Raw genomic sequence first — 57,671 nt, 5'->3', positions numbered from 1 at the left:
GAAGAAATCAATACGCTCGATGACCCGGATTTCGGGTTGCTGTACGATGGTACGTTTGCCGGAAAGATTGTTCTCGTCGGCTCGACTTTGCCGGAAGACAAAGATTTGTTTCCTGTGCCGATGACGCTCGGCAGGCAGGCGGGCGATAATCTTATGTACGGAGTGGAGATTCATGCGAACGCGATTCAAAATGTGCTGGATGAGACAGCGTTGCACAAAGAACCTTGGTGGCTTGATATTCTCCTTATCGCTTTCCTTTCCTTCTTGGTTTTTCATTCTACAACATGGTTGAAAGTTTTTCGTTTTCGATGGCATGCACTGAATGAAATTCTCAGTGCACTGTTGACCATCATTCTTCTTGCCGGAATTGTTTTGCTTGCTCAGTTCTTATTCGATACACAACACTATGTTCTCACGATGGTGAATCCGATGCTTGCCGTTGTCGTCAGTTATATCGGCGCGACAGTGTATAACTATCTCGGTGAGCGAAAACAGAAGACGTACATCAAAGGATTGTTCAGTCGCTACGTAAGTCCTGCTGTTGTGAATTCGTTGATTGAACATCCTGACCGTGTGCGACTTGGAGGCGAGAAGAAAGAACTGACTGTGTTCTTCAGTGACATTGCGGGATTCACATCCATCTCCGAACAACTTTCGCCGGAAGAACTTGTCCATCTTTTAAATGAATATCTGAGCGAAATGACTGCGCTCGTGTTCAAGCATGACGGGACGTTGGATAAATACATTGGTGATGCGGTGATGGCAATTTGGGGCGCGCCGATTCCACAGAACGACCACGCACTGCGCGCGTGCAAAGCCGCGCTCGAAATGCAGGAAGTGATTTTCGAAATGAACCGGCGTTGGAAAAAAGAAGGAAAGCCGGAACTTGGCGCGCGAGCGGGAATTAATACCGGTGATATGATTGTCGGAAATATGGGGGGGGTGCGGCGATTCGATTACACCGTCATCGGCGATAACGTGAACCTTGCCTCACGACTTGAGAGCGCGAACAAACAGTACGGCTCGCGCATTATGATTGCTGAACGAACCTATCAACTTGTTGCCTCAGATGTTCTTGTACGGGAACTTGATTCGCTCGTTGTGAAAGGAAAAACTCAGCCGGTGAAAGTGTACGAACTTCTCAGTTTCTCGAAAGACCCGTTGCCTCCGCGAGGAATGCAATTCCTTGAAGTGTATAACCGGAGTCTCGAACTCTACAAACACCGCGAATGGGAGAAGGCAATTGAATCGTTCGAGCAGGCGCGCAAATTGCTCGGTGAAGATTACGCATCGAAGATGTACATCGGTCGTTGTCGGCATTACATCAACGAGCCGCCTGCTGATGATTGGGACGGCGCATTTGTGCTGAAGACGAAATAAGTATCCAGAGCTCGTTACTACAAAGTCAACCATTTTGCAATTCCCGTTGTCATATTGATGGCTTTGATTTTTACCCCAATTTTGCTAAATTTGTCCCGCTTGTAGCAAGTCCCCTTGCAAATTTTTGTAAACTGTCATCTGCATCTATTCTTTTTACACGGAATTCATTGGATGACAGTTCGTATTTCTGTAGGGAACTCTCAGAAGAACGGGACTTGTTAAAATGACTCTACGAGTCGTAAACCACAAACATGGAAGTATCATAACTAATCAAACAACATGGCAGACATTAAAGAACTCAACGAACGCATCCAGCGCGAAAGCGCATTCATTGATTTATTGCTTATGGAAGTCGGCAAAGTCATCATAGGGCAAAAATACATGGTTGAGCGGTTGCTCATCGGCTTGCTCTCGAACGGACATGTGTTGCTCGAAGGCGTGCCTGGACTTGCAAAAACGCTCGCCATCAAAACGCTCTCGTCGGCAATTCAGGCAAAGTTCCATCGCATTCAGTTCACGCCCGATTTGCTTCCGGCAGACGTTGTCGGAACAATGGTGTTCAATCAGAAGTCGGGAGATTTCTCTGTTCGCAAAGGTCCCATCTTTGCCAATTTTATTTTGGCAGATGAAATCAACCGTGCGCCCGCGAAAGTGCAAAGTGCATTGCTTGAAGCGATGCAGGAACGACAAGTCACCATTGGTGACACTACGTTCAAGTTGGACGACCCGTTCCTCGTGCTTGCAACGCAAAACCCCATCGAACAGGAAGGAACGTATCCGCTTCCCGAAGCACAGGTTGACCGTTTCATGTTGAAAATAAAAATAGATTATCCGAACCGCGAAGAAGAACGGCTTATCATGCGGCAGAATATTGCCTCAACTCAGGTGCAGGTAAAATCGGTCATCGCACCGGCGGAAATTATCAAAGCGCGCTCGACCGTTCAGGAAGTATATATGGATGAAAAAATCGAGCGATACATTCTCGACATCGTCTTTGCAACGCGCAAGCCGAAAGATTTCAAGCTCGATAAACTGACGAATATGATTAGTTACGGCGCGTCACCGCGTGCGAGCATCAGTCTCGCGCTTGCGGCAAAAGCATTTGCATTCATCAAACGTCGCGGGTACGTTATCCCCGAAGACATTCGCGCAACCTGTCATGATGTTCTCCGTCATCGTATCGCAGTCACGTATGAAGCAGAGGCGGAAAATATTACTTCGGAGAATATAGTTGATGACATCTTGAATACTATAGAGGTACCTTAATTGTTAGTCATCCGTCAATGACATTATTTAAGGTACAAAGAACCACATACTCAGTACGGTAATGGACAGCCAAGAATTACTAAAGAAGGTTAGGAAGATAGAGATACGCACGAAAGGATTGGTGAACCACATCTTTTCGGGTGAGTATCATAGCGTGTTCAAAGGGCGCGGGATGGCGTTCAGTGAAGTGCGCGAGTATCAATACGGCGATGACATCCGCATGATTGACTGGAATGTTTCCGCGCGGTTCAACCATCCGTTCATCAAAGTGTTTGAAGAAGAACGTGAGTTGACGGTGATGCTTGTCGTTGATGTCAGCGCGTCGGGCGAGTTCGGGACGGTCTCTCAGATGAAGAAAGACATTGCAGCGGAGTTGTGCGCCGTACTTTCGTTCTCTGCAATTCAGAACAATGACAAAGTCGGCGTGATTTTCTTCAGCGATAAAATTGAGAAGTTTATCCCGCCGAAAAAAGGACGCACACATATTCTCCGTATCGTACGCGAGTTGTTGGATTTCAAGCCGGAGCGGAAAGGAACGAACATTGCCGAAGGTCTTCGCTATCTCACAAGCGCCATCAAAAAGAGAAGCATTGCATTTTTGATTTCCGATTTTCTCGGCGATGGGTTTGATGATGCGTTGAAAATTGCCGGACGAAAACATGATTTAATTGCTGTTCGTTTATTCGACCCGCGTGAGGCAGAGCTTCCTCAAAGTGGTTTCATCCGCGTCGTTGATGCGGAAACAGGTGAAGCGCTCTGGGTTGATTCAGGTGATGCCGGCGTTCGCAACGCGTATGTTCGCTGGTGGAAAGAACAGGAAGAGACGCGAAAGAAATTGTTCCGTCGGAGTGGTGTGGATGATATTGATATTCGAATTGACCAATCATATATTCAACCGCTGGTTGGTTTTTTCAGGCTACGTGAGAAGAGATGGTAACAGAATTTCGAATTTCGAATTGCCAATTGCGAATTAATCAATTGGTACTTCGTACTTTGTACTTGCTCCTATGGGTGTTGCTCACCGCTCAAAGTTCATTTCTCACAGCGCAGGAGGTGAAAGCGACTGCACGCGTTGATTCCAACAACATCATGATTGGCGATTGGCTTGGATTGCATATCGAAGTTCAGCACCGGGATAACACGACAATCCATTGGCCACAGATTGCCGACTCGCTTCAGGGAATTGAAATTATCAAACGGGGAGAAGTGCAAACGCAAAAGAATGGAAGCGATGTTCTCGAAAAAGCGGAGTACATTATTACCTCGTTTGATTCGGGAACGGTCGTTGTGCCGCCGTTACAATTTTTGTATTCGATGCTGGGCGATACTGCAAAGCGCATCGCCGAAACTTCACCCATTCCGATTTTCGTCCACACGGTTGATGTTGATACAACGCAGGACATCAAAGACATCAAACCGCCGCTTAGTTTGTCCATTACCTTTGCCGAACTTCTTCCGTACATCATCGGATTGGTTGTTCTTGGCGGGCTCGGTTATCTCTTCTATTATATATGGAACAAGCGGAGACGGGGCGAAAGCATCATTCCCGAGGCGCCGCCTCGACCCGCGCACGAAGTGGCTCTTGAAGCGCTTCGTTCGCTTGAATCCGAACATCTCTGGCAACGGGGAAAAATCAAAGAGCATTATTCGCAACTTACGGATATAGTTCGGATGTACATTGAACGCCGCTACCGCGTGATGGCGATGGAAATGGTAACGGATGAAATCATGGATTCCCCGGTGATTGCATCGCTCGAAAAACAGACACGTGAACCGTTGAAGGAATTGCTCGTCAAATCTGACTTCGTGAAGTTTGCCAAATATCAGCCGACACAACAAGACAACGAAACGAGCATCACTACCGCAACGAAGTTTGTCGAGCAGACATGGCGTGATGTTCACGTGCAACAAACCGTTCAACCCGAAGAGGTGAACGCATGATGGGAATGAGTTACGCTAACCCGGAATATTTTCTTCTCCTCCTGTTCGTTCCTCTGATGATTTTCTGGTACTGGAAGCGGCATCGTCAGCAATATGTAGAGTTGCAGGTTTCGAGCGTTCAGGTATTTCACCGCGTTCCGAAAACATGGAAGCATCGCCTGCGGCATTTGTTGTTCACGCTGCGCGTTGTCGCATTGATTTTTTTGACGGTCGCGCTTGCTCGTCCGTATTCGACATCAAAAGGCGAGCAGGTTTCGACGGAAGGAATTGACATCATTCTTGCAAACGATATTTCCGGAAGTATGCTTGCGGAAGATTTCCGTCCGAACAGAATTGAAGCCGCAAAAAAAATCGCACAGGATTTTATCGAAGGACGCCCTACCGACCGCATCGGCATGGTAGTGTTTGCCGGAGAAAGTTTCACGCAATGCCCGCTGACGATTGACCATGGCGTCCTCATCAATCTCGCGAAAGAAATCAAAAGCGGAATAATCGAAGATGGAACGGCAATCGGGATGGGACTTGCGACAGCCGTAAGCCGTTTGAAGGACAGCAAAGCGAAAAGCCGCGTTATTATTTTATTGACCGACGGTGTCAACAACCGCGGTTCTATTGACCCGCTCACCGCCGCAGGCATCGCGCAATCATTCGGGATTCGTGTTTATACGATTGGCGTCGGCACCATCGGTATGGCGCCGTATCCCGTGCAAACGCCGTTCGGCATTCAATATCAAAATGTTCCGGTGGAAATTGATGAACAGATGCTTCAGAAAATTGCAGACATGACCGGCGGGAAGTTTTTCCGCGCTACCGACAACCGGAAATTGAAAGCCATCTACGAAGAGATTGACAAACTCGAAAAAACGAAAATCGAAGTGACACAATTCAGAAAACATAAAGAAGAGTTCTACACAGCCGCGATGTTTGCGGGACTGTTTCTTTTGCTTGAATTGATTTTTGCTCAAACACTTTTCAGGAAAATTCCCTGATGATTCGGTTCGCACATCCTGAGTATTTGTATGCGCTGGCGCTCGTACCGCTCTTGCTCGTGCTGTTTTGGCTTGCTCGTCGCTGGCGGTTGAACGCGATGAAACGCTACGGCAATCTTTCGTTGCTCGAACAGTTGATGCCGCAGGCAAGCAAGAAGAAACCCATCCTGAAGTTCTTTCTTCATGCGGGAGCGTTCACGTTTCTTGTTCTCGGTCTTGCCAATCCGCAAATCGGGACTAAGATGGAAGAAGTAAAGCGTGAAGGTGTGGATATTTTTATCTGCCTCGATGTTTCCAACAGCATGAAATCGGAAGATATCAAACCGAACAGGTTGGAAAGTGCGAAGCGGGAAATTTCCCAGATGCTCGATAAGTTTGAAAACGACCGCATCGGCATTGTGGTGTTTGCCGGTGATAGTTACCTGCAACTTCCGCTCACGTCCGATTACAGCGCGGCGCGGCTTCTCATCAGCACGATTGATGTTGATATTGTTCCGATTCAGGGAACGGCAATCGGTTCGGCAATCAAGATGGCGATGAAATCGTTTGTCGAAGAAGAGAAAAAGCACAAGGCAGTCATTGTTATTACCGATGGTGAAAATCATGAAGACGATGCGTTGACTGCGGCGAAAGATGCGGCAGAAGAAGGCGCGGTTGTTCATACCATCGGCATGGGTTCGCTCGAAGGCTCGCCGATTCCGATTTATCAGGATAATGTTCAGGTCGGATTTAAAAAAGACCAGGAAGGAAGCGTCGTCATGACGAAACTTGATGAAAGCGGATTGCAACAAATCGCCGATGCAGGAAAGGGACGATATATTCGAGCAAGCAATCAGCAAAGCGAACTCGATGAAGTGCTGAAAGATATTCAAGCGATGGAGAAAAAAGAGTTCGGCGCAAAAGTCTTTACGGAATACGAAGACCGCTTTCAATATTTTCTTGCCGTCGCGGCGTTTCTATTGATACTCGAATATTTTTTATCTGAACGAAAGAATGTGTTGGTTGCAAAATGGAAGTCGCTGCTTGCAAAACCGTTCAGCCTCAGACGACAAAACTCGGAGTGGAAATGATGAAACGAAATGAAACAAGACTGATGGTGGGACGGACATTCCTGTCCGTCTGCCGTAATCTTTACAATAGAACGAGACAGGCAGGAATCCCTGTCCTACTGTTATTTTGTTTGATGATTTCAAGCGCGTTTGCTCAATCGGAACGCTCGCACATCCGCGACGGTAACAGCGCGTACAAAGAAAAAAAATATTCCGACGCAGAAGTCAGTTACAAGAAATCGCTTGAGAAAAACAAAGACCTTGTTGAAGGGTCATTCAATCTGGGCGATGCGTTGTATAAACAAGACCGGTTCGGTGAAGCGGCGGAACAATACCGCATGTCGGCAATGAAAGCGAAGGATAACGAAATCAAAGCGCAGGCGTTACACAACTTGGGCAATTCGTTGATGAAGGAACAGAAGTTTCAGGAAAGTCTTGCGGCGTACAAAGAAGCATTGAAAGCAAATCCGAAAGACACGGAAACGAAATACAACTACGAGTACGCAAAACGAATGCTTCAGCAACAACAGCAGCAGCAGCAACAACAACGTCAGGAAAAGAAAGACGACAAGAAACAGGACGAAAAACAGAATCAGGACCAACAAAAACAAGACCAACAGAAGCAGCAGCAACAGCAGCAACAGCAAGAGCAGCAAAAACAGGAACAGCAAAAACAAGAGCAAGCCAAACAACAACAGGCACAACAGAAAAAACAGCAAATCTCGAAAGAAGATGCTGAGAGAATTTTAGAAGCGCTGAAGAACGACGAGAAAAAAGTGCAAAAGAAATTACAAAAGAAAGTTCCTGCTCGCGGTCAGGTGGAGAAGGATTGGTGACTTGTAGGTCGAACTTCAGTTCTACCATGGGCGAATTAAATTCGCCCTACATTTTTATTAACTAACAGATTATTCGTACTTTATTCACAGTGATTCGGAATTTCATAACATCAGTAACAAAACTTCGACTGACACTCGGAGTTTTTCTTTTCCTATTCATCTCCGCGTCGTTGTTTGCGCAGGAGTTTACAGCAACGGTGGATAGAAACCGCGTTGCCATGGGCGAACAGTTCGAACTGACATTCGTGTTGAATGGTTCAGGAAGCGGCAAGAATTTCCGTCCTCCTGCGTTTAATGACTTCCTCACACTCTCCGGTCCGAATCAATCTACGAATTGGCAATTCATTAACGGACAACAATCCGTTTCCATTTCGTACGGTTATGTGTTACAACCGAGAGCAGAAGGAAAATTCACAATTCCTTCTGCCACCATTGAAGTGAGCGGTAAAACTCTTCAAACACAACCCATCACAATTGAAGTAACGAAAGGCGCGCCGCAACAACAACGTCAATCGAACCGCGGCGGACAACAGCAGAACGATGCCGATGTCTCACAACAAATCGGTGACAATCTTTTCCTCCGCGTCAGTGTGGATAAATCGAAATGCTATCAGGGGGAACAAATCATGGCGACTTACAAAATCTACACGCGCGTGAACATTGCGAACTATCAACTGAATAAAGTTCCGGCGCTCACAGGATTCTGGAGTGAAGATTTGGAAGTGCCGAAACAGATTCAATTGACGAATGAAACAGTGAATGGCAAACAATACCGCGTTGGCGTGTTGAAGAAAGTCGCATTGTTTGCACAGAGAAGCGGAACGCTCACGCTCGACCCGATGGAAATCGAATGTGTCGTTCAGGTACAATCACGTCGCCGCTCGAATGATATTTTCGACCAATTTTTTAATGACCCGTTTTTCGGAAATGTCCGCAATGTCAATTACAAAGTTCTCAGCGACCCGGTGAAGATTTCCGTTCAGGAATTACCGCAGGAAAATTTACCAATCGGATTTCCCGGAGCGGTCGGCAAGTTTTCTATGGAAGCATGGCTCGATAAGAAACAGACGAAAACGAATGAAGCGGTAACATTGAAAGTGAAGATAAGCGGACGCGGCAACATCAAACTGCTTGATGAACCGGCGATTGTTATTCCGCCCGACCTTGAAAAGTATGACCCGAAAATTTCGGACAACATCACGAAGCAGGGAAATCTTATTGCCGGCAGTCGCACGTTCGAGTATCTTCTGATTCCCCGCCACGCTGGCGAACAGAAAATTGCTTCGTTCCCGTTCTCGTATTTTGATGTTGACAAAAAATCATACGTTACCATCAACAGCCCTGAGTTTATTCTCTCAGTCGGGAAAGGAACCGAACTTGCAAGCGCACCGGCTTCCGGCATCTCGAAAGAAGATGTGAAACTGCTCGGTGAAGATATTCGTTTCATCAAAAGCGGTGGAGTAAATTTGCAACGGCGCGGCGAGCGATTGTTCGGCTCACCGTTATTTTATGCTTTGGCTTTCAGCCCTATTATACTGTTTGTCGGATTTGTCATGTTCATGCGCAAACGGGACAGATTGTTGAGCGATGTTCTTGCCGTCCGCAACCGCAAAGCAAGGAAGATGGCGCAGCAACGATTGTCGGTTGCCAGGAAACATCTCACAGCGCAGAAGAAGGAAGAGTTTTACAACGAAGTCGCCCGCGCATTATGGGGATATGTTTCCGATAAACTTGGAATTCCTCCATCCGACCTGACGATTGACTCCGTGAAGAGTTCGCTTGAGCAAAAAGGCGTTCCTGTCGAATCCATCAGGAAACTCGCTTCGACATTTGAGCAGTGTGAATACGCACGATTCGCTCCTTCGTCCGATTCAACGCAGTTGGATTCGATGTACAACGAAGCAGTTTCTCTCATCTCCACCATCGAGGACCATGTGCGATGAGAAAAATTCTCTTTCTTTTCATTCTTCTCGTTCAGTTTTCCTTCGGACAGGAAGCCGATGTACAGTTCGAGCAAGCAAATCAGTTGTATCGCTCAGGTGAATATGAAAAAGCGAGTCAGGCATACGAACAGGTTCTTGCAAACGGATACGAACATGCGGCGTTGTACTACAACCTCGGCAACTCGTACTTCAAACAGAAAAATTATCCTGCCGCAATTCTCAACTACGAACGGGCAAAGCGCCTCGCTCCGAACGATGAAGAACTCGACCACAACATTCGTCTTGCTAATCTTCATGTTGTGGATAAAATTGAACCGGTGCCGCAGTTGTTTCTCATCGAGTGGTGGCGAGCATCAGTCAACTATCTTTCGACGGATGGTTGGGCGTTGGTTGGCATTCTCCTGTTGTGGGCAGCGGTTCTGTTCGGTTCGCTTCTCTTATTGATTCGCTCTGATATTCTCAGAAGAATGTGTTTGCTTCTTGCCGTAGTACTTTTCATTGCGAGCGTTCTTTCGTTCGTCGGAATGATTCAGCGGAACGCGCTGGAAGCAGAAGAATTTGCCATCGTTTTCTCCCCTTCTGTTTCTATCAAAAGCGCGCCCGATGCGCAAAGCACGGACTTGTTCGTCATTCACGAAGGTGTGAAGGCGCAAGTGCTTGATTCGGTCGGTGAATGGAAAAAAATTAAACTCGCCGATGGTAAGGTTGGGTGGATGCCGTCGGGTGATTTGAAAAGTATTTGAACAACCATTGAGTAATTTTAAGCGGACTCCACTTGTAGCTAAAACATGTGGAGTTTTTTTATGTTTTCTTGAAATTAGAAAACATTTTCGTTATACTCGCGGCAAAGATTAATAAAGGACAACCTGAAAATGATGAAGTTCATCTTTACCGCCATTATTGCGTTCACTATGTGTTCCGCTTCAGATACATATTCTCAAACCCTCATCTGAAGTTATGGCTTCAAAGTGGCTCTAACATCAGCAAATCAAACATTTAACTACACTCATTTATCAAGTAGTTCAACAAAGTGGAGGGCTGGGTTTAATATCGGAGCTTATGTCGAGTTTTTTGATACACATTCCTTTACATTGGTTAGCCAACTTGAGTATGAACAAAAAGGGATGGTAGAAGAAATTGTTAATACAGAAGACGACCCTGTAATTCTTCGTGAGAAGGATATTAATTCACGCCTCGATTATCTCTCGGTACCATTGTTAGGAAAGATTTACTTTTCTGGAAAATCACTCACCCCATTTTTTCTTGCCGGACCAAGAGTAGATTTCTTTCTTGGGTACAATTCCGATGATAATTTTTTTAATCCTGTATATGATGAATTCAAAAAAATGGTTTTCGGAGGAACGCTCGGTTGTGGTGTTGAGATCCCCAAAATATTAATTTCTGAACTCTTGGTTGAAATTCGATATAATGCTGATTTTACAGATTCGTATAATAGTCCGCTTTTAACTGTACGTAACAATGCCTTTGATTTTTGGGTTGGGGTGAAGTTTTAATTCAAGCACATGCTTGCTGAAATGAGCCGCCTCTGGAGTAACAAAAAAGAAAGTCGTTACTTCCCCTCAAACAGCCTGTCCGCAAGTATCGTCGGCAAACCGGCGATGCGGATTTTCCGAGCAGTTTCTTTCATATCGTATTCGAGGCGGCAATTTTCATATTGCCATGTTTCCGTATCAAAAATGCCGAAACTCAGCCGCGGGTCGTGGTCCCGCGGCTGTCCGATGCTTCCGACATTGATGATGTATTTCCCGCCGCGCTGAACGTCCGGCGTCCACAAATCATCCGAAAAAATCATCGGTACATGCGAATGACCAACAAAACAAATCGGCTGAGTGAAGTACCGGAAATTTTTCTGCGCATCTGAAAAACTGACGATGTAATACCACATCTCCGGTTGGAACGGCGATGCATGAACGAATAACAACCCGTGACGTTCGAACGTGTACGGCAGATTGCGCAACACTTCCTTGTTTTTTTGTGAGAGTTCTTTGTTCGTCCACTCGGCGGCGATGCGTGCATACGGGTTGAAATATTCCGCCGTTACAAGGTTCACAGCTGCTTCGTCATGATTGCCGAGAAGTATGTGTGAGGTGTGTTGCTGAATGAGTTCAAGACACTCGTTCGGATTCGGTCCGTAGCCAACAACATCTCCGAGACAAATAATTTCGTCCACGTTTTTTGCGGCTATGACGCTGAGAGCAACATTCAATGCTTCGAGGTTGGAATGAATATCGGAGATGATGGCGATGCGCATGATGTGTTACGTTTTCTGCTGTTTCTTTTTTGCTGCGGGGAACAACACGTTGTTGAGAATCAAACGGTAGCCGGGAGAATTTTTGTGCAACTTCAAATCTGTTGGTGGGTCACCAACTGCGTGCTGATAATCTTCCGGGTCATGGCCACCATACCAAGTGTACGTCCCGCGACCAAAATTGCCATGAATGTATCGAACTTCTTCCGTTCCTTCTTTCTCTGCAAGAGTCGTCACGTTTTTTTTTATCAGACTTTTTTTGAAGTTTGTTGTTTGTCCGAGAAACCCGCGAATAATGTTTGCATGATTCTGTGTGAGCATCGTCGGGACAGGGTCGTACTTTGCAGAGAAATCAAACAATGTAAAGTAATCCGTTTCCTGATTGAGCATCGCCACCATGTCGCTCGGCGGAATGTCAATGTCTGAATATTCGTAGCGGAGCGGATTCATTTCGATGGTGAAATTCTCGAACGCGAGAGTCTTGGAAAAATCAAGCCGCTTTTGTGCGTTCAAATCGGGCGGGTCGCCGTCGTACATGACGTCGCACATATCTGTTTTCTCTGCCGCAAGCGCAATGTCGAACGCATCGGTAGCCGAACACATGGCAAATAAAAATCCTCCTGCCGCAACGAATTCCTTGATTTTCCTTGCTACGGCTTTCTTCATCTCGGCAACTTTTCTGAACCCAAGTTCCTTCGCTTTCTTTTCGTGCATCATCTGCTGTTCGATATACCACGGTTGAGTGGAAAACGATGCATAGAATTTTCCATACTGCCCGGTGAAATCTTCGTGATGAAGATGGAGCCAATCATACTGCGCGAGTTTGTCGGACATAACTTCATCCTCCCAGATTTTATCGTAATGAATTTCCGCGTATTCAAGCGCGAGTGTTACAGCATCATCCCACGGCACAAAGCCGGGTGGAACATAGACTGCAACACGGGGCGCTTTTTCCAATCGCACGACATCCATGTTGTTATCTTCCTGCTGAATCTCCGCATAGATTTGTGCCGCCTGCGAACCGCTGATTTCTTCAAACGAAACATTCCGAACGCGACACTCCGTCGAAACCATTTCCAGCGCATCAATCATAAATGAGCCGCCACGGTAATTCAACAGCCAATCCACTTCGATATTTTTTGTCAATGCCCAATATGCAATGCCGTATGCCTTCAGGTGTTCGCTCTGCTTCAGGTCCATCGGTATCAATACTTTCTGCGCTTGAACAGGGAGAGCGGTGAGCAGTGAGCAGAGAGCAATGAAAATATACTTTGCTCGTAGCGCTTTGCTCCTTGTACTCTTACCAATGCCCAATGCCCAATGACCAATCACAGTGTTAGCAAAATCCGCAATCCGCAATCCGCAATGCGAAATCATATATTGTCTCCTCTCAATTCCCGAATCCGTTTCCGAGCCTCACTCACTAAAATGGAGTTGGGAAATTTCTCTAATAATTTTTGATACGCCTCGATGGCTTTGTTTTTATCCTTCAAACCGAGTTCGTAAATCTGCCCGGTTTTCATTGTCGCTTTGTCGAGGTTGATGCTTTCCTCGTAGTCAGTTGCAAGTTGTTCGTACGAAGCGACTGCTTCCGGGAAGCGACGCATTTGCGCGTACATATCGCCGATGCTCATCAATGCTTCATCCGCCATTTCCGATTCCGTATCACTCTTAAAAATATTCTCGTAGATGGCAAGCGCTTCGGAAAGTTTCCGCTGACGTTTCAGAAAATCGGCTTTGGCAAATTCACGGAGAGCGGCTGAGTTCTTTTCCTGATTTTCCTGCATGAAAATCTGTAGCGTCAGCGCATCGTTCGTCGTGTTCGACAGCGCATCGTTCATAACAGTTCCGAGTTGTTCTATCGCGCTCTTGAACTGCCCGCGGAAATAAGCGATTTCTGCAAGCCGCAAGTTGGTTTTGTCTTTATTCTCAGGTGAAACGGGGCGTATATCGCTGATGGATTTCAACGTCTCTTCCGCTTTATCAAGATTTCCCTGAGCAAGCGTTACATCGCCGAGCAACAATTTTGCTTCCACAGCAAGCGGAATGAACTGACCGTAATTCTTCAAAAAATCATTCAGCGTTGATTGTGCTTCATCAAGATTGAAGAAGCGTTCAAACATAAGTGATGCAACGCGGAGAAGTGAGCGAGCGGCAATTTCCGTTTTCGGATATTCGCTCACGATACGCTTATACGCCAAAACGACGCCGGTAAATTGCGGCTCCGATTCTGTTGCCGGTTTTTCTTCGCTTTGAAACGGACTGACGTTGCCAAAGAGTTTAAGCGTGTCGTTCGTCGCACTGAGTTCCTCAAGCGTTCGGGCATGTCCGAACTTCGCTTGCGGCACCATAAGAAATTTTGGAAACGTGCTCACTACTTCCTGATATGCCTGCGAAGCAATCATATATGATTTGTCCCGAAACGCCCGCTCGGCAAAAGTGAAAATCTCTCGTCCTCCTGCGTTCGTTTTTTTGTCAATAAGTTTATACACATCGAACGCTTTGTCGTACTGCTTTCCTTCCATGTAGAGCCATGCAAGCAGTTGAGACATGGCAAGATTTTCCGTTTCGGTTTTTGTAATTTGTTCAACAGATTCGGTTGCGGCTTTCCGTCCGTCGGCGCGGTTGGTGTAACTTGCCATGCGCGATTGAACGAATCCCAACTGCGCGGGATTTTCCTGAATGAGTTTCAGATACTCGGAAGTCGCATCGGCATAATTTAATGTGCTGCCGTACAAGTAGGCAAGGTCGGTGATGTATAATTTATCTTTATTGCAGGCACGGCGTCCACGTTTGTACGTTTCGATTGCCTTCTCGAACAACCGAACTTCCATCATCGAGTTTGCGACAATTGAATAGGTTACTTCGTTTGTTGAGTCGAGAAGAATTGCACGCTCCCATACTGTAAAGCCCTTTGCATCTTCTGCGTTACGAACATGAATCGTTCCAAGTTGACACAGGAGCGAAAGGTCGTTCGGCGTTTGATATAACCGCCGGTTGATGATGGTAATTGCTTCGGGATATTTTTTTGTTTGAAGATAACAACGCTTGAGCGATTCAAATAGAGTGGGGTTCGTCGAATCCTTCGCGTATGCTTCTTCATACAGTCTGACGGCGGCTTCGAAATCACCGCTTCGTTCATAACTCTGAGCAAGTTTCAGTTTCACCTCGATATTCTTTTGCTGAGCATGAGCTGTAAAGAACAGAAATGTAAAACCGAATATGTAAATCCACACAGTTTTCATGATGGTTGTAGGGTTCAAATATAAGAAAAATCGGGAGTTTTCCATGCTGTACAACACGCAAGCGAGAAGTTCTGTTCCAAAAAGAAAACCCCGCACCGGTTTCCCGAAGCGGGGTTTGGCAAAAATTCTCTGTTGATGTTATCGCATCAGTGTCATCTTCTTTACGTCGGTAAATACACTTCCGTCGGATACATCTGTTGCGGTCAGGCGATAGTAGTATGTTCCGCTTGAAAGATTCCCTGCATCAAATTCAACGGATTGTTCCCCTTCGTCAAGTTCAGCATGGTCAAGAAGTGTTGCAACTTCTCTTCCCAGTAAATCAAAAACTTTCAATGTTACCATACTTTTAACTGATAATTGATAACTTATGACAGTCACCGGGTTAAAGGGATTCGGATAATTCCACAACATCCTGTTTTCGAGCGGGAGATTATCTGCGCTCACATCCGATTCATTCTGACGGACAGTAGCAAACGGATTAGCATGGAGGAACGAGACTTCTTCCAACGTTTTTGTTCCTGTCACCTTCATCGGACGCATAGAATTGACTTGTATGATTCCGGAAAACAATTCAACAATGCTTGTGATTGTTTGGTCAAGCGCTGAATAATAATCAGGCGAGAACCTGCTGCAATATGTCAAAGCAGTGTCGGCAAGTTTGCAAATTTCTCTTAACGTAAGATTGTTAAACGGATTGCTTCCGTTTGAAGAATCATAAAAGAGGAGAGAGCCGAGCGGAGTTGCATCGGGTTCGAACGGTTCAGTAACTCCTGCGTCGTTGGCAAGAATAGAAAGTTTCAGAGCGTGCAACGAACCGAGCAGATGATTGTTGTGCATCCGCACCGATACGTTTCGAACTTCACCAACAAACGGTTTCAGTTTGGTTGACATTAACACAGAATCAAAACAGCGAGCCGTTCCGGTATGTGGGAATGCTTTCGTGTTAGTGCTGAACGAACGAACCCAGCCGGCAGGCTTCGCCGCTTTTTCTACACCGAGGATAATTCCCTTCGGTCGCTTCACCACTTTTTGATAAAGATATTCGCGAACATTGCCGCCGGTCGGTTGTGCGATGATTTGCTCATCCACACTCGCGGGGATTGCAGGGCTGACGATGCCATGCGTAATAGTAATGGTGGTCACGCCTGCCCCGGGACTGTTAGGAGTTCGGACTGCCGAAAGATCTTTCGTGCGCATCTGCCATCCGGTAATTTTCGAGCCGGGGACTTTTCGCTTGACGATTGCATGAAACACGACGGAGTCGCCGGGTTGAAGTTCTTTTCCTTCGGCAACAATTGTTTTATTGAAATTTGCTATCCGGAGATTCGGAAAACCGCCGGAGTCTAAGAGTGAAATAATCGGTGAGGAGACAGATGCCGAAAGAACATTTTTGACGGTGTCAAATCTGTTTTTTACAACGAAACTGACACGGCTTGCAATTGCCCTGCCCGCGTTCCGTTCTTCTTTCTGAGCCAACTGTTCTTGAGTGAACGTGCGATATTTTGGTTGGGCTGTAAGCGCCAACGAAAAAAGAACACATGAAATCGTCACTCTCCACACACGGTGTAACGAGGTATTCATAGGTATTCCTGATAAATAATTTGAACTGCGAATTAAACGGTATCAATGTAAAAAAATCGGGGTAAGTTCCAAAGAATCAAAAGCACAGCGAACACACAGATTTCGTCGGCTTTCGCATCTTTGAAAAATCTTGGTCATTTCTCTATATTGAAACCGTCGTGGTAACAATTGTGTTACTATAAAAAGTTTATTGAAGAAATCAGCAAAACGAGTTTATTATGGAAGGAAATTTTTCCAACAGAGTTCAGGATGTCATTCGGTTAAGCCGGGAAGAAGCGCTTCGGCTCGGACACGATTACATCGGAACAGAACACCTGCTTCTCGGCATCATCCGTGAAGGTGAGGGAATTGCCGTCAAGATTCTCCGCAATTTGGGTGTTGATTTATATAAATTGAAGAAAGCTGTCGAGGATACCGTTCGAACATCCGGCGGGACACTCACTATCGGCAACATTCCGCTGACGAAGCAAGCCGAGAAGGTACTCAAGATTACCTATCTCGAAGCGAAATTGTATAAGTCCGATGTCATCGGCACAGAGCATCTACTGCTTTCGCTGTTGCGGGATGATGACAACATTGCCGCTCAAATTCTTCACCAGTACAATGTTCATTATGACGTTGTCCGGAATGAACTTGATAACATCATCAGCGGGAAACCATCCACTCCTCCGCCGCAACCGCAGGCAGAACGTCGCACCGAAAAATCCAAAACACCGGTGCTTGATAATTTCGGACGCGACCTGACAAAACTCGCACTCGAAGATAAACTTGACCCGGTTATCGGACGCGAAAAGGAAATCGAACGCGTTGCGCAGGTTCTGAGCCGGAGAAAGAAAAACAATCCGGTACTGATTGGCGAGCCGGGAGTTGGCAAAACAGCAATCGCAGAAGGACTCGCGCTCAGAATTATTCAGAAAAAAGTTTCCAGGGTTCTTCATGATAAGCGCGTTGTTACACTCGACCTTGCCGCGCTTGTTGCCGGAACAAAATACCGCGGCCAGTTTGAAGAGCGAATGAAAGCGGTGATGAACGAACTCGAAAAAGCGAAGGATGTTATTCTTTTTATTGATGAGTTACACACCATCGTTGGCGCAGGCGGGGCGTCAGGTTCGCTTGATGCTTCAAATATGTTCAAGCCGGCGTTGGCGCGGGGCGATTTACAATGCATCGGCGCAACCACGCTCGATGAGTATCGCCAGTACATCGAAAAAGATGGAGCGCTCGACAGACGATTCCAGAAAATCATGGTTGAACCGACAAGCGTTGATGAAACCATCCAGATTCTCAGCAGCATCAAACATAAATATGAAGAGCATCATAACGTTCGATATTCGGATGCGGCTATTGAATCTGCAGTTCGCCTCAGCGACCGCTACATCACCGACCGCTATTTGCCGGACAAAGCAATTGACGTCATGGATGAGGCAGGTTCGCGGATTCACCTTTCCAACATTCACGTCCCCAAAGAAATTCTTGAGTTGGAAGGGGAAGTGGAGAAAATCCGTCAGTCAAAAAATCAGGTGGTCAAAAGCCAGAACTTTGAAGAAGCAGCCCGGCTTCGCGACATGGAAAAGAAACTCCTCAGCGACCTCGAAATCGCAAAGCGCGAATGGGAATTGCGCGCGCAGGAAACCATCTACGAAGTAACAGAGGAATCGATTGCCGACGTCGTTTCAATGATTACCGGAATTCCAATGAACCGCATCGCACAATCCGAATCGGAAAAATTACTGAAGATGGATGTTGCGCTCAAAGGCTCGGTTGTCGGGCAGGATGAAGCCCTCATCAAACTTAGCAAAGCAATCCGCAGAACACGTGCAGGATTGAAAGACCCGAAACGACCAATTGGCTCATTCATTTTTTTGGGACCTACAGGCGTGGGAAAAACGGAACTTGCAAAAGCGCTCGCACGGTATTTGTTTGATTCGGAAGAAGCATTGGTACGAATTGATATGAGCGAGTACATGGAAAAGTTCAGCGTGTCTCGGCTTGTTGGCGCTCCTCCGGGATACGTCGGTTACGAAGAAGGAGGTCAACTCACCGAGAAAGTTCGTCGCAAACCGTACTCCGTTGTTCTCCTCGATGAAATTGAAAAAGCGCATCCTGATGTCTTCAATATTTTACTGCAGGTATTTGATGACGGAATTCTGACTGACAGTCTCGGTCGCCGTGTTGATTTCAAAAATACGATTATCATCATGACTTCAAACATTGGCGCGCGGGAAATCAAACCGAAAGGGGGTGGGTTCGGCTTTAACGTCGAAACACCAACCGATAATTACACTTCGATGAAATCCACCATCGAAGACGCACTTCGTCGCGTGTTTAACCCGGAATTTCTTAATCGTATTGATGAGACAATTGTATTTCACAGTCTCACGCGGGAACACATATCGGATATCATTGATATCCAGATGAAAGAAATTTCCAAGCGGCTAACGCAAATGAAAATAACGATTCAGATGACGAAGCAAGCGCGTGAATTTTTGGTGGGCAAGGGATTTGACCCCGCGTTTGGCGCGAGACCGTTGAAGCGCGCTTTGCAAAAATTTGTTGAAGACCCGATTGCTGAAGAAATTCTCCGCAATAAATTCGGAGAACACAGCATCGTCAAAATCAAATTCAACAAGAAGACGGAAGACCTACGGTTCGTGGAAGGAAATCCTGAAAAGAAACTTGGAGTTCAAACAGAAGAACCGGAAAGCGAAGAAGTTTCATAACATCTCCCATGAAATGTAAACCCTCGTTTGAATTTTCAAACGAGGGTTTTTTTTCTACAACCCGTTCCTCTGCAACTCCGCCGCTATCTCATCCAATTCGTTTTTCATCGTCGTCATTATTTCAACAAACTTCGGATGTTCGCGTATCGAGAAGAACCAGATATCGTTCATGTACCACGAGTACCACCTGTTACCAAGTTGCACCGCGTTCTCCAGCGATTGCAACGCTGAGAGTGTATCGTTCTGCATCGCATAGATTGCGGTGGGAAAATATGCAAGGGCATAATCGTGCGATGTGAAGTCGGAGACTGCATCTAATTCTCTACGCGCTGCGATATAATCCTTCCGCATCGTGTACAGCATCGCACGGGAAATTCTTGTTTCAGGTTTATCCGCATCAATGGAGTCGGCGATGCGGATTTGTTCTTCCGCTTTCTCTAATTCCAACAGATAAATGTAACTCATTGCCAGCAACCCGCCGCGATACCATGAATCGGAGGGACGTGAAGCGATTGCTTTTTCGATTTCAGGAATGCTCGCCTGATAGTTTCCCTGAAACTGGTAGATGCGCGCACGAACTCGGTAAATATTAAACGAAGGGTCTGACTCCGCTCCTTTGTTTGCGTAATCAAATGCCTTTTGAAAATCCCCGCGATGACGGTAGAACTCACACACATCTTCCAGCGATGAACTGTAGTGCGGGTCAATTTTCAGTGCGTGGATTGCCTCCAACATCGCTTCCCGGTAATTTCCTTTCACACGCAATGCGAACGATAACGCACCGTGACTTGCCGCAGAGTGGTCATCAAGTGAAAGAGCTTTGCGTGCCATTGCCTCACCGTTATTCACCCAACTTGTATCAGGCGAATAACCGCTCCAGAACCGTTCGACGTAGGCGAAGGCAAGCGCCGCGTATGCTTCTGCAAAATTATTGTCGTGCGAAATTGACTGCTCAAACATCTCCGCCGCTTTGCGATTGTTCTCCCGCGAATCCTGAACGGTAAACGCAATGCCGCGCAAATAATCTTCATACGCCTCCGCGCTCGTCGTCCGGATTTTATGCACACTGCTGAGTTCGGCTTCGGTCAACTGCAACTGCAAATCATTCACCACCTGATTCGAGACTGCGTCCTGAACGGTTCGCATTTCTTTCCATGGAACGGTGATTTGCTTCGCCCAGCGAAGACTGCCGGAGTGAACATCTACCAACTGAATAGTTGCATAAAATTGTTCCCCTTCTTTGTGAAATCTTCCTTCAAGCACGTAGTCGGCATCAAGTTCATTGCCTGCATCAACAGCATTCGGAGTTTTTCCGTCGAACTGTGCAATGGCGCTCGTCGGTTTTACCAACAACGAGCGAATGAACGAGAGGCGCGTGATAATATCGTCAGCCAATCCGACGCGGAGAAAGTTGATAGACTCATCGGCAGAATTATTGGCGAACGGAAGAACGGCAATGGATTTCGGTTCATTCGATGCGGGGGCTTGTTCATTCGTAAGCCACAGCCATCCAACTATTGCCAGAAGAATCAACGCGCTACCGGCGAACGCAAGACTGAGAGTTTGTCGTTTCTTTTTCTTCGATGCAAACACCGCCGAAGGGTCAACACGCAATCGTTCAAGGTCGGCACGGAACTCATCCATTGTTTGGTACCGCTCGGTCGGTCGTTTCTCTAACGCTTTGAAGATAACCTGTTCCAATCCCTGCGGCGCATCGGAACGATACTTGGAAATCGGTTCCGGATTTCTCTGTACGATTGAACTGAGCATTTCTGTCACCGTTCTTCCGCCGAACGGCAACTGCCCCGTAATCATTTGGTACAATAAAATTCCGAACGCGAAAATATCGCTTCGTGCATCAACTTCTTTTTCTTCGATTTGTTCGGGCGACATGTACGCAAACGTCCCGACGATACTTCCCGGCGTTGTCACGTGCGATGAACCAATCAACCGCGCTAAACCGAAATCCATCACTTTCACTTGCCCGCGTTCCGTAATCATGATGTTGTCCGGCTTCAAGTCGCGATGAACGATTCCAAGCCGGTGTGCTTCTGTTATTCCCGATGCCGCATCGGTCGCGACATCAAGTATTTTGGGAATAGGAAGTTTCTCTCCCTGCAAAATTGATTCGAGACTTTTTCCTTCGACAAATTCCGTCACCAGAAATGTCACACCTTGGTCTTCTTCAAACTCATGCACAGTGAGGACATTGGGATGATTCATGGAGGAAGTAACACGCGCTTCCTGAAAGAATCGTTGTCTGTCTTCTTCAGAAATGTTGCGCAACGAAGGGAGGACTTTCAGCGCGACAAAGCGTTGCAGTTTCAGGTCTTCCGCTTTGTAGATAACGCCCATGCCACCTTGTCCGATTTTTTCGACAATTTTATAGTGGGAAAGAACTGTGCCTATCATTGGAAGAGAGGGGAATTCAGTTCTGAATGGATACTATTTGACTGCAAAAGGAGTTTCAAAATTGGAGCGATAATATAGCAAACCGAGTTTGGATTGACAATAACAGTTCGCCGTTCGGTAAAGTCGATGAATTCAATTCGTGCTATTTTTTCGAGGATTCATCCCATGAAGTTGCAAGCCACTTCTCAAAAATCTCCTTCTGCAACTCCGTCGCCTCTTTCACTTTCTGTAACCGGTAACTCAACAACGGTCCCGCTTCTACCTTCACTTCAATTGTTCTCAATTTATCGCCACGCATGATGGTAAGCGTGACACTCTCACCCATTGCAAAATCTTTCACTCGCTCCGAAAGGTCGGCGGGACGGATGCGGAATCCATTCATGGCAACAAGTTCGTCTCCGACATCAACGCCCGCGTTGTACGCGGGTGAACCGGCGGAGATTTGAGAAACGGTTGTTCTTCCGTTTGATTCGGAAAGAGAAAAACCAATCCACGGTTTGGCAACGGTGTCTTTCAGTTTCAGTTCAAGTCCGGCGTACGCAAGAGTTTGTTCCCACGGAAGCGGTTTTGTCCCGAAAACATAGTCAGTGAAAAATTCTTTCAAGTTGCTGTTTGATAATTCTTCTGCTGTTGTTTGAAAATCTTTCACGGTGTAACCATTGCCGGAGAGAGGAAATCGTTTGTACATTGTCCTCAGCACATCGTCAAGCGAAGTGTTGTTTGATGTACGCTGACGAAGTTCCAAATCAAGAAGCAAACTGACGAGCGAACCTTTGCCGTAGTAATCTGTTTCCGTGTTGAATGACTGTTGAGTGCCGCGCCAGAATTTTATCCACGAATCAAAACTCGACTCGACAATAGATTGCACGTTGTTTCCCGGTCGCTGTCGGTCGGATTGAATTCCGTTCGCAAGGTCGTCTAAATATTTTTGGGTGGTTTGATAGCCCGCCCGCACAAGCATCAAATTATCATAGTATGAAGTTGTTCCTTCCGAAATCCAGAGTTCGTCTGTGTAGTTTTCTTTCAGGTAATCATACGGGTGCATTCCGTTCGGGCGGAGTTGCTTCACGTTCCACGTGTGGAAATATTCGTGCGCCACCAAGCCGAGAAACCCGCGATACGTTTCGGGATTGTTGAAGATGAACGGGCGCGTCCCCATAATGACCGAATTGAGATGCTCTGTTCCACCGCCCGAAGTCGGCGAGCAGTGAACGAGAAACACATACCGTTTGTACGGAAATTCTCCCCACAGCGCTTTCGTGGTTTGCACAATCTTCGTGATGTCCTTGATGAGCGTGTCGGCGTTCCAGTTCCCTTCGCCTGCAATGCTCAGCACGTGCGGAACTCCTTCTACTTCGAACGGAAAATCTTTTTGCGTTCCTATTTCAAGAGGACAATCAACAAACACATCGTAGTTTGGCGCAGTGAATTCATTTGTTGTTCCTTCAGCGGACTCAAGTCCAGTAATAACATGCCAGTTTGCAAACGGAATGACGTTCAACCGAACGGGGAGCGCACGAAATTTTTCCACATACATGAAGACGGCGGTTCCGTCAACAAAACCATGTTCGTCATTGAGCCCGCGTGTCCGTTGGTTGAATTCGTTTGCGAAAACTTTGTAACGAATGGTTACGCGATTGTTTCCTTTTGTTTCTACGCGCCACGTTGTTTTATCGGTCTTCTTCCATGTAAGCGCCGTGTTATTCTCGCCGATGGCAGAAAATTCCTGAACGCCGCCTGCGAAATCAAGAACCATGTACCGTCCCGGTCTCCAGACGGGAAGAACGAAATCGAGATGTGAATCGCTCAGGGAAAGATTATTGAGCGTAACTTCGACTTCAAAGAAATGCGTGTGCGGCTTGGACATGCCAAGCGTGTAGTGAACTTCGGTTGGTTTGGCTTCGGTCATGAGTGAACAGAATAATAAAAGAGTAATGACACTTCGGAGAAGGTGGACTCCACCCGCAGGTGGAGTCCACCTGAGACTAACGAAAGATTTCATTTCGGTTTCACTCCGGCAATATCAACAACAAGTGGAGAGAAAAACATTGTGTCCGGATTTTCCCGGTGAGCGAGCCAATCTGCCAGCATTGCATCACCTTCAGTTTGGGTAATCACACCTTTATCAACCATCGCCTGAAAATGAGTTGAGAAAAATCTGTGCGCCCATTCCATCACATTGCTTTCCGGTCCGCCGGCAAGACAATTGGGTTTGTATTCAATAAGGTTGATGTTCTGTTGACGAAAAATTATAGGAATGCGGGATGCAACATACGGGTCACCGCCGCCGGCACGCCAATATCCGCGTACAGCATCCGCCGCATGTTGAAACGCACCGGAATTCGGATAGAGAGACAATCCCTCGTACTGATAATCCTGTAAGGCGATGATTCCGCCGGGTTTGAGTGAGCGAAGTAAATTCAGTAAAAATTTTTCCGCATCAGGGACAAAGCCAATCACCCATCGCGCAAAGATAAAATCGAAATAAGAAGAAGGAAGTTGAGAATGTTCCGCGGTTCCTTCAATAAACTTGATGTTTGACCATCCGCTCTTCGCTGAATCGTTCCGGAACCAATCCAAATAATATTTTGATGGTTCCAGAACCGACACTTCTCCTGTTTCACCGACACGCTCGCGCAAATCCATCGCCACAAATCCCGGTCCCGCACCGACATCCAGACACTTCCAGCCATTCCCAACTTTGAGCCGTGTGAAGAAATCATCCGTTACTTTTTTCCAGACGCTATGTTGAAATCGAAGTCTCTCAAGTTCGGTTTCGCTTACGCCGAGAAGATAATCGTTCTTGTCATTTGTCATTGGTCAATTGTCATTTGTGATTTGTGAGTGGTGAGTAGTTAGTAGTGAGTGAGTTCTAATCTTATTAGTTATCTGTTCTTGGTACTTGGTTCTTGGTACTTGGTTCTTTGTACTCAACTACTTTTTTACTTTTTAATTTTTCATTTTGAATTGAAGTTTACCAGTCCACAGGATGGTCTGCCCCGTGTCCCGGTCCAAGGAGAATCGCGTTCAGAAACATCCGCTCGGTTCCATGGAAACAGCCGCGGAAGTTTGGTTCTGTGGCAAAGAGAATGATTTGTCCTTTCCCTTTTCCTTCACGGGTTGCATACGCGGTTTTCGCCCAGCGCGTTCGCGCTTCGGGCCATGCGAGTCCGGAGAGCCGGATATTTTCGTACGAAGAATATCGCGCAGGAGTTTCTACGGGGTCTTTCGAGAGTAACGCGAGCGAGTTAAATACCAACGAGGGAACTCTATCGCCGACACCATACGAAAGCCAATGTTCCTTGTCCAAATCAACACGCAGGATTGCGCCGCGCGGCATGAACAAACGTCCCTGTTCTTCGAGCATTGCCAATTCTTTTTCGCCCGGCAATGGCGGAGCTTTCGATGTATCTTTCACTTGCGTTCTTCCTTCCCAGATGTTGAGACTATCAATCACCGGCGAGAGGGCTTTTTGTTCCATGTCCAATGCTTTTGCGTAGAGGTCGAGTTCTTTCAACGCTTGCTGACGCGTTCGCACACTGCTCATTCCGTTTGCCGAATCGGCAAGGAATGATGCGGAACCGCTCATACCAATCAATGTTCCGCCCGCTTCCACCCATTGACGAAGCGTTCCGAGCGCGCCTTTGCCGAGAACTCTGCTCAACCCACCACCATCGCCCGAAGGAAGAATTGCAACGTTGTACTTTTTCAAATCAGCCCAGTTGAGTTGTGCTGTGTTGATGACTGAAATTCTCAACCTCAATTGTTCATCGAGCAGATGCCAGAGCGCGCCGAAGTTGTTGGAACTGACTTCCGGTCCGGCAATGAGTGCGACGCGCGGCTGTTGAAGCGGAATAAAATCGTTGCCGCCCAAATCGGGACCGCTAGTGCTGAGCGCCGTGTTCACTCCGATGATATTCACACCAAATTCTTTTGCAATCGTTTGAAGCTCTTCGCTGAGCGATGTCGGATTTTCGTTCACGCGAAGAAGAACGGTTGAAGGCGGATAGGTTTTTCCTTCAACGGAAAATTCGTAGCGGGCAGAGCGCGCTTTGAAACTTTTCTCCAACAACTTCGCCAATGCAATAACTGCGCGGTCATCTGCATATTCAAACAAAAAACCGTACGCGGGTTTGGCATTGTGAACACTTCCTTCCGGTTTGGAAATTGCTGTCACCATCGAAGATGCAACGCTCGCTTTCTCTGTTGATGAGTAGGCTTCAACTCCGTACGCGATGGGAAGCGACCACGCCGAGACATCATACATCTTCGAATCTTTTTCCTTCTCCAAAGCTCTACGTTCGTCTCTCAACACTTCGTTCGAGAAGCGCGGGTCAAATTCAAGAATGGCTTTTGCCAACCGTCCGTTCGGCTGGTCGAGCGAAACGATGTATGTTCCTTCGGGAAAAGTTTTCGCGGCTGGTTTGGTTTGCCAGTAATCCTTCGCGTCGGAAACACGAAATTCCTTTTCCGCACGTTTCACTTCAATTTTTTGTGTCAGAAGTCGTTCGACAAGTTTGTCCGTTCTTGTCGGATTGTTGCCTGAAAGCAGATAGTACGTTGTCGCTTCTCCTTTTTTGATTTCAACACCTTTTTTCCGCGCAGTGTAATAATCGCTTAAGAGTTCCTTCCGGTTGTTCGCGGTCGTGGTGAAGTTGGCAAACGAACTGACGACGTGATGATGTACCGCTTCGCGATAGGTCAGCGTTGTCCCGTCCGGACGCTTGATGCTCGAACCGTCGGTTCCAGCTTGTTCATACAAAATTCCCACCGCATCGAGATACAATCCGTACGAACTGCCATAGCCCGGATACCATTCGTCATTCCACTCACGCGAGTAATAACTCCATCCATATTTGTCGAATGCTTTTCCTTGGTCTAATGCAAACGTTTTCCACCATCGTTTCACATGAGCAGGAACATTCGGGTTGAGCGGTTCGCGAGGCGGTGAAAATAAATACGTGTCGAACGAACCCATCTCGTGCGAATCAATCAACACTTGCGGAAACCATTTGAAGAGCGTACGGATTCGGTTTTGGTTTTCCACATTGACCATCATAAACCAATCGCGGTTTAAATCAAACAAATAATGATTACCGCGACCCCAGGGCCATGTGCCGCTATGTGCCATGCTTTGTGCGTCTGAGTTTTCAATCGCGCCTGCCCATTGTTGCATCTGTGCAAGCCAACGCTCACGCCCGTCGGGGTTTTCCATCGGGTCGAGACAAATAACAAGTTCGTTCAACACTTTCGTCACCGATTCATCCATTCCCGCCGCGAGATGATAGACGATTTGCATCGCCGCGTCCACACTCGAAAGTTCGTCTCCATGAATTCCGTAGCCGATCCACACCACCGAAGGATTCGATTCGATGATTCGCTTCGCTTCATCAGCGCTTGTGGTGCGCGGGTCAGCCAACTTCAAATTGTTTTGTTGAATCTCTTGTATTCTTTTTTGATTTTCTTCCGATGTGATGACACAATAATATTGATTCCGTTGCTCGTATGTTGTTCCCATCTCGAACATTGTTACGCGCGGCGATTGGCTCACAACGAGTTGGATATATCGAACTGCTTCATCGTATCGCGCCGGTCGCTTGCCAAGCATGAAGCCGAGAAACTCATCCGGCGAAGTTATTTTCTCGCTGTACGCGGTTTTCGGGAAAAACGGTAAGGGATGTTCCTGGGCGATGAGAATGTTCGATGAAATCATCAAACAGAAAAAGAAGGCGAACAGAAAACGAAGATGTTGAGCGTGAGGACGCATGAGAAGTTCCGATAGTTAATATTAATAGAAAACGCATTGAATATAACACGGTATGGGACTTTCTCCAAGTCTCAGTCATGTGCTTGCTATTTTGTATATTGTACCATTCCTCAACCATTAATTGGAGAACCACCATGTTGTTTATTTTAAGTCTCATCATCACTCTCGTTGCATTTTTTCTTTGGAGCGCTTCCCGGAAAAAAGTTCAACAACACAATCCCTCGTACCGTGTTCCGATGTTAATTTCCGGATTTGTCTCCGCACTGTTCACAGTTGTTTCACTGACACAACTCTTTACTGTCGTTCCTGCCGGGCACGTCGGCGTTGTCAATCTCTTCGGCGTTGTTTCAGAAAACACACTGAAGTCAGGAATCAACATCATCAATCCGTTGGCTAACGTCATCAAGATGTCTATTCAAACTCAGGAACTGAAAGAGTCAATGGAAGTTCCATCGAAAGAGGGATTAACGGTACAACTTGAAGTGAGCGTGCTGTATCATTTAAATCCTGAGAAAGCCGCGCACGTGTATCGAACCGTTGGTACAGATTACGAAGCCGTGCTTCTTGAACCGCAGTTTCGTTCTGTGACCCGCGGCGTCACTGCCGGGTATGAAGCAAAAGCATTGTACACTTCAGAACGCGAACACCTTTCTCAACTTATTCTAAAAGAGATTGCAATGAGTGTAGAACCGCGTGGCATCACCGTTGAATCCGTTCCGCTGAGAAAAGTCGGATTACCTCCCGGACTTTCACAATCCATCGAATCAAAATTACAGGCAGAACAGGAAAGTCAGCGCATGGAATTTATTTTGATGAAAGAAAAACAGGAAGCCGACCGCAAACGCATCGAAGCGCAGGGTATTTCAGACTTCCAGAAAATCGTTGTGCAAGGAATCAGCGACCAATTACTACGATGGAAGGGAATCGAGGCAACAGAAAAACTTGCAATGTCGCCGAACGCAAAAGTGGTTGTCATCGGAGCGGGGAAAGATGGGTTGCCGCTTATTCTCGACACAAAGTAATTGAATCATTTCCGATTGAAAACAATGACTCAATCGTCAATTGAATTATCATGGAAACAACAATCACTGCCATCCAAGCCATTCAGGCAATCCTCGCGCCCGCACTCGGAATTTCCGCTGTCGGGTTGCTTTTGTTAGGATTGAACAATCGTTACTCGCTTATCATCAGCCGCATCAGACAACTGAACGATGAGAAACGAAGATTCACCCAGCGACTTCTTGAAAAGACGGAATTGAGTTATATGGAAAACTCCCGGTTCATGAGCATCCGCCAACAGAGCGAAGAACTGTTTGCTCGAAGCAAAATCGTTCGCAATGCAATTCTCTCGCTCCAAACTTCAATCGGTCTGTTCGTCCTTTCCTCTGTTGCAATCGGACTGAGCATGGTTATCGAAGCCGAGGTTTTCCGTCTCGTTCCCCTCTTCTTATTTATTCTTGGAATGATTGTCGTGTTTATCGGAATCTTGTACGCGGCGTTGGATGTTTACCGCGCGTATCATATCGTTTTGTTAGAAATGCGCGCTGAGGAATAACCACTAACTTACACAGAAAAAACCAATGATTATCACTGATTATTATCTGTGATAAATCCGTTTCATCCGTGTAATCCGTGGTTAATTTTTCACAGGTAATCTTCTCACCCGTTTCCCTGTCGCCGCAAATATCGCGTTGCAAACTGCCGGCGCAACAGGAGGAACTCCCGGTTCACCGATGCCGCCGATTGCTTCATCGCTCTTCACGAAGTACGTTTCGACTTTCGGCATCTCATCAATCATGAGCATCCGGTAATCATCGAAGTTGCTTTGCTTGACTCCACCGCGCTCGATGGTGATTTCATCTTTTAGCGTCGCGGATAATCCGAACGCAACTGCGCTCTCCATTTGTGCTTCAATGCCATCGGGATTCACAACCGGACCACACTCAACAGCACACACCATACGCTCAACACGTACGCTTCCGTCATCTGCAACAGAAACTTCCGCAACCTGCGCTACATGACTTCCGAAACTTGATACACATGCAACGCCGCGTCCTTTTCCTTTCGGCATCGGAGTTCCCCACCCGGATTTTTCCGCAACAAGTTCCAACGCTTTTTTCAGTCGTGGAGATTTTGAAAGAAGATTCTTCCGAAATTCAACCGGGTCTTTTCCTGCCGCGTATGCAAGTTCATCCACAAAACATTCGATGATAAATCCGTTTTGCGATGCGCCGACAGAGCGCCACGCTCCCGACGGAACACCGATGTAATGTGCTTGCGCGTCAATCCGGAGATTGGGAAAATCGTACGGCGGGTTGCACGCATGAGTTAGTAATCCTTTTCCTTCATGTCCGATAATACTGTGAAGCCACGTAGTGGGAGAACCATCCGCATCCAATCCGCCGCGCATGATATTGTATTGTGCCGGACGATAGAAATCATGTTGCATGTCATCCTCACGCGTCCACACAACTTTCACCGGCTCCTTGAGTGCCTTCGCGAGTTTCACTGCCTCAACCACGTAATCCGTTTCAAGCCGACGGCCAAAACCGCCGCCCAGCAATGTGATGTTGAATTTAATATCGTCCGTTGACATTCCAAGAATATCAGCCGCCTCGCTCAACGCATCCTGCGGCGTTTGCGACGGCGCCCAGATTTCACATGAGTTCTCCTGCAAATGAACGGTACAGTTCATCGGCTCCATCGTTACATGCGCGGCAAACGGAGCGTAATACATCGCTTCGACTTTCTTCGCCGCAAGTTCGTACGCACTCTTCGCATCGCCATCGTTTCGTTCGATGTCTCCTTCTTTTCCCGCGGCGGCTTCAAACATCTTCCACATTGTTTCGCTTGATTCGTTTGCGTAGTCACCTTCATCCCACGAAACAGAGAGCGCATCGCGTCCCTGAATTGCCGACCACGTTGAGTTAGCGAGTACGGCAAGAAGGTCATCGGTCTGAACAACATCAAGTACTCCGGCGATTGCTTTCGCTTTTGTCGCATCGAACGATTTCACTTTCGCGCCAAACACATGCGGACGAACAATTACCGCATAGACCATGTTCGGAATCTGAATATCCATCCCGAATATTGCCGAGCCGTCAACTTTGGAAGGCGTATCGAGCCGCGGCATTTTCCTGCCAAGAAATTTAAAGTCTTTTGAATCTTTCAAAGTCGGTTTGTCAGGAACGGGAAGCGATGCGGCAGACGAAGCCAACTCGCCGTAGGATAATTTCTTTCCGTTTGATGTAAGAACAACCGTGCCGTTCTCTGCACGACAATCCGATTCGCTCACATTCCATTGTTTTGCCGCGGCGGAAACAAACATTTCCTTCGCAGATGCCCCGGCTTTTCTCAGCGTTGAGTACAACGTACGTACGCTTGTGCTTCCTCCAGTGCTTTGACTTCCGTATTTATCGGGATGCGCAAGCGCAGGTTCGATGCGAATTTTTGTCCAGTCCGCTTCCAATTCTTCAGCGATTAACATCGGAAGAGCGGTGCGGATTCCCTGTCCCATTTCTGATTTTGCCACGGTGATGGTGAATGTTCCATCCGAATCAATCCTCAGCCATGCGCTTGGTTGAAATGTTGTATTGGATTGACTTGCACAGGCGGTCGAAATCAAACCGCTTCCGAAATCAATGCCAAGGACAAGTCCACCGCTAACGGTGGAAATTGCTTTGAGGAAATTTCTTCGAGATGTATTTGTACTCATCGAACACCTCCTTTTGCCGCACGATGAATCGCTTTCCGAATCCTGTTGTATGTTCCGCACCGGCAGATGTTCATTCCCATTGCCGCGTCAATATCTTCGTCGGTCGGATTTGTTTTTTGATTGAGCAATGCCGCCGCCGACATAATTTGTCCCGACTGGCAGTAGCCGCACTGCGGAACTTCTTCCGCAATCCATGCAAGTTGTAGCGGGTGTGAACGGTCGGCTGATAATCCTTCGATAGTGAGAACAGATTTTCCCGCGACCGACTCAACCGGCGTAACGCACGAGCGAGTCGCTTCGCCATCAACATGAACGGTGCAAGAGCCGCACAACGCTCTGCCGCATCCGAATTTTGTTCCGGTCATTCCAAGAACATCGCGCAGAACCCAGAGTAACGGCATATCAGGTTCGACATCAATCGACTGCTGCTTGTTATTGATGGTGAGAGAGAAGGTGGACATGGAGTTCCTTTCAACGTTTGAGACTTATTCGTAATGCGAGAAGGTAAGGATTCAGGATGCAAGATGCAAGATTAAGTGCGATAAGATGGAGTCCACCTTATCTATCAGGAGCAATCAGGTTGAAATTGTGTTGCAAGCGAGGGGAAGGTGGACTCCATCTGATTCACATGCTCTCATTATGGTTCAGTAACTAGGGTTCACTGAAAAAGTATGAACACCATATAAATGAAGAACTTACAGTTGTATTGGAAAGGAGAAATGCACGATATTATGGAAAAAGATACCAAAACCCTTGCAGAGCAATATCAATGATTCGTTATCAAAGCCAACATCAACTCACATTTGAAGAATTTCGCACACCGTTCGAAATGAACCTTCCCCGGGAAAACCGTTGGATACAACTCGCACATGCTCTCCCGTGGGATCGTCTCGCGGCGGTGTACTATCGTACGATGTCGGCAACTCAAGGACGTCCCGCAACAGACGCACGCATCGTGATCGGAGCGCTCATCATCAAACATAAAGAAGGATTGAGTGATGAAGACACTCTTCGTTCGATCCAAGAAAATGTGTATCAACAATACTTTCTTGGGCTTCGTCACTATCAATACGAATGGGTATTTGATCCCTCCTTGTTGGTGACCATACGCAAACGCCTCGGCGAACACGAGTTCGATGCAATGGTACTGGAACTCCTTCACCTTGCCGAGAGGTTTTCGACTGATGTCGGAACAGTGCGTGAATCCTCATCTGATGAAGGAACCGATGGACCGTCGTTCCCCACTTCTCCCACGCGTGCAGATGGTGGCTCAGAGAAAACGGGATTGTCAACGAGTTTATCGTCGTCGAATGAAGAGGCGGTACGACAAGAAGCGGTGACGAATCGTGGACTGTTGATTGCCGATCTTACCGTCGCTCCTGCCGATATAGCCTATCCGACCGACATGGAATTGCTGAACCGTGCACGAGAAAAAACGGAAGCACTTATTGATGAGTTGTATGCTTCCCTCCCTGTGGAGAGGAGAACAACAAAACCGCGCACGTATCGGAGGAAGGCGAGAAAGGACTATTTGAAATATGCCAAAATGAAGAAGAGGAGCGGGAAAACGATACGAAAAGCAATACGGAAACAATTGGGATACGTGAAGAGAAACATCAAGACGATTCATGCGTTGTTGGATGTCGTTCCTGAACCATGTTCCTCAGCCGGGCAAACAACGTTGTGGGTGGTGCAAGAACTTTACCGACAACAACAGGAAATGTACACGACGAAGACGCATCGGATCGATGACCGCATCGTGAGTATCGCACAGCCGCATGTACGACCGATTGTACGGGGGAAAGCAAAAGCGCCAACAGAATTTGGTGCGCAAGTATCCTGCAGTGTGATGAATGGATTTAGTCGTATTCATCGCATTGCATGGGATTCGTATCACGAGGCATCAGATTTACCGGCACAAATAGAAGAGTACAAACTGACATATGGATATTATCCTCAGGTAGTGTTGGCAGACAAGAAATATGGGACGAGAGAGAATCGTGCCTACATGAAAACACACAACATCATCTATGGAGGAACACCGTTGGGACGACCGAGAAACGATGGAGAGGGACAAGCGGTGACAAAGGCGGTAAGTAATCTCCGCAATCATATTGAAGGGAAGTTTGGAACGGGAAAACGGAGTTATAGATTAGATAAGATCATGGCGCGACGAAGTGATACGAGTGCAAGTTGGATAGCTGCTATTTTCTTTGTGATGAACATTCAAACGTTCATCAAATTTTTTGTTTCACTTTGCTTAGTGGTACAGGCGATTGTGTACGCGGTGTGGTTGCAACACTCCCGCCTCATCACCTCAAACCTTCGTTTTCATCGTTTGTGACTTTTTCAGTGAACCCTAACTATTTGTTGCTCTGATGTTCGCCTCTTCAACAAACCCTGTTGTTCACATTGGTGGGCAACGAGTTCAACTTTCTTCAGGAGGTATTCAATCCCCTTTTCAAGTTCCATATCTTTTATTTCATTATGAAGTTCGTTCTTCCAATCCCAAACCTCTCTCTGTGCTTTTGAAATATGTTCATTCATTGTCAATATGAATTTGTTATGTTTGAATGCGTTATCGTGTACCAATGTACAGGAAATCAGAGATTCATCAAAAAATTCTTTTACCGATGGAGGAACATTCCTACACCTTGCAGGCATGTTCCTGCAACACTCAGGAACTTCCCTGCGCCGTTCGCATCAGGGCAGTAGTGCAAAGGAAATATCCTACAGCGCACAGGAAGTTCCCGCCGATTTGCAGGCTGTCCCCTGCGTTGTGCAGGAAGTTCCCTCTGACACTATCACTTAGGCTGTACGGTAGAGGAAACGTCCCGTAAGGCGCAGGATTCTCCTTGCACCGTCCGGGACACTTCCTGTACAGTTCAGGCTTTTTCCCGCGGCGCGGGGAGAATGTCCTACGCCGCGCAGGGCTGAGAATGTGGCTAAATTGCTTTGTTTTCGATGGTTGACAGTGAATTACAAAAATTAAAAAAAAGAGCATCGGGGAAGTGCCGATGCTCTTTTGAAAAAACTTTTGTCCTTATCGGACGAACAACATCTTTTTAATATCGGTAAAAGCACCAACTGACAACTTGTAGAAATATACCCCGCTCGGAACATTCGCTGCATCCCACACCACCGATTTGAACCCCGCATCCTGAACTTCATTCACAAGTGTTGCAACTTCCTGACCAAGCACGTTATACACTTTCAATGTTACATTGTAGGTCGAGACGCCGTCTCGACTACCTGACGATTCAGCGAATCGTCCTACATCCGGTAACTGATACCGAATAACAGTTGTCGGATTGAACGGATTCGGATAGTTCTGGTCAAGAGAAAATTCTGTTGGCAGTTCAGAAGTAACGCTTAATTTTAACCTGATTTGAGATTCAGGATTTAAGATTTTCGTGCTTCCATTGTTCTTTAAGTCAATCTTCAAATCGTCTCTACCCGAGCCGTTGGCAATCGTCAATGATGCAATCGTCAATTGCTCTTTCACTTCCCAAGAAATCGTCAACGGATATTCTGCCGATGAAATCCGGATTGGAATTTCTCTTGACTTCCCATTCTCACCAAACTCGACAAATTTGTTTGATGCAAAACGAGCATCGAAAATTCCCGATGGTGGTAGTGGCGGCAACTCGTAACCTTGCGAAGGTTTGCAACCTTCGCAAGGTTCACTCTTGAAATACAACACCTGCCGATTTCCTCTCGCATCCTCAATCACAATCCTATTCGCATTTTCCAATGCCGAATTTACTAACAACTGTTTCCCAAACGCCGCACTTGAGTTCATAATCAACTGACCGCTTGCTGTTGCTTTTATCCAGTAGCCTTTGTATGGCTCTAAAGTATCTGCTATGGAGTAGCCGCGGTTGTATGAGAAGAATGGCAATGAAATAATATCAGAAGGATTTGAAGTTACGTTATTTGCAATAGTCGGGACGCTGAGCGAACCAACAAGATTCCAATCTTGCTCTACTTCTACCACATCGCTTAACCTATTCTCACCTGTTATCGAAACATCCTGTTGCAGAGATGGAAACTTCAACCAATATCCTTTTCCGTTTTCCATCGTGTCTTGAACTTCATAGCCGCCAAGCGCGCTGAATGTAAACGCATGAGAGGATGCACTTGGGAATAAAATATTTTTTCTCCCATCCGTAACCAGATATGGAACAGAGACAAGATTCCATCCTTTGCCATACACAAACGGAAGCGCGGGTTGTTTTGTGATAAGTAAGAGATAACTGATTTGATTGTTTGTAATGACAAGACTATCCGTTGATTTCAAGTCAGTTGTCCCGCCGAATGCATCGAGAAAATTCACAGTACCCTTGTAGGCGTTTGAAATTTGCTCTCCCGACCATCTCAGAATAATTGGATAACCCGAACTTCCCGGATGAACGCTGACTTTATACGTATCAACCTGAGCGGCATCTTCAAAATTTCTGATGTCTATCCACGAACCGGTACCGAAGCGTTCTTCACCTCCTCGAGCATCCACAAAGCGCGCATCGAATGCCTGTGAAAGCGGCGGCGGAACTTCGTACTCACCTTCTGTTGAATCTATTGTTGTTGCTTGAGGATAAACTTCCCAGATTCCGTAGGAGGCACCCTGTCGAATGCCAAAAAATAGTGTACGATTACTCGTTCCAGAGAAGTTACTTACAGTAAAAGAAAGTTTAACTTTCTGAGTCCGATGATTCCCAAAATTCATATCAACGAAATCCTGACCACTATTAAAAATTGTTATTGAATACACTCCAGGGGAAGATGGAAGAGTTTGTTTCCATTGATATTTGATATCTTCATATACGATGTATGTTCCGGTATCAAGATTTGAAAAAGTATATAGTCCGTTGGCATCGGTAACGGTAGAATCATTTTTTGAGCCCGATAATCGAATTAACCAATTTGATAATCCTGTTTCCGTACTATCTTTCATGCCATCGCCATTCAGGTCATTAAACACAACGCCGCTAATACTTCCCAACTTGGAATTCCGGAATCCAATTTTGTATATCTCTCCGTTGATGTAATTCACCGTATCAATTCCTGAAGTGTATTCGAATGGACCTCCATTTATGGTCTTACCCATGCTAACCCAACCGGCTCTTTCTTCCTCTTTGATGAGATACAATCCGGATGGAGCATTAAATACCTCCAATGATTCTGCCGACACTACCTGAGCGACGATTGAATCCTCATGTATCATCCCTTTGTAAAGAGTCAAATGCCATGGTATAGGATTCAAAGATGTAGTGGAGTCTATATGATATGTATAATAAAATTTCCTGACTTCAATTCTTGGATGGACATTGATAAAATCAACCACAGTTGATTGATCATCACTGAGTAGTATTGTGTCTAGTGTTGTCGGTTGTTCGATTGGAATTCTATTTCTTATTTTCCCTAAAGGTTTCCAGTCTAAGCTATCTGCCTCTGACGCGATATACACACCTGCCGATAAATCATTTACGCTAATACTCTCAGAAGTATCCGATGATGCTACTAAAGATTCTGATGATACGGAATCACGGTACAGACGTAAACTCCACGGGTAACTTATTCGGTCTCCCCGTGTTGAAAATAGTCCATCTCTATCCTCAAATTTTCTAATCGTTATAGAATTTAAGCGAGTATTACCAAAATCAATATTGTTAATAGTATCATTGTAATCTAGGAACAGAGAATAAGATTGATTGAGTGGAAACGTTTGTGACCAACCGGATTGCTGTGTTTCGCTGACTGTATAATTCCCGGAATCCAGATTTGAAAATTGATAATATCCGTTTGAATTTGTCAGAGTATAGGTTGATGTTTTTCCAGTGATATTAATGCGCCAATTTGCTAAACCAACTTCATCGGGGTCTTTTATACTATCTGCATCCAAATCATAGAATTTCGTACCCGTAATCAACCCAGGCCATGAATTACACTGCCCGACATCACATGGATATATAGGCGCTATAACATATCCCAAAGTTCCCGCCCCACCGGAAATTTGTAGAATGATTCCACTGATTCTATCAATGACTGATAATACCGGAGGTAACGACCATGTTGAATTGGGGTCTCTCCATGCACCTGTAACGGTAAACCACTTTGATGCATCGTGCATAACAATTGTATTTCCCTCGGCATCAGCCATCTCAATTGCACTCCTCCCGCTTATATTTCTGTATCCAATCACAGTTAAGTTATGAAACTCAACATACATTCCCTCATAACGTTCGCCAGTGCTATATTTTGTACAATAAGGACCGACTGGATTGTATGCGCAGGCATAAAATTGTTCAACACTGTCGATTTTGTTAACAGGAGATGGTATGTTCATTGTACCAACGACTTCAATGGGAATTCCCGGAATAGGTTGGAACTGGGTCATGCTGTTCATGTTACCTGTCGGGAATTCTGATAGTCTCCCAGTTATACGAACAATATCTCCGCGTTGTACATTGAGGAACCCGTCAAGAATATTTTGCAAAGTATCTGTCGGGCTGTTGCATCGCACCCAAAGCCCTCTCCACTCATTATCATTAGATGCTGTGTCATACAATACCATAACAAATCCATTTGCTGTATAACCTATTACTTTGGGCTCAACCACACACACACCGACCACCGTTGCAGTATCATCGTTCGTTGTCGCGCTTTCTACTCTATCTGCGATTTGAAGAGTCCAGCGTGCATAGTCACTCTGTTGGATTGCATCAGCAGCTATTAATGAATCATATGGTACTTCTTGGATAGAACGTATTGTTACTTCGGGGTAAGCATTCCACGTCTTTGTTATACTGTTATATCGTAATAGGTTTTCTGTTTTGTGAATTAGTTTTTCAGGAGAAACACTCACCACCTGCGCCGTGAGTTCTGCGATTTGTGATGTGAGAAGAAAACAGAGAGCAATCAGCAACAAACGTGTTGCGTAGAGTCCGATTCTCAATCGGACATATTGTGTTACATGTCGTCCATTTGCGAAATGGACTCTACCGATATTATTAAACGAAAGATTATGTTTGGACATGGAGTCCTCCTGTTGTGTTGGTTAATTGGTCATTGGTGAAATGGTTAATTAGTTATTCTGTATAAACCATCTTCTGTCGCTTCTTAAATTCCTGCATTGCTCTTTTTACTTCTGCCAAATATGTATCTTTATCGGCAAAATATAATTTTCCCAATTCATCACGTACTCGCCTCATGAAATCTACCGCTTTGAATTTTTCTTTGGTGTTATTGTTTGTCTGCATAAATAATTTCCTTTGGTGTGCGAATATCTATCGTTGAATACCCATACTTTAAGTTTACGGCGTTGTACTGTCTGATGCGAAAAAAATTTACCATGTGCTTGAAGTTCCAACTAATCAAACTTTCAACTTTCAGTGTTGTCGCTATCGCTATGTGTTGTGCATCTGCTTCATACTTGCTTGTTAAGGCTCCCTCAATAATGTATTTCTGTGCAAGGTCAAGTTGTTCATTATCTATTTCTACCAGTTCTAAAAATTCAGAAGGTATGGTTTCGGGTAATCGTTGTACTTTTGCAGGCGCATCTGCCAGTTCTCGCAATGTAACATCCGACAAAACGATGATAAACTTGCCTTCTCTTGCTTGCTCGAAAAATGGTACTGTCCATTCTGCAAATTCTTCATCTTCATAGCCACCCCAAGCAGATGTGTCGGCATAAAATTTCATCGTTGTACTTTTGTGCGAAGTGTTCTCGCATAGGAAGAAGAATCTTTGATATCGTCACGTCCCGACCAAAGACCTACAAGACCGGAACGAAGTAACGCTTTGGCTGTCATGCGATGTTTCTTCCCGTTTGTTCCCGGCAAGACAAGGAGAATCATTTCAACTGTCTGACCTTTTTTACACGGTAAGTTTTTTACAACAAGTTCACCATCTTTTTCGATAACGTGTTGAATTTTGTATGCTTGCATGGAGAGTTCCATTTCTAATTTGTAAAAAGTTAAAGAACATTCAATCAAAAAGCAAGGAAATTACCGTTTGAGATTTGAGATATGCGATTTGAGATGTGAGGAAAAAACAAAGTACCAAGTACAGAGTACGAAGTACAAAGTACGAAGACATTCAGAAGTAGCGATGTTGAACGTGAAAGATTATGTTTGGACATGGAGTCCTCCTATTTGTGTTGGTTACTTGGTCATTGGTGAAATGGTTAATTTATTTTCTGTATAACTAATTTCCTTCGGTAGTACAATTCTCACAATCACTCCCATTCTTCTTTTGATATTCCCGCATGACGTAATATTCGCGCAAGTAAATCGCGACTGATTTCACCTTCGTGAGGGTTCGGGAGAGCGAGTTTGATAGTTCCCCGAACCATGTATTGATGTTTCCCTCCGGCATACGGTCCGCTGAAACCAAGTTCGCGAAGAAAGTAAATCAAATGCTTTCTCTTCACTGGGCCGAATGTTGGCATTACGCTACTTCAAGCTCGACTTGTAAGCTGACCCCTTCGATTTCAGGTATCGGATGTCCCAGCCGTAATCCCAAAACAATCCATCCCTCTAACACTTCCTGAAGTTGTTCACGACATGTTTCCAACGATGATGCATTTGCATACACACCTTGAAAACCGGGAATCTCACCATAGTATGAACCATCCGGCAACAATTCATATCGTGCACGACGCATTGCTGAATGGATATATTGCGTTATCATCACTAATTCCTTAAATGTTCCTGAGCAAAGTAATCAACAACAACATAAAAACAAAGTACCAAGTACTCATAATCATCTCATCCCCACGTTCCCCGCGCCGAATCCGTACAATGTATTCCGTCGGGGTGATAAATTGTTCACGTTCACTTGTCGCAACCAATAAACAAGATGCTCTACGATGCTTAATTGTTCTTTCGGGTTCCGGCAGAACAAATTGCTGTTGAATTCTGAATTTCAGGTAAAAAAAAGCCGACCTCGATAACTCGAAATCGGCTTAGTCAAAGTGGATTAAGGGAGAATCCTACTTTGTCAACAATAATTTCCTTGTGACCGAATACTCACCCATAAGCGCTGCGGCGCCATCACGCAACGGCGTGACTTGCAATCTATAATAATAGATACCGCTCGCATGACCTGTTGCATCCCACGAAACATTGAACGTTCCCGGATGTAAATTTTCATTCACGAGCGTTGCCACTTCTCTCCCAAGAACATCGTACACTTTCAACGTCACCAATCCGAAATCCACAATCCGAAATTCGAAATTCGTCGTCGGGTTGAACGGGTTCGGATAATTTTGTTCGAGCGAAAATTCCGTCGGAACCGGAGAAGGAATTTCTTCTACGGCTAAAACATCGGTAAGCGGATGTTTCCACACTCCGTTGCCGCTTGTTCCGGCATACATGGTTCCATTATGGATTGCAAATGAATACGTGTACGTATTGCTCGGCATATTATTGGAAACCTTTGTCATCGTGCCGGTAAAATTCTTCTGAACGTAAATTCCGCTGTTCGCCCTGCACATGAAAATATTATTTCCATAGATGGTGAGTTGCGTGTGAACGAAACTTGACCAGATTGCCCACGTTTGTCCGCCGTCGGTGGATTTGTACGTTCCGTTAGAATACGCTCCCGAAGCAAACACCGTCGAACCGGTTCCGGCAACCGCGCTCACCTGAAAATACGCAGGTAAACCAGAATCGGCTTTCGCCCACGTCGTACCGTCATCGGTTGATTTGAACACGCCTAATCCGTATGCGTACACCGTGCTTCCGATTTTTACAACATTCCCGACGTTGATAATTGCCGATGCTGTATCAACCTGCACCCAAGTATCTCCGTTATCCGTACTTCTATACACGCGGTCTTTTGTTGTAAGCAATCCGCCGGCAACATCTATTATTGAATTGATTGAACCGTATTGAGGCAAACCATTTCCGACAAGCGTCCACGTTGCGCCGCCATCGGTCGAGCGTTCAAGTCCGTTTGCAGGGTAATCGCGTGCAAAGAGCAACGAACCGTTTGCATACAGAAGCGTCGGCTGACTTGAGGAATCTTTGAGATTGCCGCGAACATTTTCCCATGTCGTTCCATCATCCGTTGTTTTGAAAATGCTGTTCCCGTTCGCATAGAGTGTTGAACCGTCAATCAAAAACCCGCTCATGTCGCGTGCCTTCAAGCCGGTGTTCATTCTCGCCCAGGAATTTCCATTGTCAGTTGATTTATACACACCGTCCGCAACCGTTCCCGCATAGACATCGGAACCGGAAACTTCAAGCGAAAATATTCCCATCAAAGGAAGCCCGCCGCCGAGAATAGTCCACGCCCCGCCACCATTTGTACTTCGATAGACGAATTGAGTTGCGGTTGCAAAGAGGTTCGAGCCGCTTGCACGAATTTCCGAAATGCCGGAATACGTCGGAATTCCATTATCCGCCTGTGTCCACGTGTCACCGTTATTTGTCGTTTTGTAAAGATACGAACCGCCCGCATAAATAGTTGAGCCGTCGAGGTACATCGCGCCATACGTGGAGTAGTCTAATGGTAAGCCGGTGTTTACACCCGTCCATGAAGCGCCATTATCTGTTGAACGAAACATCGTCTGCTGAACATTGTTGTTCGAAGCGCTTGTGAGAATCGTTGAACCATTTACAAGGATACTTCCAACATACGTTGTCGAACCGCTTCCGGGTAATCCTGTACTTGCTGCAGACCATGTCGCCCCGTTATCGGTTGATACGAAAACTCCTTTACCGCTTGTTCCTGCAAAAACATTCGCGCCGCTTACCGCTAAACAACTTACGCCGTTCCCTCCCGGCAACCCCGTTGCCTCAGTCCATGTATCACCGTTATCGGTTGAAAGATAAACGTTGACTGTTCCCGTTGCAATCAGTGTGCTTCCGCTTTTTGCAAACGCAGTCACCGCCTGATAATTCATTCCGTTGATTTTCTGTTCCCATGTCGCACCGCCATCGGTAGAACGAAACACTCCCGCCGCAGAAGTTCCCGCGTAGAGCGTTGAACCATCGGCAAACAATCCCATCACTGCACCGCCTTCCGGCGCGCTAAGTTGCGTCCATTGTGCAATCACTACATTGCTGAAACTCAAAAGAACGATGAAAAAAACTGTAGCAAATTTATTCATAAAAATTCCCTAACATTGGTTGATAAAAAAACAATTGTACTGTATGAATATACTTGTCGGGGTGAGTTTATTCAATGACCCATTTGAGTCATTTTTGTGATTGGAATTGGGGTTGTCTCATAAGTCTGATTATGATGTAGCCGCAGACTTTACGTCTGCGTTTTTAATTTGGAAGGGGCTGTATCAAAAGTCTTTGCTCTTGTCATTCCCGTGCCAACGGGAATCCAGAATCACCGAAAGCGAAATGGATTCCTGCTTTCGCAGGAATGACATCTAAAGCGATTACACTTTAAGACAGCCCCCTACAATAAAATCTAACTTTTAAAACTGCCTCAAGTGAAAAATTACTGTGACTTGGAGGGAGTTGAACTCCCAACCTAAACTATCTGTTGCAACCCCGTCGGGTCACACCCATCCTTCCTTCAACGCCTTCGCCACCGCCTGAGAGCGCGAATGAACATGAAGTTTCTCATAAATATGTTTGATATGATTTCGTACCGTCTCCCGGCTGATGAAAAGCTTGTCAGCAATTTCAAACGTATCAAAGCCCTGAACGAGATGCGCGAGGATTTCCATTTCCCGTTCCGATAAATCATGTTCCTTTGATGGCGTCGGCGCATATTTCCTGAACAAATCAATCACCTTTTTCGCAACATAAGGAGTCATCGGAGTTCCGCCTTGCGCCGCATCCTGAATCGCTGTAAGAACTTGCGCCGGCGGCGTTTTCTTCAATATATATCCATCCGCGCCAGCCATGATTGCTTTGAACACATGGTCGTCATCATCAAACACCGTAAGCATAATGATTTTTGCTGAAGGTAATTTCTGTTTGATGGAAGCTATACTCTCGATACCCGAACGTCCGGGCAGATGAATGTCAAGCAAAATCACATCCGAATCCTGAAGTCGCGGCAACGCCTCTTCGACACTATAGAACGCGTTCACACACGAGAATCCTTCCGTGAATTGCAGGACATGACTCAGTCCTTCCCGGAAATCGTCGTGGTCTTCGATGATGGTAACGTAAATCGGCTTCATGTTAATTCAAGATGTGAATTTTCTCTCCGCCAATCAATGACTCGTTTGCGTTATTCTTGTGACAAGCCGGACTGTCGTTCCTTTACCTTCTTCCGAAACGATGGAAAACTCCGCCCCGATTTCTTCCGAGCGTTTCCGCATATTTCTCAATCCGTTTCCGCTCATCGTTCTTCTGTTTGATTCATCACCGCGAACAGTTTCAGAAAAACCTTTTCCATCATCCGCAACAATCAACTCCAACACTCCAGACTCCATTACTCCATGAATCCTAATTAATGTTGCTTCCGAATACCGCACCGCATTCGTGATTGCTTCTTTGAACACAAGGTAAATATTGCGTCGTACTTCATCGGGCAAAGAAACCTGAATGCTTTTTCCATCGAGCGTAATTTCATATTTGATGTTGTTCGCTTTGCAGAGTTCCGTCGTCAGCAATCGGATGCGGAGAATCAAGCTCTCTAATGTATCGTGTTGAGGTGAAACGCTCCAGACAATATCGCTCATTGCCTGCTCGGCTTCGTTCAACAGCGAACTTGTCCGGTTGAGAAATTCTTTCGCCTGGTGCGGCGCTTCGGGTAGTTGCCGCTTCACCGACTCGATAAAAAATCCCGCACTCCCGACTGTTGATGCAAGGTCGTCGTGCAAATCCCGCGCAATCCGTTCACGCGTTTTCTGCCTCTCTTCCTGAATTGCTTTCTCTTGTTCGAGCCGTGCAATTGTCCGTTTCAGTTTCTGCGTCGAGATAAACCGCACCGTTCCGCCGAACGCTCCCGCAGTCAACACAATCACCAAACCAATGAACCATGAAGTTTTCCAAAAGGGAGGAGGAATAATAATTCGTATTGACGCGCCTTCTTCGTTCCACACGCCATCGTTGTTCGAGCCGCGAACACGAAAGACATATTCTCCCGGGTCAACGTTCGTGTAATTTGCCATGCGTTGCGTTCCCGCATCCACCCAATGCTCATCGAATCCTTCAAGCATATAGTTGTAGCGGTTTTTGCTTTGCTCGGTAAAATCGAGCGCGGCAAATTCAAACGAAAAAAAGTTTTCCTGATAACTCAACGTCAGTTCCTTCATGAATCGAATTGGCGTTTCAAAGTTCACCGGTTCATTAAATTTCCTGAACGCTGTAAGGATAACCGGCGGGACATATTCATTGTCTTTAATTTCCCCCGGAAGAAATTCGTTGTACCCGTTCACACCTCCGAAGTACAATCGTCCGTCTTTTCCTTTCAAAAATGCGTTCCGGTTGAATTCATTGCTTTGCAATCCGTCGTTCACATCGTAATTGCGGAACTGTAGCGTCGCGAGATTCAGCCGCGAAATTCCCCGGTTCGTACTGAGCCAGAAATATCCATCCACATCTTCCAACATTCCGTAGCAAACATTATTCGGCAAACCCTCCTTCTCGGTGAAATGTTTCGGCTCGCTTCCATCGTTCGGGAACAGAAACACGCCGTCGTTAAACGTCCCGAGCCACATCCGTTGCTTGCTGTCTTCTGCGATAAAACTCACCGGCCGCTTGCCGATATTTTTTTTGTGTGAGATGTATTTCTCGGTCTTCGTGTCGAACGCGAGCAACGGACTCGTTCCAAGCCAAAGTACGCCATTCGAATCGTTGTATCCCGCCGTGATAAAACCATTCACCCATTCCGGCGAACCAAGCGAGTATGGAAATGATTTCACTGTTCCGTTCTGTACGTCAATTTTTTCGAGCGCTTTGTCGGTTGTAACCCAAACGATATTGCCCGACTGTTCCGGATAAATGCTTCCTGCGTACTTACTGCTCAACGAATATGTCGAAGAAAGATTGACGCCAATCCTCCCGAACTGCTTCGTGTCGGGATTGTACGAACCGACTCCATCATCCGTCGCGAACCAGAGGACGCCGTTTCCATCTTCCCGCACCGACCACGCCGTGTTGTTCGGGAGAGAATTTTTATTGAGCGGCTCATACGTAAACAGTTCCGTTGTTTTTGTTTGCGGCTCGAACATCAGCACGCCGGCGCCATGCGTTCCGAACCACAACCGACCGCGGCTATCTTCAAACAAGGAAATGATAAACTTCGTCGGGAGTTTGCTCATGACAAGATTCATCGTTTCGGTCTGTTTGAATTTTTGTTTCGATGGTGAAAAGCGGTCAACGCCTTTTCCCCACGTCCCGAACCAGAGCGTCCCCGCGCGGTCTTCGATGATGGAAAGAATCCGGTTCGATGCCGGACTCGACGGGTTCAAATTATCATGCAACAGGTGAACAAACGAATCGTTTTGTTTATCATACACGTTCAACCCGCCGCCGTCGGTTCCAATCCAGAGTGTTCCGCGCTTATCCTGATACACAGGACGAACGACGTTGTGCGAAAGAGAATGTGCATCACGGGAGTTGTTCATGTAGCGCACGAAATGGTCTGACGTTGCATCAAACCGGTTGACTCCGCCCCCTTCCGTTCCAAACCACATTCTCCCTTCATCATCACACAATATTTTTTGAATAAAATTATGGCTGAGACTGTGCGGGTCAGACGGAATATGTTTGAAATGACGAAACGCTCCCGTTCGTTTGTCGAACATGTTGATGCCATCGTCTCTCGTTCCAATCCACAAATTTCCATCGGTATCGAATGTGAGGTTTGTGAGATAACTGCCATGAAGTCCGTTTGCATCTGTCGGAGAATGAACGTACCGGTTCAGAATTTTCATGCGTGGAGGCGATGCAGGGTTTTCCTGCCGTGCGAGAAATTGATAGAGTTCGCCGCTTGCGGTTCCCACCCACAGTTCATTTGTCCGGGCATCCTGAACAACGGCGGTCGGAGAAGAGACCGGAACGTTCGTCTTGTTCTCGGAAAGAGAACCGTTGTAATGAACAAATCGTTCGTGTGTCCGGTCGAACCAATCAAGTCCGGTAATCGTGCTGACCCAGAGATTCCCCGCGCGGTCTTCAAACAACGCGGTGACATAATTATTTATCAGCGACGACGAATCGGACGGAGTATTTTTGAACACGGTGAACGAGTAACCGTCGTACCTGTTCAACCCGTCCGCCGTCCCGAACCACATGAATCCCTCCTTATCCTGAAGAACACAGAGGACAATACTTTCCGAAAGCCCGTCTTCCATTCCAAGATGGTCGAACTTGTAATTTGATTGTGCGGAAACTTGATTTGTAAAAAGGAAAGAAGCAACAAGCGCAACAAAAAAGAGAGAGACAATCGAGCCGATTCGTCTTCTCTCGTTATGAAATTCTATGTTCCGCTTTCTGCGCACGGTATGAAACTAAGGATTTGCGGGGAGAAACTCAAACAAAAAAGCCCCGCTCTTAGTGATAAAAACGGGGCTGAGAAATAATCTTGTTATGTTCTGTCAGGGATTTGTGAGAACCAATTTCCCATTTGCATTTGCTTTTACCCAATATGCGCGTCCCGGTTGAATAGTTGTTGCCTCAACATAACCATTCTCAAATCCAAAATATTTCGAGGTAACTATTCCTTCGGGGACGTTGAGAATAGATTGAACAGTCACCGGATGCGAAATCGTCCCGATAAGATTCCATCCTGCTTGCACATCAATCGTATCGCTCGTAATAACAACACCTGCTATTTTTGTTGTAGCGGAGGAATTGAACTTAAGCCAATATCCTCTTCCGTTTAGTATTGTATTCGTTTGTGTATAACCCGAACCTTGCTCGTACTGAAACGCATCGGTGAGAGCCGAAGGGAACAACGCCGTTCTTGAATTATCCGAGACAAGACGGGGATTGGATATCAGATTCCATTTCTCATTCACTTCAACAAATGTCGTATCAAAATCAAGCGATGTTCCTCGCACAGAAACTGTATCAGCAAATGGAAAGACATCGTGTGTAAAAATAATGTTTCCGGATTTCTCGCCGGGTGTCACGGGATGAAATGTTATTATCACGTTCGCAGTGCCTCCGGCAGAAACAGTTACGTCATTCATATTAGCGGTAAAATCACTATTATCCGAAACAATGGAAGAAACGGCAAGAGGCAATGTTCCGTTGTTTTTGATTTGAATTGTGCTTTCAAATTCACTCTTGTTATTGATTGAGCCAAAATCAACCGTTGTTCTTGAAAGGTTGCATGATGTGAACGAACCGTATTTAAGAATCACTCCATTGTCGCCTACTGCCCATCCATGTTGTACATCGGTGAACAGTATCTTGTTGAGATGTTGTGTTGTCCCGGTTAATTCGGTAGTCCACGTTGTACCGCCGTTTGTTGTGTGCAGAATTGTTCCGCCATTTCCCGCTACGTACCCCTCGTTCACTGATAGAAAATAAACGCTATTTAAATGTTGTGTAGTATTGCTGATTTGCTGTTGCCACGTATCTCCGCCATCAGTTGTTCTCCATATATTACCATTAGTGCCAACCACCGTTCCATACAAAGTATCGAAAAAAAACATACGGCGAATACTTACCGGCAGGCTGTCCACCACACTCCAGTAACTCGTTCTTGAACTATTCACCACAGTGTCCCTGTCGTGTCGTAAGATTAGTCCATCTCCGGTGGCGGCAATACAAAATGTTGTATCAACATAGTTGATATCGTCCATAATTTTATAGAACCATTGGTTGTTGACTAACGGAAAATAAGAAAACCATGATACACCTCCATCGGTTGTCTTGCTAACTGAGGAATATGGATTACCTCCAAAGTCATACCCTCCTCCCGCAATGATACCCTTCTGCGAAGTAACAAACGACAATGATGGATAATCAGCGCCATGCATTGCCATTTCAAACCATGATGCGCCACCATCTGTCGTTCGATATATATTTCCGCATCCAGCATCGAAACATTTTCCACCATCTGCCGCCATCGCGATTGAAGATGAAGAATATACAACGGAAGAAAGAGTATAGGTCGTCCCGCTTGGAACCTGTGTCCATCTTGTTCCTCCATTTATCGAACGTAATATAATTCCGTTGTTACCAACTGCAACTCCGGAAAGTGTATCAAAGAAACTAACCGAATTGAGTTTCATCGAAGTTCCGCTTACCTGTAAAGCCCATTTCGGTTGTGCTGAAACAACAACGATGGTGACAAATAAAGAGCACGTAAGCATGATTATCTTAGTAGATAGTTTCATAAGAAGACCCCAATAATTTGTGTATCTAATTAATAATTAACTGCCCAAGTCTAATAATTTTTTTAGAAATTGTCAAGTAGTTTCAAAAATATTTTTAATAGCCTGCTAAATTCAACAAAAAACCCTATCCTGAAAGAATCAAGATAGGGTTTCAGACTAATTTTTAGCAAAGACCCATTCGTATAAATCGTAACAAGAACAAAAAGCCCGCCGTTCTGATATTCTCAAAACGGCGGGCTTTCTCTTTTGTTGTGAATCGTTAGTTGGTGTTTGCTGAAGTAGTGATTGGTTAAACAAAAATGGTTATGAACCCACTACTCACCATTCACGAATCACAAATCAACGAAGGAGCAACATTTTCTTAGCGTCTGTGAATGTCTGAGCAACTCCTTCTTCATCTTCCGATTCCACCGTGAGGCGATAGAAATAAACACCGCTCGGAAGGGTACTCGCCTCAAACAGGAATTCGTATTCACCCGCTTCTATTGCTTGACGATTCAATACTGTGGCAATCTCCTGTCCGAGCGAATTGTACACTGTCAACGTCACCAATCCGAAATCCGAAATTCGAAATCCGAAATTTGTAGTGGGGTTGAACGGGTTCGGATAATTCTGATAAAGCGTAAACTCGTCCGGAACTTCCGTAAAGACAATACCGGACGTATGAACAACCGGCTCGATGGACGGGTCCTGAACAAGGAACTGAACTTCCTCTATTTCACGCACGCCGGTAAACCGGAGTTTCCGGTAGAACGAAAGCGTATCGTTCGCGCCGCTAAATGCCGAATCAATCTTCCGGATGACGCCATACAACTCCGCCGCGCTTCCGATTTTCTCGACGTTCCCGTACGTCATAAACGTATCTGCCATTGCGGAAATTTCCCCCACCGTCTTTCCGTCGAACCTGCTTCCGCCTTCCTGAAATTTCAGTTCGCCGAATCCGAGCGGAGTTTTTTCCATCTTGCTTGCAATGATATTTATTTTCAATGCAACAAGTTCCGCAAAGAGTTTGTTACTTTGCATCTGTGGCGGCAGTTTTTTGTACGCGCCAATCATTTCCCTGCCGTTCGCCAGCGAATCGAACCAGCGTGGCAAACCGTTGTGCTGTACCCCGCGTGTGCCGGGTAAGAGCGATGAAAGGAGGTCGGCAGGTTTTTCAAATGCAACCCACGCCACTCTCTTTTCTTTCGGGAAACTATCCTTCACACCGATGATGAGCGGGTTGGATTTCGAAAACGGGTATTCAACAAAAAGTTCTTCCCGAAGGTTGGCAGTGTTCGGCATTGCCGCGCCAATCACCTGAGACTCCGGAAACTTCGTGCCGTTGATAACTCCAAGCACGCCTTCCGTCATCCTCTCTTCATCTTCATTCCAATCAACCAGATTGGCAACCCACCACCATCGTTTCACTTCTTGTCCTTTTGTTCCAAGATTTATTCCTTTGATGACGGCAAAATTCCCGAATGCAATGTCGCCTTCTGAAAATGTCCAAATCCTCTTCGCCTTGTTGGCAGATGTTTTTCCAAACGGCGAACTGCTGACAAGTTCACTTACCGCATTTTTGAACTCGACGACAAGCGCATGAGCGGGATTACGCGTCGGGTTATTATTTTCAAAATGGAATTCCCAGTTCGAAACCGTTTCTTTTCTCTTCTCCGCTTTCTTCGCTGTCAGATTTTCAGGTATGAACGAACGGAATTTCTCACTGTTCCCGACATACGCTTGAACTTCGATACGCGAATCTCCCTCGCCGTTATGGAGAAACTCGATTGTTCCCTGCCTCGCTCCGTAAATTTTTCTTGAGGGATTGTAGTAGACCGTAAACACTCGTGATTCTCCAGCCGCGATGGAAGCGGAGAGCGGGCTAATGGTGATATCCGGATCGGAAATCTGTACGCCGGAGATTTCCAAAATTTCCGCGCCGATATTTGTCACCCGTACCGTGTCAAATGTTCTGCCGCCGCGACTGACCGTTCCAAAATTAAGCCGTTTAGGTGGGATAAATGCAGCCGGTTCTGTTGCATAGAGTTTCCGCTCGAACGTGCTTCGTCCGAACGTTCCGGCAAAGACATAAAAATTTCCGTCATGATATGATATATCAATATCTAAGATTCGAACCGCTTCCGGCATCCCCGTATTCCAACGATACCAACTTGCGCCCGCATCATCCGAAGCAAACGCTCCCTTATCCGTCCCGACAATGAGATGGTCGGTATCAAGCGGGTCTTCGAGAATGTCGTTCACCGGAAGATAATCCGGTAAATTACTGCTGATATCTGTCCACGTCTGACCTTTGTTCGTCGTCTTCCAGACCTGCCTGAAGGGGGAATTCGCCAAAACGTAGGCAGTTGCCGATACTTCAATGGATGTGCGCACTTTTTTAATCGTCGAATTCGGCAAACCGATACCAATATCTAAACGCGACCATTTTTTCGACGATGAATCGTACGCAAGTCCGGAAAGCCGGTCGTTAGCGCTGCCATCCAACTTGGCGCCTTTGTTCGGAACGTAAATAAAATTGTCCCCGTAATTCACGTCAAAGTGACCTGCAACGCCATAAGAATTTGTCCCTAACACCATCGTCCAGTTATTTCCCCGGTCTGTGCTCATATAAATATAATGCCCGGCATTAGTAAAAATTTTCGACCCGGAAGTTTTCGAAGGAACGATGTACGTTCCCCAAAAATCCTGCTTCCGATGATTCGTGTCTATTCCATAATTGATTCCAGCCCACGACGTTCCTTGGTTATCCGATCGGACACGCCAGTAAGGATCAGAATAATTCAGAACATGATAGATAATCGAAGCGGATGCAGGATTAAAGGCAACATCAATTCCGTCGCCTTGCTTCCGGTAAATCCAATCATCGGGAAAATCAGGATTACTGCCGATGATACCGTTATCCTGCGCTCCACCGTATCGTACTTTTCCTCCGAATGTTTCTATCGCAACATTATAAAATTGAGTAATCGGCAGCAACCTATTAACGTTGGAATTCCATGTAACGCCTTCATCCGAGGTTGTGAAGAATCCACCATCATTACCGACAACAAATGTGTTAGCGTCTTTGTAGAACAAAGCATGATTATCCGGATGCACAATCCACTGCCCGGTGTTCGTTACGCCAACCTGATTCCACGATGAACCGCCGTTCGAAGATCGTAACAGCCATACACCGCCTAACCAAACGATATTTGCATTGGTCGGGTGAATTGCAACAACGTTATTATACCGTTGTTGTGCCAGATAATTCTTTTTTCCGTTTGTCAGCGCTGATGGTGGTGGTGTAATGTTTGTCCAATTGCCGCCTGCGTTAGTGGTTTTGTAAACACCCATAACCGAATCTCTGAATTTATCCCCGATTTGGACATACGCTGTTGAAGGTGAACTTTTCGAAATTGCTACAGAAATTCTTCCTACTGCTACATGCTGAGAAGTGGGCTCCTCTCCAATGGGAACGTCCGAAACAGGCAAGTCAGTCACAATGCTCCAGTTCAGACCAAAGTTGGTAGATTTTGATACTCTGTCCCCGGGCGTGCCCATTAACATAAATGTTCCACTTGGATTAGTTGCTACGTCGCTGATGCTTGCATAACCGACTTGTTTCCATGTATCGCCTTTGTCCGATGTTCGATATAATCCTTCGTTACATGCAACAAATACAATATTGTTGTCCCACGGTGCAACTAAAATTTTTGAAACGCGTTTCGGCGTATCATCCATATTATCAATCACTAATGGTTCCCAGCTCGCACCACCATTTGTTGAACGATACACACCGGTTCCCGGGAATCCCTGATACTCTCCGGTGCCGAGATAAATTCTGTCAGCATCCGACGGGTCAACCGCGACTGCGCCAATGGAAAGCGACGGAAGTTTTTCTGTCAACGGGACAAAGACAAATGCCGCCTGCGCCCAGAGTCCGCCTTCTGCCGTTCCCACATAATATCCTGTTGAAGGATGATAATCAATCGTTGTAATTCTTCCGGAATAATACACAGGCGGGTCCATATACTCGTTACGCACTCCCCACGGACCCTTTTGCACCCACGGCGAGTGAGACATCGCCAGCCGGGAAGATTTTCCTTTTTTACCGATGCGTTGGTCTTCGGTGGGCATCGTCTGAATCTGTTGAGCGGCTTGCTTTTGCAATCCCGGTTCATATTCCTTGTACGGCGCGTACCAGTCCTCAAAATATTTTTTGAAGACGTCGGCTCTACCGTTGTATCCTTCTTTCTTTTGGAGAGATGACGGCTGAACATTCTCCGGGGTGTTGCTGTCGAAAAGTATTTGCATCAAGCCGAACGAAAAAAATAAGATGACCGGAAGAGCAAACACCAACAATCGTGGTGATTTTGTAAATGTGGTTTTCATAAAACCTTTTCTATGTATTATTGATAAAAGAGCAATCGAAAAAATTCGATGATTGAATTATACGATACAAATGTACCCAAAATGAAGCATTGAAAAACCTACCCGTTTCGGTAGTTCGTCTCAATGAAATATTGAAAGATTATATAAAGCGGTAGGTTGACCTACCATTGTATTGAAAGGAGGAACGCAATACGGAATGATTCGAATCGCTCAGACAAAGCGATGCCGCAGTGCTACAGCAACCGCTTCCGATTTTGAAGTAACGTGGAGTTTTCGGTAAATATTTTTGATATGAAAATGAACTGTGTTGACAGAAACAAACAACGCTTCTGCAATGACTTTGTAACTGTTTCCCTGAACAAGATGCTGTAAAATTTCCAATTCACGTTGTGAGAGGTCGAATTCGTCGCTCGATTTTCCGTGCGAGCGCTGAAACATCTCCAACACTTTTCTTGAAATTGCGGGAGACATCGCCGCACCGCCGCTATGAATTTCCCGAATTGCTTGCAGTAATTGAACGGGCGGCGTTGTCTTCAACAAATATCCGTCTGCACCGGCACAGATTGCTTCAAACACGCGCTCGTTGTTTTCATACACCGTTAGCATGAGAACTTTGATGTCGGGAAATTTTGATTTCACCAATCGAACACCGGCAATTCCCGACATTCCCGGCAAACCAATATCCATCAGCATCACATCCGGTGTGTCGCTCTCAATTCCTTCAAGGGCATCCTCACACGACGAATATTTTCCAACGCATTTAAATCCTTCGGTTCCTCCCACGAGCGCGGCTAATCCTTCGCGTACGCCGGTATCGTCTTCAACTAAAGAAATAAAAATCATTCTAACGGCTTTCTTACCATGATACAAGGTATGGAAAAACACATCGCTGTTCAACTACCCGAACGGGTAGTTCCTCGCGTACGCACGACAAGCGGCACATCGAGCCGAATCATCGTTCCTTTGTCAGGAAGCGAATCAAGTACAAATATTCCTCCGATGACCGACGTACGCTTGCGCATATTTTCAAGTCCGTGACCTTTCCGGTTTTGTGTCTCATTAATTCCTTTGCCGTTATCTTTCAGTTCGATAACAAGTCGCTTGCCTGAAAGAGAAAGTACAAATGAGATCGTTGAACACTGAGAATACTTTACAGCGTTGTGCAATGCTTCTTTCAGGATGAGAAACAATTCCTTCCTGATTTCCGGAGTCAGTTTGATTTCTTTCAACGTCGAATTACAATCCACAGAAAAACGAATCTCCGTTCCCTGAAGAAGACCTCCGACAAGTTCCTCAATCCTGTTGATGAGGTCGTTCACCGTGTCATGCCGCGGGTCAATGTACCAAACGAGTTCGCTCATTCCTCCGATGACCCGGCGAGCCATCGTTCCGATTTTCTCCAGCATTGACTCTATTTCAGCATCATGTATCCGCGTTTTAATGACTTCAGAAAAGATTGCAATCTGTGTAAGGTCAGCGCCAATATCGTCATGTAAATCCTGAGCAATTCTTCTTCGTAGGTTCTCCATCTCGATAATTCTTTGAACGCGAATTCGATACACACTATACAAAACGGAACCTACGCCAATCAACGCAATCATCATAAACCACCATCGCTGCCAGAACGGAGGAAGAATCACAAAAGAAATTGACGCGGGTTTCTCGCTCATCAGTCCGTCGGAATTGAGAGCGTGTACCTGAAAGCGATATGCTCCGGGGGCGAGACTTGCAAAGTTGACCGCGCGTTGTGTTGTTGGAGTACTCCAGTCCGTTTCAGCGCCATCAAGTTTATACTGATACTTGAGAATTTCACCGATGCCAAACCCGATACTCGAAAATTCAATCGCTATGTTATTCTCATCCGATTGTAATTCAAATCCGGATAATTCGCTTTCTCCCAACTCGGAAATGGCTTGTCGAACTCCTGCGATAGTAAGACCATCAATTGAAATGGTTGGGGCGCTGTTCGAGACCTCTTCAACCGGTTCCAACCGGGAAAGTCCCTGAAGCGTTCCGAACCACAACACATCGCTCTTGTCTCGAAAGGCAATGTTTAATGAATTGCTTCCAAGCCCATCTGCAACGGAGTAATGTTTTATTTGTCCCGTTTCGGGATTAAGCCGGTCTACACCCTTACCTGTTCCGATATAAATTCTCCCCCACCTGTCTTCGGTAATACATCTTGCCTCGTTACTACTTAGACCTTCGCGGGTTGTATAGTTGATAAACACAGGCTTGGTAGCAGTAACATCATCAAGCCGTCTCACTCCGCCCAGGGAACTTGCAATCCACAAACGATTTTTGCTATCAAGAAACATTGCACGAATCAACCCTTCGGCCGCGCCGAAATGCGATGGGAAAAATTCAAACGAATCATTCCTCACACGAGCCAATGTTCCCCCGTATGAACCAATCCATAAATTTCCCGAACTATCTTCGCAAAACGCTGTCGGCGCAGAATATTCGAAACCCTCGTATGTGGGAAACCGATGAAACGTTTCTGTCTTTCGTTCCCATCGCGTCAACACACACGCGAGGTTATCAAGAGTACTAATCCAAATGTTGCTCTTGTTGTCCTCGTAAAGTCGAAATATATCATTCCCTCCCAGACCATCTGCCGTTGTATACACTTTGATTGGTGTTACAGTTGCAAGTTGTTCTACCGTTTCAACTTTTGGATATCGAACTACACCCTGTGCTGTCTGAATCCACCATTCCCCGTTTCTATCCTGAAGGTGTGTCTGATACCAACCCCATCCAAGGTTTTGAATTGTTTTCGGCAGATTAATTTTCGTTGCCTGGAATTGCATCCCATTAAATTTGTTGACATAACTCGCCAGACCGCTAAGTACACATAATTCTTTGTACTGATTTTCAAAGATTGCACCGATGCGTTCAGAACTAAGCCCGTCTGAAAGATAATATGTTGTAAATCCATTCAAGGCGAGTTTCATCGCGCCGCCACTTTCCGTCCCGAGCCAGAGATTACCCGCATTGTCCTCTGTAATTGCCGAGACCCCGTTATCACTAAGTCCGTTTGCTTTAGTATATGTTTTAACAACTATCGGTTTCTCTTCCCGGTACTCAATCGTACTGAGCCCGCCCGTGGTCCCAACCAATAAGATATTTCGTTTAGAAAAATAGAGCGTGTTGATCCAGCTATTCTGCAATCCATCTTTCGTGGTAAATACTTTCCGCACCTGAAACCGGGCCGCTTTCTTATCGAACGACAGATAACATGCCCCCGCCGGAGTTCCGACCCAAATATTATTTCGGTCGTCTTGTGTTATTATTTTGATGCCATTCGTAGGAAGCCCGTCTTCCATAGAATACAGTTCGATGTGTCCGTTGCTCTGGCGGCAATACAATCCATCTTCGGTAGCAACCCACAGGTTTCCCTTCTTATCAAAGAATACAGCAAGTACATTGTTCGATTTTTCCGAACGAATTTGATTTCCGAAGTCAATCCGTTGTGCTACATAATTACCCCGTAGAAGTTCATATTGATAAAGTCCGTCTGTGGTAGCACACCACATTCTTCTTGCGTTATCTTCAATAACCGCATTGACTCCAAGTGCGGGTTTGTTCTTGTTCAGATAATGAACGGAAAAAAATTGAATCGAATCTCCAGTCCCGGAAATTCCTTTTGGAAAGAATTCACACAAACCGCCTGCCGTTGCAACCCAGTATTTTCCGTCACGGCTTTCTAACATATCGGAAATAAATCGGTGGGGAAAACCATTTCTTCCTGTGTAATTGTAAAAAGTATAACCATCAAAACGGGAAAGTCCCTCCGAAGTACAGAACCATATACGCCCGCGAGAATCCTGAACCATCTTGACAACAAAATCACGCGCTAATCCATCGGCGGTCGTGTACACTCTTAAGGGAAGTCGTTCGGCAAACAATACTGTTGCTGCAAGAGTGAAGAAGAAAAAAAGGAGAACTGTTAACCGATAGAACATGACGTTTTAATAATGATTATCTGACGGTTTACAAAATAGTAAAGCAAAGTATAGAATTCAAAATTGCAGTAGAAGGTAATTGAAAAATCCCATGCTGAAATAAATCGAGATGGGATTTTCAAACTAAATTCAAGGTAACAACCGGATTGTATCCCGCCCTGGCGGGACTTACGCGTCCTTACATGTACAGTAGTCCCAGTACACCTGCCTTTACATCTTTATCAACAACAAAAAACCCCATCCTGAAAAAAACAAGATGGGGTTTAAACTAAATTCCTGGCAACGACCTACTCTCCCGTGCCCTTACAAGCAAAGTACCATCGGCCCTGCGGGGCTTAACTGCTCTGTTCGGAATGGGAAGAGGTGTTTCACCCGCGGCATAGTCGCCAGAAAAAATCTTAGAAGAGTCGCCCGCGAAAAGCGGGACAACTTCACAATCAAATAATTCAATCCAAAATGTTGATGCAGTTGCCTGTCAACATGAGTTCTCTTTGGGAACGGGTGGAATCTTGTGTATCAATAAAAATTATTGGTTAAGTCTCACGACCTATTAGTACCACTCGACTCAGGTATTACTACCTTTACATCTGTGGCCTATCAACGTAGTCATCTTCTACGGGTCTTAAGTGGCATAAAGCCAGGGATATCTAATCTTGGGATGGGTTTCGCACTTAGATGCTTTCAGCGCTTATCCCGACCGGACGTGGCTACCCTGCGTTTGCCACTGGCGTGACAACAGGTACACCGTAGGTCCGTTTACTCTGGTCCTCTCGTACTAGGAGCAACTTCCCTCAAATATCCTTCGCCCACATAGGATAGGGACCGAACTGTCTCACGACGTTCTGAACCCAGCTCACGTACCGCTTTAATTGGCGAACAGCCAAACCCTTGGGACCTTCTCCAGCCCCAGGATGCGATGAGCCGACATCGAGGTGCCAAACCTCGCCGTC

39 protein-coding genes and 2 rRNA genes (1 of these 41 running past the window's edge) are annotated in these 57,671 nt (G+C 46.0%); 15 read left to right on the top strand and 26 right to left on the bottom strand.

Annotated features, from left to right (window positions below):
• The 10 genes from HY960_12260 to HY960_12215 all read left to right on the top strand — a co-directional run.
• Positions 1 to 1,380: the 3' portion of an adenylate/guanylate cyclase domain-containing protein gene (locus HY960_12260; GenBank protein MBI5216515.1), read on the top strand. It extends 849 nt beyond the left edge of the window; the window shows 1,380 of its 2,229 coding nt (coding positions 850-2,229); its start codon lies off the left edge, out of view; it ends in the stop codon at positions 1,378 to 1,380.
• A gap of 279 nt (positions 1,381 to 1,659) precedes the next feature.
• On the top strand, positions 1,660 to 2,646 hold the full coding sequence (locus HY960_12255) for an AAA family ATPase (GenBank protein ID MBI5216514.1): 987 nt from the start codon (positions 1,660 to 1,662) through the stop codon (positions 2,644 to 2,646).
• A 61-nt stretch (positions 2,647 to 2,707) separates the two neighbouring features.
• Positions 2,708 to 3,583: a DUF58 domain-containing protein gene (locus HY960_12250; protein MBI5216513.1), complete on the top strand. Its 876-nt coding sequence runs from the start codon at positions 2,708 to 2,710 to the stop codon at positions 3,581 to 3,583.
• A gap of 56 nt (positions 3,584 to 3,639) precedes the next feature.
• Positions 3,640 to 4,587 (top strand): hypothetical protein, encoded by a 948-nt coding sequence (locus HY960_12245; GenBank protein ID MBI5216512.1) that lies wholly within the window; start codon positions 3,640 to 3,642, stop codon positions 4,585 to 4,587.
• A 5-nt stretch (positions 4,588 to 4,592) separates the two neighbouring features.
• Complete coding sequence (locus HY960_12240; GenBank protein ID MBI5216511.1) at positions 4,593 to 5,576, top strand: VWA domain-containing protein; 984 nt, start codon at positions 4,593 to 4,595, stop codon at positions 5,574 to 5,576.
• Positions 5,576 to 6,646, top strand: coding sequence for a VWA domain-containing protein (locus HY960_12235; protein MBI5216510.1), 1,071 nt, complete (start codon positions 5,576 to 5,578; stop codon positions 6,644 to 6,646). The genes HY960_12240 and HY960_12235 overlap by 1 nt, the downstream gene beginning before the upstream one ends.
• 113 nt (positions 6,647 to 6,759) lie before the next feature.
• Complete coding sequence (locus HY960_12230) at positions 6,760 to 7,461, top strand: tetratricopeptide repeat protein (GenBank protein MBI5216509.1); 702 nt, start codon at positions 6,760 to 6,762, stop codon at positions 7,459 to 7,461.
• Positions 7,462 to 7,550: 89 nt separating this feature from the next.
• Positions 7,551 to 9,404 (top strand): protein BatD, encoded by a 1,854-nt coding sequence (locus tag HY960_12225; GenBank protein ID MBI5216508.1) that lies wholly within the window; start codon positions 7,551 to 7,553, stop codon positions 9,402 to 9,404.
• Entirely contained in the window at positions 9,401 to 10,147 is a 747-nt protein-coding gene (locus HY960_12220; protein ID MBI5216507.1) for a tetratricopeptide repeat protein, read from the top strand. The genes HY960_12225 and HY960_12220 overlap by 4 nt, the downstream gene beginning before the upstream one ends.
• Before the next feature lie 225 nt (positions 10,148 to 10,372).
• Entirely contained in the window at positions 10,373 to 10,918 is a 546-nt protein-coding gene (locus HY960_12215) for a PorT family protein (protein MBI5216506.1), read from the top strand.
• Positions 10,919 to 10,974: 56 nt separating this feature from the next.
• Here HY960_12215 and HY960_12210 read toward each other — a convergent pair whose 3' ends face one another.
• From HY960_12210 to HY960_12195, 4 genes are all read right to left on the bottom strand, one after another.
• Positions 10,975 to 11,676 carry a metallophosphoesterase family protein gene (locus HY960_12210; protein ID MBI5216505.1) on the bottom strand — a complete coding sequence of 234 codons (702 nt, stop codon included), beginning with the start codon at positions 11,674 to 11,676 and terminating at the stop codon, positions 10,975 to 10,977.
• Between the two features lie 6 nt (positions 11,677 to 11,682).
• Complete coding sequence (locus HY960_12205; protein MBI5216504.1) at positions 11,683 to 12,939, bottom strand: asparagine synthetase B; 1,257 nt, start codon at positions 12,937 to 12,939, stop codon at positions 11,683 to 11,685.
• A 107-nt stretch (positions 12,940 to 13,046) separates the two neighbouring features.
• Entirely contained in the window at positions 13,047 to 14,918 is a 1,872-nt protein-coding gene (locus HY960_12200; GenBank protein ID MBI5216503.1) for a tetratricopeptide repeat protein, read from the bottom strand.
• 138 nt (positions 14,919 to 15,056) lie between these two features.
• Positions 15,057 to 16,499, bottom strand: a complete 1,443-nt coding sequence (locus tag HY960_12195) for a T9SS type A sorting domain-containing protein (GenBank protein MBI5216502.1) — start codon at positions 16,497 to 16,499, stop codon at positions 15,057 to 15,059.
• A gap of 218 nt (positions 16,500 to 16,717) precedes the next feature.
• On the opposite strand from HY960_12195, the gene HY960_12190 reads away from it, so the two are divergent.
• Entirely contained in the window at positions 16,718 to 19,219 is a 2,502-nt protein-coding gene (locus HY960_12190; protein ID MBI5216501.1) for an ATP-dependent Clp protease ATP-binding subunit, read from the top strand.
• Between the two features lie 54 nt (positions 19,220 to 19,273).
• Here HY960_12190 and HY960_12185 read toward each other — a convergent pair whose 3' ends face one another.
• The 4 genes from HY960_12185 to HY960_12170 form a co-directional block, all read right to left on the bottom strand.
• Positions 19,274 to 21,631 (bottom strand): protein kinase, encoded by a 2,358-nt coding sequence (locus HY960_12185; GenBank protein MBI5216500.1) that lies wholly within the window; start codon positions 21,629 to 21,631, stop codon positions 19,274 to 19,276.
• 142 nt (positions 21,632 to 21,773) lie between these two features.
• A complete protein-coding gene (locus HY960_12180; protein MBI5216499.1) occupies positions 21,774 to 23,633 on the bottom strand; it encodes a M61 family metallopeptidase in 1,860 nt (619 codons plus the stop codon).
• The gene (locus tag HY960_12175) at positions 23,630 to 24,448 is read right to left on the bottom strand and encodes a methyltransferase domain-containing protein (protein ID MBI5216498.1); all 819 of its coding nucleotides are present in this window, start codon (positions 24,446 to 24,448) and stop codon (positions 23,630 to 23,632) included. Before HY960_12175 ends, HY960_12180 begins: the two co-directional genes overlap by 4 nt.
• Before the next feature lie 157 nt (positions 24,449 to 24,605).
• Positions 24,606 to 27,398, bottom strand: a complete 2,793-nt coding sequence (locus HY960_12170) for a hypothetical protein (protein MBI5216497.1) — start codon at positions 27,396 to 27,398, stop codon at positions 24,606 to 24,608.
• Between the two features lie 134 nt (positions 27,399 to 27,532).
• Between HY960_12170 and HY960_12165 the strand changes: the two genes are divergently transcribed.
• Together HY960_12165 and HY960_12160 are read left to right on the top strand one after the other, a co-directional pair.
• Positions 27,533 to 28,420: a prohibitin family protein gene (locus HY960_12165; GenBank protein ID MBI5216496.1), complete on the top strand. Its 888-nt coding sequence runs from the start codon at positions 27,533 to 27,535 to the stop codon at positions 28,418 to 28,420.
• Positions 28,421 to 28,470: 50 nt separating this feature from the next.
• Positions 28,471 to 28,953: a DUF2721 domain-containing protein gene (locus HY960_12160; protein MBI5216495.1), complete on the top strand. Its 483-nt coding sequence runs from the start codon at positions 28,471 to 28,473 to the stop codon at positions 28,951 to 28,953.
• Between the two features lie 81 nt (positions 28,954 to 29,034).
• On the opposite strand, the gene HY960_12155 is transcribed toward HY960_12160, so the two are convergent.
• Positions 29,035 to 31,113, bottom strand: a complete 2,079-nt coding sequence (locus tag HY960_12155) for a xanthine dehydrogenase family protein molybdopterin-binding subunit (protein ID MBI5216494.1) — start codon at positions 31,111 to 31,113, stop codon at positions 29,035 to 29,037.
• The gene (locus HY960_12150) at positions 31,110 to 31,574 is read right to left on the bottom strand and encodes a (2Fe-2S)-binding protein (protein MBI5216493.1); all 465 of its coding nucleotides are present in this window, start codon (positions 31,572 to 31,574) and stop codon (positions 31,110 to 31,112) included. Before HY960_12150 ends, HY960_12155 begins: the two co-directional genes overlap by 4 nt.
• Positions 31,575 to 31,882: 308 nt before the next feature.
• Between HY960_12150 and HY960_12145 the strand changes: the two genes are divergently transcribed.
• Positions 31,883 to 33,457, top strand: coding sequence for an IS5 family transposase (locus HY960_12145; GenBank protein ID MBI5216492.1), 1,575 nt, complete (start codon positions 31,883 to 31,885; stop codon positions 33,455 to 33,457).
• Positions 33,458 to 33,462: 5 nt separating this feature from the next.
• Here the strand turns inward: HY960_12145 and HY960_12140 are convergent, their stop codons facing one another.
• Positions 33,463 to 33,660 carry a hypothetical protein gene (locus HY960_12140; protein ID MBI5216491.1) on the bottom strand — a complete coding sequence of 66 codons (198 nt, stop codon included), beginning with the start codon at positions 33,658 to 33,660 and terminating at the stop codon, positions 33,463 to 33,465.
• A gap of 7 nt (positions 33,661 to 33,667) precedes the next feature.
• Between HY960_12140 and HY960_12135 the strand changes: the two genes are divergently transcribed.
• The gene (locus tag HY960_12135; protein ID MBI5216490.1) at positions 33,668 to 33,925 is read left to right on the top strand and encodes a hypothetical protein; all 258 of its coding nucleotides are present in this window, start codon (positions 33,668 to 33,670) and stop codon (positions 33,923 to 33,925) included.
• Between the two features lie 231 nt (positions 33,926 to 34,156).
• Here HY960_12135 and HY960_12130 read toward each other — a convergent pair whose 3' ends face one another.
• The 15 genes from HY960_12130 to HY960_12060 form a co-directional block, all read right to left on the bottom strand.
• Positions 34,157 to 38,149, bottom strand: a complete 3,993-nt coding sequence (locus HY960_12130; GenBank protein ID MBI5216489.1) for a hypothetical protein — start codon at positions 38,147 to 38,149, stop codon at positions 34,157 to 34,159.
• A 52-nt stretch (positions 38,150 to 38,201) separates the two neighbouring features.
• On the bottom strand, positions 38,202 to 38,372 hold the full coding sequence (locus HY960_12125; protein MBI5216488.1) for a hypothetical protein: 171 nt from the start codon (positions 38,370 to 38,372) through the stop codon (positions 38,202 to 38,204).
• The gene (locus HY960_12120) at positions 38,356 to 38,814 is read right to left on the bottom strand and encodes a PIN domain-containing protein (GenBank protein MBI5216487.1); all 459 of its coding nucleotides are present in this window, start codon (positions 38,812 to 38,814) and stop codon (positions 38,356 to 38,358) included. The genes HY960_12125 and HY960_12120 overlap by 17 nt, the downstream gene beginning before the upstream one ends.
• Entirely contained in the window at positions 38,811 to 39,059 is a 249-nt protein-coding gene (locus tag HY960_12115) for a hypothetical protein (protein ID MBI5216486.1), read from the bottom strand. Before HY960_12115 ends, HY960_12120 begins: the two co-directional genes overlap by 4 nt.
• Positions 39,060 to 39,349: 290 nt before the next feature.
• The gene (locus HY960_12110) at positions 39,350 to 39,562 is read right to left on the bottom strand and encodes a type II toxin-antitoxin system HicA family toxin (protein ID MBI5216485.1); all 213 of its coding nucleotides are present in this window, start codon (positions 39,560 to 39,562) and stop codon (positions 39,350 to 39,352) included.
• Positions 39,562 to 39,804 (bottom strand): type II toxin-antitoxin system HicB family antitoxin, encoded by a 243-nt coding sequence (locus HY960_12105; protein MBI5216484.1) that lies wholly within the window; start codon positions 39,802 to 39,804, stop codon positions 39,562 to 39,564. Before HY960_12105 ends, HY960_12110 begins: the two co-directional genes overlap by 1 nt.
• A gap of 301 nt (positions 39,805 to 40,105) precedes the next feature.
• Positions 40,106 to 40,609, bottom strand: a complete 504-nt coding sequence (locus HY960_12100) for a T9SS type A sorting domain-containing protein (GenBank protein ID MBI5216483.1) — start codon at positions 40,607 to 40,609, stop codon at positions 40,106 to 40,108.
• 2,025 nt (positions 40,610 to 42,634) lie between these two features.
• Entirely contained in the window at positions 42,635 to 43,267 is a 633-nt protein-coding gene (locus HY960_12095) for a response regulator transcription factor (protein ID MBI5216482.1), read from the bottom strand.
• A 33-nt stretch (positions 43,268 to 43,300) separates the two neighbouring features.
• Positions 43,301 to 46,534 (bottom strand): ATP-binding protein, encoded by a 3,234-nt coding sequence (locus HY960_12090; GenBank protein ID MBI5216481.1) that lies wholly within the window; start codon positions 46,532 to 46,534, stop codon positions 43,301 to 43,303.
• Between the two features lie 96 nt (positions 46,535 to 46,630).
• Positions 46,631 to 48,358 carry a DUF1573 domain-containing protein gene (locus tag HY960_12085; GenBank protein MBI5216480.1) on the bottom strand — a complete coding sequence of 576 codons (1,728 nt, stop codon included), beginning with the start codon at positions 48,356 to 48,358 and terminating at the stop codon, positions 46,631 to 46,633.
• 363 nt (positions 48,359 to 48,721) lie between these two features.
• Positions 48,722 to 52,756, bottom strand: coding sequence for a T9SS type A sorting domain-containing protein (locus HY960_12080; protein MBI5216479.1), 4,035 nt, complete (start codon positions 52,754 to 52,756; stop codon positions 48,722 to 48,724).
• A 210-nt stretch (positions 52,757 to 52,966) separates the two neighbouring features.
• Entirely contained in the window at positions 52,967 to 53,599 is a 633-nt protein-coding gene (locus HY960_12075; GenBank protein MBI5216478.1) for a response regulator transcription factor, read from the bottom strand.
• A 50-nt stretch (positions 53,600 to 53,649) separates the two neighbouring features.
• Positions 53,650 to 56,721 carry a hypothetical protein gene (locus tag HY960_12070; protein ID MBI5216477.1) on the bottom strand — a complete coding sequence of 1,024 codons (3,072 nt, stop codon included), beginning with the start codon at positions 56,719 to 56,721 and terminating at the stop codon, positions 53,650 to 53,652.
• Positions 56,722 to 56,995: 274 nt separating this feature from the next.
• A 5S ribosomal RNA gene (gene rrf / locus HY960_12065) occupies positions 56,996 to 57,112 on the bottom strand.
• 127 nt (positions 57,113 to 57,239) lie between these two features.
• Positions 57,240 to 57,671 (bottom strand): 23S ribosomal RNA (locus HY960_12060); the annotation flags it as partial.

It is taken from the genome of Ignavibacteriota bacterium, assembly GCA_016212665.1.
Lineage (GTDB): Bacteria > Bacteroidota > Ignavibacteria > UBA10030 > SZUA-254 > FW602-bin19.
The sequence above is the reverse complement of the archived record's forward strand: the minus strand, read 5'-3'. Positions and strand labels throughout refer to the sequence as shown.

Excerpts from the sequence above, each read along its gene's own strand:
- HY960_12255 (MBI5216514.1), top strand. The coding sequence starts at position 1,660 with ATGGCAGACATTAAAGAACTCAACGAACGCATCCAGCGCGAAAGCGCA.
- HY960_12250 (MBI5216513.1), top strand. The coding sequence starts at position 2,708 with ATGGACAGCCAAGAATTACTAAAGAAGGTTAGGAAGATAGAGATACGC.
- HY960_12240 (MBI5216511.1), top strand. The coding sequence starts at position 4,593 with ATGAGTTACGCTAACCCGGAATATTTTCTTCTCCTCCTGTTCGTTCCT.
- HY960_12235 (MBI5216510.1), top strand. The coding sequence starts at position 5,576 with ATGATTCGGTTCGCACATCCTGAGTATTTGTATGCGCTGGCGCTCGTA.
- HY960_12230 (MBI5216509.1), top strand. The coding sequence starts at position 6,760 with ATGATTTCAAGCGCGTTTGCTCAATCGGAACGCTCGCACATCCGCGAC.
- HY960_12220 (MBI5216507.1), top strand. The coding sequence starts at position 9,401 with ATGAGAAAAATTCTCTTTCTTTTCATTCTTCTCGTTCAGTTTTCCTTC.
- HY960_12210 (MBI5216505.1), bottom strand. The coding sequence starts at position 11,676 with ATGCGCATCGCCATCATCTCCGATATTCATTCCAACCTCGAAGCATTG.
- HY960_12200 (MBI5216503.1), bottom strand. The coding sequence starts at position 14,918 with ATGAAAACTGTGTGGATTTACATATTCGGTTTTACATTTCTGTTCTTT.
- HY960_12195 (MBI5216502.1), bottom strand. The coding sequence starts at position 16,499 with ATGAATACCTCGTTACACCGTGTGTGGAGAGTGACGATTTCATGTGTT.
- HY960_12190 (MBI5216501.1), top strand. The coding sequence starts at position 16,718 with ATGGAAGGAAATTTTTCCAACAGAGTTCAGGATGTCATTCGGTTAAGC.
- HY960_12185 (MBI5216500.1), bottom strand. The coding sequence starts at position 21,631 with ATGATAGGCACAGTTCTTTCCCACTATAAAATTGTCGAAAAAATCGGA.
- HY960_12180 (MBI5216499.1), bottom strand. The coding sequence starts at position 23,633 with ATGAAATCTTTCGTTAGTCTCAGGTGGACTCCACCTGCGGGTGGAGTC.
- HY960_12175 (MBI5216498.1), bottom strand. The coding sequence starts at position 24,448 with ATGACAAATGACAAGAACGATTATCTTCTCGGCGTAAGCGAAACCGAA.
- HY960_12170 (MBI5216497.1), bottom strand. The coding sequence starts at position 27,398 with ATGCGTCCTCACGCTCAACATCTTCGTTTTCTGTTCGCCTTCTTTTTC.
- HY960_12165 (MBI5216496.1), top strand. The coding sequence starts at position 27,533 with ATGTTGTTTATTTTAAGTCTCATCATCACTCTCGTTGCATTTTTTCTT.
- HY960_12160 (MBI5216495.1), top strand. The coding sequence starts at position 28,471 with ATGGAAACAACAATCACTGCCATCCAAGCCATTCAGGCAATCCTCGCG.
- HY960_12155 (MBI5216494.1), bottom strand. The coding sequence starts at position 31,113 with ATGAGTACAAATACATCTCGAAGAAATTTCCTCAAAGCAATTTCCACC.
- HY960_12150 (MBI5216493.1), bottom strand. The coding sequence starts at position 31,574 with ATGTCCACCTTCTCTCTCACCATCAATAACAAGCAGCAGTCGATTGAT.
- HY960_12145 (MBI5216492.1), top strand. The coding sequence starts at position 31,883 with ATGATTCGTTATCAAAGCCAACATCAACTCACATTTGAAGAATTTCGC.
- HY960_12140 (MBI5216491.1), bottom strand. The coding sequence starts at position 33,660 with ATGAATGAACATATTTCAAAAGCACAGAGAGAGGTTTGGGATTGGAAG.
- HY960_12135 (MBI5216490.1), top strand. The coding sequence starts at position 33,668 with ATGAATTTGTTATGTTTGAATGCGTTATCGTGTACCAATGTACAGGAA.
- HY960_12130 (MBI5216489.1), bottom strand. The coding sequence starts at position 38,149 with ATGTCCAAACATAATCTTTCGTTTAATAATATCGGTAGAGTCCATTTC.
- HY960_12125 (MBI5216488.1), bottom strand. The coding sequence starts at position 38,372 with ATGCAGACAAACAATAACACCAAAGAAAAATTCAAAGCGGTAGATTTC.
- HY960_12120 (MBI5216487.1), bottom strand. The coding sequence starts at position 38,814 with ATGAAATTTTATGCCGACACATCTGCTTGGGGTGGCTATGAAGATGAA.
- HY960_12115 (MBI5216486.1), bottom strand. The coding sequence starts at position 39,059 with ATGCAAGCATACAAAATTCAACACGTTATCGAAAAAGATGGTGAACTT.
- HY960_12110 (MBI5216485.1), bottom strand. The coding sequence starts at position 39,562 with ATGCCAACATTCGGCCCAGTGAAGAGAAAGCATTTGATTTACTTTCTT.
- HY960_12105 (MBI5216484.1), bottom strand. The coding sequence starts at position 39,804 with ATGATAACGCAATATATCCATTCAGCAATGCGTCGTGCACGATATGAA.
- HY960_12100 (MBI5216483.1), bottom strand. The coding sequence starts at position 40,609 with ATGTGCAGGGCGAACAGCGGAATTTACGTTCAGAAGAATTTTACCGGC.
- HY960_12095 (MBI5216482.1), bottom strand. The coding sequence starts at position 43,267 with ATGAAGCCGATTTACGTTACCATCATCGAAGACCACGACGATTTCCGG.
- HY960_12085 (MBI5216480.1), bottom strand. The coding sequence starts at position 48,358 with ATGCTTACGTGCTCTTTATTTGTCACCATCGTTGTTGTTTCAGCACAA.
- HY960_12080 (MBI5216479.1), bottom strand. The coding sequence starts at position 52,756 with ATGAAAACCACATTTACAAAATCACCACGATTGTTGGTGTTTGCTCTT.
- HY960_12075 (MBI5216478.1), bottom strand. The coding sequence starts at position 53,599 with ATGATTTTTATTTCTTTAGTTGAAGACGATACCGGCGTACGCGAAGGA.
- HY960_12070 (MBI5216477.1), bottom strand. The coding sequence starts at position 56,721 with ATGTTCTATCGGTTAACAGTTCTCCTTTTTTTCTTCTTCACTCTTGCA.